Genomic DNA, 57,671 nt, shown 5'->3' with positions numbered 1-57,671 from the left:
GACGACGACGTCAGCGTATTGGTGACGGTAGTCGGTGCCAAGCAAGCCGATCCGGGCAAGGGCTTCTTCCCTCTGTCCGTTCACTACCAGGAAAAGACCTACGCTGCCGGCAAGATCCCTGGCGGTTTCTTCAAGCGTGAAGGCCGTCCTTCCGAGAAGGAAACCCTGACTTCCCGACTGATCGACCGTCCGATCCGTCCGCTGTTCCCCGAAGGTTTCATGAACGAAGTGCAGGTCGTCTGCACCGTCGTTTCCACCAGCAAGAAGACCGATCCGGACATCGCTGCGATGATCGGTACCTCGGCTGCCCTGGCGATCTCCGGCATTCCATTCAATGGCCCGATCGGCGCCGCCCGCGTTGCTTTCCACGAAAGCACCGGCTACCTGCTGAACCCGACTTACGAGCAACTGGCTGCCTCGAGCCTGGACATGGTCGTTGCCGGTACCGAAGAAGCTGTTCTGATGGTTGAATCGGAAGCCCAGGAGCTGACCGAAGACCAGATGCTGGGTGCTGTACTGTTCGCCCACGACGAATTCCAGGCTGTCATCAAGGCGGTAAAGGAACTGGCTGCCGAAGCTGCCAAGCCGACCTGGGAATGGTCTGCCGCTCCAGAGGCCACCGAGCTGCTGGGCGCCATTCGTGCCGAATTCGGCGAAGAAATCTCCAAGGCTTACACCATCACCGTCAAGGCCGACCGCTACGCGCGTCTGGGCGAGCTGCGTGATCAGGTGGTTGCCAAGCTGTCCGGCGAAGAAGGCCAGCCTTCGGCTGCCGACGTCAAAGCCGCTTTCGGCGAAATCGAATACCGCACCGTTCGCGAAAACATCGTTAACGGCAAGCCGCGGATTGACGGTCGCGACACCCGCACCGTACGTCCGCTGAACATCGAAGTCGGCGTGCTGCCGAAGACTCACGGTTCTGCGCTGTTCACCCGTGGCGAAACCCAGGCGCTGGTCGTTGCGACGCTGGGCACCGCCCGTGACGCGCAGTTGCTGGATACCCTGGAAGGTGAGAAAAAAGATCCGTTCATGCTGCACTACAACTTCCCTCCGTTCTCGGTGGGCGAGTGTGGTCGCATGGGTGGCGCCGGTCGTCGTGAAATCGGTCACGGTCGTTTGGCCCGTCGTTCGGTTCAGGCCATGCTGCCAGCTGCCGACGTGTTCCCGTACACCATCCGTGTCGTATCGGAAATCACCGAATCCAACGGTTCGAGCTCGATGGCTTCCGTGTGCGGTGCTTCCCTGGCACTGATGGACGCCGGTGTGCCGATGAAGGCGCCGGTTGCCGGTATTGCCATGGGTCTGGTGAAAGAAGGTGAGAAGTTCGCCGTTCTGACCGACATCCTCGGTGACGAAGACCACCTGGGCGACATGGACTTCAAAGTGGCCGGTACTGCCAAGGGCGTTACCGCACTGCAGATGGACATCAAGATCCAGGGCATCACCGAAGAAATCATGGAAATCGCTCTGGGCCAGGCCCTGGAAGCGCGCCTGAACATCCTCGGTCAGATGAACCAGGTTATCGGTCAGTCCCGTACCGAACTGTCGGCCAACGCTCCGACCATGATCGCGATGAAGATCGATACCGACAAGATTCGTGATGTTATCGGTAAAGGTGGCGCGACCATCCGTGCGATCTGCGAAGAGACCAAGGCTTCGATCGACATCGAAGACGACGGCTCGATCAAGATCTTCGGTGAGACCAAGGATGCCGCTGAAGCTGCACGTCAGCGTGTTCTGAGCATCACCGCAGAGGCCGAGATCGGCAAGATCTACGTTGGCAAGGTTGAGCGCATCGTCGACTTCGGTGCGTTCGTCAACATCCTGCCGGGCAAGGACGGTCTGGTTCACATCTCGATGCTGAGCGACGCTCGCGTAGAGAAAGTGACCGACATCCTGAAAGAAGGCCAGGAAGTGGAAGTGCTGGTACTGGACGTGGACAACCGCGGCCGTATCAAGCTGTCCATCAAAGACGTGGCAGCAGCCAAGGCTTCGGGCGTGTAATCCCCCCGCCGCCGCAGCGTCATGAAAATGCCCCGCCGTGAAAACGGCGGGGCATTTTTTTGTCTGTGAAATATCAGGATGTTCTACAAAGTTGCTGACCTTCAAGACCGGTGCTAGGTTTAGCCCACCGCCCGTGTAGCTCAGCCGGTAGAGCAGCGCACTCGTAACGCGAAGGTCGCAGGTTCGATTCCTGTCTCGGGCACCACTTCCCTTATTTAACCTTGCGACTCAATTCCTCGACGGTGCGTTTGAGCTGATCCATCGTGCGATCCTGATCGTTGAGCTTCTGCTTCAGGCTGGAAATTTCGCTGCTGTTCGAACTGGAGCTTGAGCCGCTGTTGCGCTTGAGCTCTTCGACCTGACGGCTGAGCGTATCGATCTGACGGTCCTGTTCCTTGACCTTGCTCTTCAGATCATCAATCTCTCTGCCACTTGAGCTCGAACTGGAGCCGTTGCTGCGCTTGAGCTCTTCGAGCTGACGCGACTGCTCATTGACGGTGTCGCGCATCTTTTTCAGTTCTTCGACACCGATACCGCTGTTGATCACGACATCTTTGCCGAAATCGTTGTGAATGGCGGAGACCTGGTCACCGTAGGACGGGCTGCTGCTGCTCAGTTCAACGGCCGTTGCGCTGGCCGGCAGGGCGAGTATGCCCAGCAGGGCGGCCAAAGCGGAGGTGGACACAACAGAAGAAATCTTCGAAAAACTGCGCATCACTGGGGTTCCTTGTGAACAGCGAGGGTGTTTGCCGATATGGCACATCGCTATGACTTGGGAGCCCGCTTTATGTTCCCCCAAGTCAGCTTTTTGTGGGAGAGATGTAAAGTCCCGTGTAATTCCCTCGCCAAACATCCTATATTCGCTGTCTGCATGAGCATCGCCCAGCAGTTTTCAGATGATCCCGAATGGTTCCGAAGGCCGGACAATCCGCGTCAGAGAGATCCTTGATGATCCAGCTCCATCCTCCATTCCCATGATCAGCGAGAACGCCATGACTGAATTGACCCAGGAACAACGACACGAACAAGCGCTGGAGAAGTACAAACTCGATGCGCCCGAGCTGATGGACGAGATCAAGGATTTGCCTGCGGATGAGCAGAAGGATCAGATCCAGTGGGCGTTCGAAGACGAAGCTGAAGCCCAGGGTTTGCAACCGTGGGAGCTGACGCTCAAGTACACCAGCTCCCCCGAGGAGTTCGAGGCCAAGCGTCTTGAACTGCACAAGGAGGCCGCCGAAGTACTGGGTGTCGATTGGGAAGAGTACTGCGAGATGAACAATCTTGTGGTCTGAAACAAAAACGCCAGCCTCGAAAGGGCTGGCGTTTTTTATTGCGCGCTCGATTCAGAGGCTCAGACGCATCGACAGGTCCACAGCTTTCACATCTTTGGTCATCGCGCCGATCGAGATGTAGTCCACTCCGGTTTGTGCGATCGGCAACAGCGTACTTTCATTGATACCGCCGCTGGCCTCCAGCTTCGCCTTGCCGCCGTTCAGGCGTACGGCTTCGCGCATGTCGTCCAGACTCAGTTCGTCGAGCATGATGATGTCGGCGCCGGCCGTCAGTGCCTCCTTCAGTTCATCCAGGCTTTCCACTTCGATTTCCACCGGTTTGCCCGGTGCGATCTTGTGCGCGGCGGCAATGGCCTGGGGTATTCCGCCGCTGGCGGCAATGTGGTTTTCCTTGATCAGGAAGGCGTCGTACAGGCCGATGCGATGGTTATGGCAGCCGCCGCAAGTTACCGCGTATTTCTGCGCCAGGCGCAGTCCTGGAAGGGTCTTGCGAGTATCCAGCAGCTTCACCCCGGTTTCGGCGACGAAGTCTGCGAGGTGTTGCGCGCGTGTGGCTACACCGGACAGCAGTTGCAGAAAGTTCAGGGCACTGCGTTCGCCGGTCAGCAGCGAACGGGCCGGGCCTTCCAGGTGAAACAACGGCTGGTTCGGTGATACCCGTTCGCCATCGCGCACCTGCCAGTGCACTGCCACCCGGGGATCGAGCTGACGAAACACCGTATCGACCCAGGCAGTACCGCAGATGACAGCAGCGTCGCGGGTGATGATGGTGGCTTTGGCCAGGCGTTCGGCCGGGATCAGTTGCGCGGTGATGTCGCCGCTGCCGATGTCTTCGAGCAACGCACGGCGCACGTTGGCTTCGATTTCGGCGGTCAAATCGGCGAGACGTAGATTCGGCATAACGGGCTCCACAAACTAAGTGGCCCGATTATAGGGGCATGGCGCGGGCCAACCCAAGGCAAGAACCGCGTACGGATCTGCATCTGGTCGATTCTTCCGAGCAAAAAGCGTTGCGCTGTGGTCACTCGAAGGTGCGCTCGTCTAGGGGAAACCCTGACACCTATGGCGCACTGGACAACTTTTGCAAGATAATCCGCCTTGCATTTGACGCCATGTCTTTGACGTCGGCAAATCACCGTTTGAGGAGGCTTGGATGCACAACGACGGGAACGTAGTGCCTTTGCACAAGGCCACTACCTGTCAGGCGAATCCCTCGCTGCTCGCCCGCCTGCCTGTGATTCTGCTTCAGGTTCGTGACAAGGCTGCCCAGCGCTTGCGCAACGGCTTGCAGGACCTGTTCGATAACGCCGACGATACCTTGTTCGAAATGGCCGATCGGGCCCGCAACGACGTCGAACAAAACATCTTTTTCGAAGCCATGCGCGACTTGCGCCTCAAGCGCAAGAATATCGAACGCGGCTTTCTCGAGCAGTACTTCGCAGCCTTTGTCGGCCTCACTCAATCGGATCCTGCGCCGAACATTGTTTCGCATGCTTTGCAGTACGAAGACGCACCGCGTACCGATGACATGGAGCGCAACGTCGCCATCGAGAGCATGGTCACCCGGGTCCTCAACCGTGACGGTTTTGCACTCGATCAATTGACCGCACGGCTCAACGCTCTGCTGGACAAATCCCTCGATGATCAGCACAACCCGCTGGGGCCGGCGATGCTGTGCGAGTATTTTCTCCAGGCCGGACGCAATCTGGGGGTGGAGATCAAGGTCAAGCTGATCCTGCTCAAACTGTTCGAGCGCTATGTCCTGGCGGACACTGATCAATTGTTCGCCGAAGCCAATCAACTGCTGGTCGCCACCGGTGTGTTGCCTGAACTGAAACCGGCACCTGCGCGGCGCGCCAGGGATCATGCGACGGCCAGCGTGCGCCGCGAATTTGAGGATCTCGACCAGGCGCCGGCGGATGCGGGTGTACAGGAAGTCTTTGCCGCGCTCCAGGAGTTGCTGTTGCACGTGCGCGGCAGTGTTGCCCCGACCCTGGAGCCCAGCGCGGCGACACAACCGATTTCCACCCGTGATCTGTTGCGCCTGCTTTCGCATTTGCAACAGTACGCGCCGGCCCTGGCAGGACAGGAAGACTTCGACCTGCGCAACCAGCTCGAACAGTTGCTCACCCGGGTCAGCGTGAAAAGCGGTAAATCCCGGGTCGTCGAGGGGGCTGATGAGGATGTGATCAATCTCGTCGCCATGGTTTTCGACTGCATCCTCGACGATCGCAATCTGCCGGATTCCCTCAAGGCGCTGATCGCCCGGCTGCAGATTCCGATGTTGAAAGTCGCGGTGATCGACAAGAGTTTCTTCAGCCGCAGCAGTCATCCTGCGCGACGCCTGCTCAATGAAATCGCCGAAGCGGCCATGGGCTGGGGCAATTGTGACGGTGACGCACGGGGCAGCCTGTACTTGCGCATCGAGCAAGTGGTGCAACGTCTGCTGACTGATTTTGTTGATGACACGACAATCTTTTCCGAACTGCTGGCGGATTTCCTGACCTTCACCAGCGACGAACGTCGCCGCAGTGAATTGCTCGAACAACGCTTGCGCGACGCCGAAGAGGGGCGGGCGAAAACCGAACTGGCGCGTGTGTGTGTCGAACAGGCGATGGCCCGGGCACTGCTGGGCAAAGTGTTGCCGCCATCGGTGGTGTCTTTCGTCCAGACGGCCTGGAGCAAGGTATTGCTGCTGACCTGCCTCAAGCATGGCGACCAGTCCGCCGAGTGGCAGGCCGATGTGCAGACCATGGAGCAGTTGATCTGGAGTGTGCAGCGCCACGCCGATGCCGACGCGGGCTTGCGTCTGTTGAAGCTGGTACCGGGGCTGCTCAAATCGTTGCGTGACGGGTTGAACAGTTCGGCATTCGACCCCTTTGCCACCAGCGAGTTTTTCAGTGAGCTGGAAGGACTGCATGTGCGCCTGCTCGAAACGCCTGATCCGGTGCAGAGCGAGTTGCCACCGATGATCGAGGTTTCCCGGGCCATCGTTCTGCAGACCGCTGACGAGGCGGCCCTCACTTTGAGTCCGGAGCGTTTGCCCGCCGACGATACGAGCCTGCGCCAGGTCGACCAGTTGCGCCTTGGCAGCTGGGTGGCGTTCGAGGAGGATGATGACGAGGACGTCCTGCGCTGTAAGCTGGCGGCAATCATCCAGGCCACTGGCAAGTATGTATTCGTCGATCGCACCGGGATGAAAGTCCGGGAGCGCAACCGTCTCGCCCTGGCCCTGGAATTTCGCCGGGGCACGGTGCGGACTCTGGACGGCACCTTGCTGTTCGATCGTGCGCTGGAGTCGGTGCTCGGCAATCTGCGGCGGCTCAATAACGGCAAGTGATCGCACGTCGGGGGCCGATCGCGGCATACTGGGCGCCAACACAGTCGGCGTTGAAGGAATCGGTATGCAGTTGGATCCCGCAAGCGGGTGGTGTCACGGGGTGCAGATCTGCCCCTCGCCCAACTTCAATGAACGCCCGGCGGGCGAAGTGTCGCTGTTGGTCATTCACAACATAAGCCTGCCGCCGGCGCAGTTCGCCACCGGCAAGGTGCAGGAATTTTTCCAGAATCGTCTGGATGTCACGGAGCATCCCTACTTTGCAGGAATTGCCGACCTGCGGGTGTCTGCGCATTTTCTGATCGAACGTGACGGCAAGGTCACTCAGTTTGTCTCCTGTCTCGAGCGGGCGTGGCATGCCGGCGTCTCGGTGTTCGACGGACGGGAAACCTGTAACGATTTTTCCGTGGGTATCGAGCTTGAAGGCACCGATGATCTGCCGTTCACCGATGCGCAGTATCAGGCCCTGGTTACGCTTACCCGTCAGTTGCAAACAGCATTTCCGGCTATCACCGGCGCCCGTATCTGCGGGCACAGCGACATCGCACCCGGGCGCAAGACCGATCCTGGCCCGGCATTCGACTGGGCACGCTACCGCGCAGCCCTGACACAAGAGGAAGAACAATGAGTTTTCTGGTGTTACTGCTGGCGGTATGGGTCGAGAAATTCTCGGCCCTGCGTCATCGGGTTCAACGCGATGGCGGATGGATCCGCGAACTGCACAAGCTTGAAAGCGGCAGCCTGTCAAAACGCCCTTGGCTGGTGCTGACCATTCTGGTGCTGCTGCCCGTGGCGTTGCTGGGGTTGCTGCTGCTGGTGCTGGAGCCGGTTGCGTATGGCCTGCTGGCCCTGCCGGTGCATTTGCTGGTGGTGATTTACAGCCTGGGGCGGGGGGATCTGCTCGGCGGTCTCGGGCCATTCCGTGACGCTTGGCGCCGTGAGGATCTGCAAGCCGCCGCCCATGTGGCCAAGCGTGATCTGGATATTTGCGCCGAGAGCGGCGAGCAACTGCTGGAGCAGGTGCAGGGGCATCTGTTGTGGCAGGCGTATCAGAGCTTTTTCGCGGTGATTTTCTGGTATTTCCTGCTGGGTCCGGTCGCCGCGCTGAGTTATCGCCTGCTGGCCCTGGCGGAAGAGAACGCACAGACCCCGGCGCTGGCCGAGCGTGCGGGGCAGCTGCGGCATGCCTTCGACTGGATGCCGGTGCGCCTGTTGGCGGCCAGTCTCGCGCTGGTCGGCAACTTCGTCGCGGTCAGCCGGATCATGCTGCATGAACTGTTGAACTGGAACATCGGCGCCGCACAATTGATCAACAGAGTCGGTCTGGCCGCCGGAGAAATTCCGCCTGCCGTCACCGGCCCGGAAGGCATCAACACCCTCGATTGCCTGTGGGAGCTGCTGCTGCGTGCAGCAGTGTTGTGGTATGCCGGGTTTGCCCTGTGGACCGTTCTGATCCATTGATACCTGCTCGATGAGCAAAAGGTCGTCCGGATACATTGGTGTTCGGGCGATCCTTCGCCGTTAACCTTAAGTTACAAAACCTCCCTTCGATTTGAGCTATACAGAGATGGCGCCCGATAGTGGCTATCTGCTGTCGCCCCGCGCCTGCCAATAAAAACAAGAAAAAACCAAGGGAGACTTCCAGTGAAGAGCTTGCTCTATCCCGCCGTCTCGCTGATGAACCGCCTGAGCTTCGGCATGAAGTTCAGCCTGATCAGCGTGCTGTTCCTGGTACCGATGCTGGTGACCAACTTCTATCTGGTGCGCGATTCCTATCGCCAGTTTCAGGGCACCCGGGTGGAGTTGCAAAGCCTCGACCTGCTGGGCAGCAGTCTGGCCTTGCGTCGGGATCTGGAAACCCTCAATAACCTGGTGCAGATCAACGTCACGCTCGGCCAGTCGGGCAAGGCCGGGAATGTCGAGTCGCAGATCACCGGGCTTGAGCAACATGTTCTGACGCGCCTGCAAGGGCTCACGGCGATGACCGACGACCCCGAGCAAATCAAGTTCTTCGAGGCCAAGCGCGATGAAATGATTGCTGCGTTCAAGGCCCAGCAAGCGGAAAACTCCCTGCAAAGCAAAAGCGCACTGATCGGCAAACTGCTTGGCAGTGCGCAGATCTTCAGTCAGATCATCGCCAGTCAGGCCGGCCTGGGCCGCGACACGCAAAGCGATATCCGCCAGCTCAGCGAGCTGGTGACCGCCATCACGCCCGCCATTACCCAGATCCTCGGTGAAGGTCGGGCCATGGGGTCTTATTCATTGGGACAAGGGTTTCTCAACAGTTCCTCCAGTACCCGTTTCGATGAGTTGCTGGCGCAGATAGAAAAACTTCAAGGCGAATATGGGCTGAAGCTGCAGGATGCGCTGGGGGCGAGCAGCGCGGCGAGGGATTCGCTGAGTAGCGCAGCCGATGCCAGCAAGACGTCGCTGAAACAGGCCAGTGAAATCTTTGAAGAACAAGTGGTGGTCGCCGAAACGCTCGATGCGCCGTGGCAAGCGTTCTACGATCAGATCACCGGGCTGATGGATCGCACTTACCAGCTCAACGAAGCCACTCTGAAGTACCTCGATACCCAATTGCAGCAACGTCTGGCGCAGAACCGCACGCACATGGTGTTGCAGGCAGTCGCGTTGTCGGTGGTGTTCGTGCTGATCTTCTACCTCTACGGCGGTTTCTACGCTTCGACCCGCAACACGCTCAAACGCCTGGGCGCGATGATGGACAAGGTCGCGGCCGGGGACATGACAGTCAACTTCGTGGCCCACAGTCGTGATGAGCTGGGCGAGCTGGGCGAGGTGTTCAACGGTACGGTGCGCAAGATTCACGACCTGATCGAGCGGGTCGGTCAGACCGTCGGCGAGGTCGAGCGTCAGGCCGGGCAAGTGGAAAATGTCTCGGCGCAAAGCAATCAGGCAGTGGCCGGTCAGCGGACCCAGATCGAACAAGTGGCCACGGCCATGAACCAGATGTCGGCTACTTCACTGGAGGTGGCGCGCAGTGCTGCGGCTGCGGTCAGCAGTGCGCACAGCGTGAATGGCGAGACCATCAATGGGCGCGGTCTGGTGGAGTCCCAGCAAAGCAGTATCGCGGCGCTGGCCGGCGAGATCGATCAGTCGGTGCGGGTGATCAATCAGTTGGCCAGCGACAGCCAGTCGATCAGCAGCGTGCTGGAGGTGATCAAGAGCATCGCCGAGCAGACCAACCTGCTGGCGCTCAACGCCGCGATCGAAGCGGCGCGCGCGGGAGAGCAGGGGCGAGGGTTTGCGGTGGTGGCGGACGAAGTGCGGACCCTGGCCAAACGCACCCAGCAATCGACCGAAGAAATCGAGCAGATGATCACCAGACTGCAGGGTGGCGTCGGCGCTGCGGTCAAGGCCATGGGCGTCAGTCATCAGATGGCCAGCGGCACCGTCGGACAATCGGAAAAGGTCCAGCAGGCACTGGAAAACATCCTCGGTGCGGTGGGAATGATCGTCGATCAGAACCAGCAGATCGCGGCGGCGGTGGAACAGCAGACCGCCGTCGCCCATGACATCGATCAGAACATCGTCGAAATCAACCGGGCCGGTGAGCGCACAGCCGAAGGCGCACACCGGACCGAGGATGCCAGTCGGGCCCTGTCGGCACAGGTAGTGGAATTGAAGCAGTTGATCAGCGCGTTCCGTGTCTGAGTCAGGCTGCCGCGTTGGTGGTCGGGTGTTCTCGGAACAGTTTGTAGTACTTTTTTGCTTACATTTGTAAGCCAAATCCTGATTTCCTCCGGGCCCGGATTTTTCGTCTTCAATGGTTCAAGATCACGCCAATTGACCGACTGGAGGAAGCCTCTCATGTCCGTTGCAACCCTGGGAATCCAGGGCCGCTGCGCCCATTGTCAGACCACGCTGCTGCTCAAACCCTGGCAACTCAATGCCATCGCGATCAATGAGCCGTTCACCTGTGCCCACTGCGAAAAAGCCCTGGAGCTGCGCTGTCCGAAACAGATCAGGCGCTTCAAGTCCCTCGACGCCCTGGGCCTGTTGCGTTTCAGTGCATCCATGACGGTGTGTACCGCGCTGCTGGTGGCGCTGGTGATGGAATGGGTAGGGCTGCTCAGCGTGACTGAACAGCTGAATGCGTCATTGATCGTGATTTTTGTGTACTTCGCGCTGGTGCGGTTTGTTCGCCACCGTCAGCACATGACCTTGCTTCTCGATGCAGCCAGGGCTCACGGCGAGTGACTACCAGCCGAATACTTCGCAGCAGTTGGCAGTGCTGGCCTCGGCGAGCCGCTCGGCACTGACGTTCATCAATTGCGCCAGCGCCGCACAGATGGCCGGCAAGTGCGCCGGTGTGTTGCGCACGCCGGGAAACATGGCGGGGGCCATGTCCGGAGAATCGGTCTCCAGCACGATCGAGTCCAGTGGCAAATCGGGCAACACCCGGTGCATGCGCAGGGCTTGAGGCCAGGTGGGGGCGCCGCCGAGACCCAGTTTGAAACCGAGCCTGGTGTATTCCCGTGCCTCTTCACGGCTGCCGGCGAAGGCGTGAATGATGCCGGCGCGTTTGAGCTTGAAACGCTTGAGTGTGGCAATCACCGCCGCATGGCTGCGCCGCACATGGATCAACGCCGGCAACTCGAAATCCGCTGCCAGTTGCAGTTGTGCCTCGAACAGCGATTGCTGGCGCTCGCGGTCGAGGCTTTCGATGAAATAATCCAGCCCGATTTCGCCGACGGCGCACAGCTGCCGATGATCGCGCAGACGCGTCAGCCAGTCGCCCAGCGCCAGCAAGTCTTGCGGCCGATGCTGATCGAGATAGACCGGGTGCAAACCGAATGCGGCGTATAACTGCGGATCGCTTTGCACCAGATCCCACACACGCTGCCAGTTGCCTTCATATACGCCCAGCACCACCATCCGCCGTACCCCGAGGGCACGGCTTTCGGCCAGCAACGCCGCACGGTCGGCGTCGAAGTCGGGAAAGTCCAGATGGGTGTGGCTGTCGATCAGCTCCACGGCTCAGTCCCGGTGAATACGCTGCTTGAACGTACGGGCGATGGCTTGCACGCCAGGCTGGTACTCCGACTGCTCGACCGCTGCCAGCGCCAGTGCCAGTGCTTTGTCGGCGATCAACTGGTGTTGCTGGGCCATGGCGTTGACCGGCAGCGGCAGGAAATCCAGCAACTGGGTGTCGCCGAACGTGCCCAGACGCAGCGGACGGTTTTTCAGCGGGAAGTCATGCAGCGCGTCGAATACACCCTGCAACAGTACGTAGGACGTGGTCACCAGCGCATCCGGCAAATGCCCGAGGCGTTGCAGGAGTTCTTCCATCAATTGCTTGCCGCACTCGCGGCTGAAGGATTCGGCGTGCTCGATCAGCACGTCGCCCTTGAATCCGGCCAAGGCTTGTTTGAATCCGGCGGCACGTTCCTGGCTGATGCTCAATTCCGGGCGGGCGCCCAGCAGCACGATCTGCCTGGGTTGCGGGTCGAGCAGACTTTCGGTCAGGTGCAGACTGGCTTCACGGTCGTCACTGACCACCGAGCAGAAGTGTTCCGGATCCATCACCCGGTCGATGGCGATGACCGGCAGGCCCTTGGCCTGCAACTGACGGTAGCTGTCGTCACCGGGCGGCAGGCAACTGGCGACGATCAACGCATCGCAGCGCCGTGCGCGGAACAGTTGCAGCAGTTGCCGTTCGCTGTCCGGCGCATCGTCGGAGCTGGCGATCAGCAACTGATAGCCGCGCGCCCGGGCGCCTTGCTCCAGCAGTTTGGCGATCCGCGCGTAGCTGGGGTTTTCCAGATCCGGCAGGATAAAACCCAAAGTCCGGGTGTGCCTGCTGCGCAATCCGGCCGCCTGGGGATTGGGAGTAAAGCCGTGCTGATCGACCACCGCCCGCACGCGCTCGACGGTCGCGTTGCTGATGCGTTGCTGTTCGGCCTTGCCATTGATGACGTAGCTGGCGGTGGTCACGGACACTCCGGCCAGCCGCGCGATATCACTGAGTTTCAACCCGGGATTTCCTTGTTTTTTCGAGCTTGCCGCCACATTTTCGCCAATCCTACCCGATTCAGGCAGGCGACCATTGTCGCAGCGCAACCGACAAGTTGGACTTCAAGGATGAGACATTATCGAGTAACGTGCCGATCTATCTAGATTAAACGTTTCAGCAGGCGTATTTTCTACGTTTTAGACGCTTTTGGCCGGTGCTGCCGTGAAACCGCCAAAACTGCCTCCTGAAAGGGAACCTGCAAGCGCCTAAGCTGCAACCATTCAAAACAATACCTGGCATTGAAAAGTGCCAAAAAGGAGATCGCATGCTCGAGCTCACTGTAGAGCAGATATCCATGAGCCAGTCGGCTGTGGATAAACCCGCCGCTTTGCAATTGCTGGCCAGTCATCTGGTCGCCGATGGCCTTGTCGCCGACGGATACCTCGCCGGCCTGCAGGCCCGGGAGGCTCAGGGCTCGACTTTCCTCGGCCAAGGCATTGCGATCCCCCACGGCACGCCGGAAACCCGCGATCAGGTGTTCGCCACCGGCGTGCGGCTGATGCAGTTTCCCGACGGCGTGGATTGGGGTGACGGCCAGATCGTCTATCTGGCCATCGGCATCGCCGCCAAATCCGACGAACACCTGCGTCTGCTGCAACTGTTGACCCGTGCCCTCGGCGAGACCGATCTGGGCCAGGCCCTGCGTCGGGCCAGTTCGCCCGAAGCCCTGCTGAAGTTGTTGCAAGGCGCGCCACAGGAACTGGCGCTGGACGCGCAGATGATCGGCCTCGGGGTCTCCGCCGACGATTTCGAAGAGCTGGTCTGGCGCGGCGCGCGTTTGCTGCGTCAGGCCGATTGCGTGAGCAACGGTTTTGCCGGCGTGTTGCAGCAAGTCGAAGCGTTGCCGCTGGGGGAAGGCCTGTGGTGGCTGCACAGTGAGCAGACCGTGAAGCGTCCGGGCCTGGCCTTCGTTACGCCGGACAAACCGATGCGTTACCTCGGTCAGCCCCTCAGCGGTCTGTTTTGCCTGGCCAGCCTCGGCGAAGCGCATCAGGCGTTGCTCGAGCGTTTGTGCGCATTGCTGATCGAAGGTCGCGGCCATGAATTGGGCCGCGCCACCAGCAGCCGCAAGGTCCTCGAGGTGCTCGGCGGCGAATTGCCTGCCGACTGGCCCAGTGCCCGAATTGCCCTGGCCAACGCCCATGGTCTGCACGCGCGGCCAGCGAAAATCCTCGCGCAACTGGCGAAGAGTTTTGAGGGTGAAATCCGCATCCGCATCGTCGACGGTCAAGACAGCGCCGTGTCGGTGAAAAGCCTGAGCAAACTGCTGAGCCTCGGCGCCCGTCGCGGTCAGGTGCTGGAAATCATCGCCGAACCTAACATCGCCTCCGACGCCTTGCCGGCCTTGCTGGCGGCCATCGAAGAAGGCCTCGGCGAAGAAGTCGAACCGTTGCCGGCAGTCAGTCAGCCGTGCGAAGTCATTGCCGATATCGCCGAAGTCTTGAGTGCCCCGGCTTCCGGCAGCCTGCTGCAAGCGATTCCCGCCGCCCCCGGCATCGCCATCGGGCCGGCGCATATTCAGGTCCAGCAAACCATCGATTACCCGCTGCGTAGCGAGTCTGCCGCCATCGAGCGCGAACGTCTGAAAAACGCGCTGGCCGAGGTACGTCAGGACATTCAGGGGCTGATTGAACGCAGCAAGGCCAAGGCGATCCGCGAAATTTTCATCACTCACCAGGAAATGCTCGACGACCCGGAACTCACCGATGAAGTTGACACCCGCCTCAAGCAGGGCGAAAGCGCGGAAGCGGCCTGGATGGCGGTGATCGAGGCCGCCGCGAAACAACAGGAAGCCTTGCACGATGCCTTGCTCGCCGAACGCGCCGCCGATCTGCGCGACATCGGGCGTCGGGTGCTGGCGCAACTGTGTGGCGTGCAGATGCCCGCCGAGCCGGAGCAACCGTACATTCTGGTGATGGACGAGGTCGGTCCGTCCGACGTGGCGCGACTGGATCCGGCACGGGTCGCCGGGATTCTCACCGCACGCGGTGGCGCCACCGCCCACAGCGCAATCGTGGCTCGCGCGCTGGGCATTCCGGCACTGGTCGGAGCGGGCGCAGCAGTGTTGTTGTTGAAACCGGGCACGCCGTTGCTGCTCGACGGCCAGCGTGGTCGTCTGCATGTCGATGCCGATGCCGCGACCCTGCAACGCGCTGCCGAAGAACGTGACACTCGCGAACAACGCTTGAAGGCCGCCGCCGAGCAACGCCACCAGCCGGCACACACCACCGACGGCCACGCCGTGGAGGTGTTTGCCAACATCGGTGAAAGCGCCGGTGTCAGCAGCGCGGTGGAGCAGGGCGCGGAAGGCATCGGCCTGCTGCGCACCGAACTGATTTTCATGGCCCACCCCCAAGCGCCGGACGAAGCGACTCAGGAAGCCGAGTACCGGCGCGTCCTCGACGGACTCGCCGGGCGCCCGCTGGTGGTTCGCACCCTTGATGTGGGCGGCGACAAACCGCTGCCGTATTGGCCGATTGCCAAAGAAGAAAATCCTTTCCTCGGCGTGCGCGGGATTCGCCTGACCCTGCAGCGTCCGCAGATCATGGAGGCGCAATTGCGCGCCTTGCTGCGTTCGGCGGACGACCGCCCGCTGCGCATCATGTTCCCGATGGTCGGCAGCGTCGAAGAGTGGCGTCAGGCTCGTGAGATGACCGAGCGTCTGCGCCGGGAGATCCCGGTCGCCGACCTGCAACTGGGGATCATGATCGAAGTGCCGTCCGCCGCGTTGCTGGCGCCGGTGCTGGCCAAGGAGGTGGACTTCTTCAGCGTCGGCACCAACGACCTGACCCAGTACACCCTGGCCATCGACCGTGGTCATCCGACCCTGTCCGCCCAGGCTGACGGCCTGCACCCGGCGGTGCTGCAACTGATCGATATCACCGTGCGCGCAGCCCATGCCCACGGCAAATGGGTCGGCGTCTGCGGCGAGCTGGCGGCGGATCCGCTGGCGGTGCCGGTGCTGGTCGGACTGGGTGTGGATGAGCTGAGCGTGTCCGGACGCAGCATCGCCGAGGTCAAGGCGCGCATCCGCGAACTCAGCCTGACCCGGGCGCAAACCCTTGCTCAACAAGCCCTGGCAGTGGGCAGCGCCGACGAAGTGCGCGCATTAGTGGAGACCCTGTAATGGCCAGGATTCTTACCCTGACCCTCAATCCGGCGCTGGACCTCACGGTGCAGTTGCCAACGCTGGCGGCCGGTCAGGTCAATCGCAGCGACGAGATGCACACCCACCCCGCCGGCAAAGGCGTGAACGTAGCTCAGGTCCTGGCTGATCTCGGGCATCAACTGACGGTCAGCGGTTTTCTCGGCGAGGACAATTTGCAGGCGTTCGAAAACCTGTTCGCCAAGCGCGGTTTTGTCGATGCCTTCATCCGCGTTCCGGGTGAAACCCGCAGCAACATCAAGGTCGCGGAGCAGGGCGGACGCATCACCGACATCAACGGCCCGGGGCCGGTTGTGGGCGTGGTGGCGCAACAGGCGTTGCTCGATCGTCTGGTACAGATCGCGCCGGGGCATGACGCGGTGGTGGTGGCTGGCAGTCTGCCGCGCGGGGTCAGTGCGAAGTGGTTGCGTGAATTGATCGAGCGCCTGAAGGGGCAGGGCCTGAAAGTGGCGCTGGACACCAGCGGCGAAGCGTTGCGCACGGCACTCAAGGCCGGCCCGTGGCTGATCAAACCGAATACCGAAGAGCTGGCCGACGCGCTGGGGTGTGAAGTGCTGTCCCACGTCGCAGAGGCAGAAGCGGCCAATCGATTGCACGCCCAAGGCATCGAGCATGTGGTGGTTTCCCACGGTGCCGAGGGCGTGAACTGGTTCAGCGTCGGCTCGGCGCTGCATGCCACGCCGCCGAAGGTCAGCGTCGCCAGCACGGTGGGCGCCGGGGACTCGTTGCTGGCCGGCATGCTCCACGGTCTGCTCAGTGCCGACACGCCGGAGCAAACCCTGCGCACGGCTACGGCGATTGCGGCTCAGGCGGTAACCCAGATCGGTTTCGGCATTCACGATGTCGCGCAACTGGCGCGGCTCGAACAGGGCGTGCGCGTGCGCCCCCTGACAGAACAATAAGAGGGTTTGTCATGAAGTTAGCCATTGTCACGGCCTGCCCGAACGGCATGGTCACCAGTGTGCTGTGCGCCCGGCTGCTCGATGCGGCGGCCCAGCGTCAGGGCTGGAGCACCAGCGTCGAGGTGGTGGATGCGGCGCATCCGGAACGCGCGTTGTCGGCAGCCACCCTCGATGCGGCGGAATGGGTGTTGCTGGTGGCCACCGGTGATGTCGACATGAGCCGCTTCGTCGGCAAGCGCGTGTACCGGATCGCACCGGCGCAAGCGTTGCAGGATGTCGAAGCGGTGCTGCGTCGCGGTGCCGAAGAAGCCGACATTCATGTCGCCAGTGAAGTTGCTCCGGCTGCCATTGAGCAACGCGTGCCACGCATTGTCGCCATCACGGCGTGCCCGACCGGCGTCGCGCACACCTTCATGGCCGCCGAAGCCTTGCAGCAGGCAGCCAAACGTCTGGGCTACGAGTTTCAGGTGGAAACCCAAGGCTCGGTCGGGGCCAAAAATCCCCTGAGCGCGACGGCGATTGCCGAGGCTGACGTAGTGCTGCTGGCGGCTGACATTGAGGTCGCCACCGAGCGTTTCGCCGGCAAGAAAATCTACCGCTGCGGCACCGGGATTGCGTTGAAGCAGTCCGAAGCCACGCTGAAAAAAGCCCTGGCCGAAGGCAAGCAGGAAAGTGCTGCGAGCGACGGCAAGGCCCCGGCCAAACAAGAGAAGACGGGCGTCTACAAACACCTGCTGACCGGTGTGTCGTTCATGCTGCCGATGGTGGTGGCGGGCGGTTTGATGATCGCGTTGTCGTTCGTGTTCGGCATCACCGCATTCAAGGAAGAAGGCACGCTGGCGGCGGCGTTGATGCAGATCGGTGGCGAGACCGCGTTCAAATTGATGGTGCCGTTGCTGGCCGGTTACATCGCTTACTCGATTGCCGACCGTCCAGGGCTGGCGCCTGGGATGATCGGCGGTTTGCTGGCGAGTACGCTGGGCGCCGGTTTCATCGGCGGAATCGTCGCCGGTTTCATTGCCGGTTACGCGGCGAAGCTGATCAGTCGTTATGTGGCGTTGCCGCAAAGTCTGGAAGCGCTGAAGCCGATTTTGATCATCCCGCTGTTCGCCAGTCTGATCACCGGGCTGGTGATGATTTACGTGGTCGGCAAACCGGTGGCCGGGATGCTGGCGGCGCTGACGCATTTCCTCGACAGCATGGGCACCACCAACGCGATCCTGCTCGGTGTGCTGCTGGGCGGCATGATGTGCGTCGACCTCGGCGGGCCGATCAACAAGGCCGCTTATGCGTTTTCGGTGGGGCTGCTGGCCTCGCAGAGTTACGCACCGATGGCCGCGACCATGGCCGCCGGCATGGTGCCGCCGATCGGTCTGGGTATTGCCACGTTCATCGTCCGGCGCAAGTTCGCCCAGACCGAACGCGAGGCGGGTAAAGCGGCGCTGGTGCTGGGCTTGTGCTTCATCTCCGAAGGGGCGATTCCGTTTGCCGCGAAAGACCCGCTGCGGGTGATCCCGGCGAGCATTGCCGGCGGTGCGCTGACCGGTGCGTTGTCGATGTACTTCGGTTGCAAGCTGATGGCGCCCCACGGTGGCCTGTTTGTGCTGGCGATCCCCAACGCGATCAACCATGCGCTGCTGTACCTGCTGGCCATCGTCGCGGGCAGTCTGTTGACGGCGGTGGTGTATGCGCTGGTCAAGCGTCCGGAAACCGTCGACTTGTCAATGGAACCCGCCAAGGCATGACACCGTACTAAAACTGTGGGAGCGAGCCTGCTCGCGAATGCGGTTTGTCAGTCAAATGGAGTTGGCTGGCACACTGCTTTCGCGAGCAGGCTCGCTCCCACTTGGGTTGTTGGTGTCATGTCTATTTCATGATCCCGTGGTTAAGTTTTCCTTTTTTCAGGGAGAACAGCATGAGCGATTTCAACCTCGGTCGCCGGCGCGTGATGCAAGTGGTCGGTGCCGGTCTGCTGATGCCGAGTCTGGCCCCGGCTGTGATTGCTTCGGTCAAGGACCGGCCACAACTCACCGACGGCGTGCAGTCCGGCGACCTGCAGGGCGACCGGGCGATGATCTGGAGTCGTACCGACCGTCCGGCGCAGATGGTGGTGGAGTGGGATACCCGCAGCCAGTTCCGCCATCCGCGCCGTGTCGTCTCGGCGCTGGCCGATGCCCGCAGCGATTTCACCGCCAGGGTCGAACTCACGGGCTTGCCCGCCGATCAGGCGATTTTCTACCGCGTGTATTTCAAGGACGCCCGCACCGGCGTCACCAGCGAACCGTGGCTCGGCCATTTGCGCAGTACGCCCACGGCGCGGCGCAACATCCGTTTCGTCTGGAGCGGCGACACGGTCGGTCAGGGTTTCGGCATCAACCCGGATATCGGCGGCATGCGAATCTACGAATCCATGCGTTTGCGCCTGCCGGACTTCTTTATCCACAGCGGCGACACCATCTACGCCGACGGCCCGGTGCCGGCACAACTGACCACCGAAGGTGGCCGCGTATGGCGCAACCTCACCACGGAAGCCAAGAGCAAGGTCGCCCAGACCCTCGACGATTATCGCGGCAACTATCGCTACAACCTGATGGATGAAAACATCCGCCGCTTCAACGCCGAAGTGCCACAGATCTGGCAGTGGGACGATCATGAAGTGGTCAACAACTGGTCGCCGGGCAAACAACTCGACGAGCGCTATCAGGAAAAGGATATCCACACTCTGGTCGGGCGCGCGCGTCAGGCCTGGCTCGAATATTCGCCGATGCGCCGTCAGGCAGCGGATGGTGGCGGGCGGATTTATCGCAAGTTGAGTTATGGGCCGATGCTCGATGTCTTCGTGCTCGACATGCGCAGCTATCGCGGCGCCAACGATGACAATCTCGGGGCGGAAAAACCGTTCCTCGGGCGCGAGCAACTGAACTGGCTCAAGCGCGGATTGAAGTCATCGAAAGCCCAATGGAAAGTCATCGCTGCCGACATGCCGATCGGCCTGGGCGTGCCGGACGGTGAAGTCAGCCCCGGCGTTCCGCGTTGGGAAGCCGTGGCCAATGGCGATCCCGGCCCGGCTCAGGGCCGTGAGCTGGAAGTCGCCGAATTGCTCGGATTCCTGCGCGCACATCATGTGCGCAATTTCGTGTTCCTGACGGCGGACGTGCATTACTGCGCAGCCCATCACTATCACCCGGAGCGTGCGGCGTTCCAGGATTTCGAGCCGTTCTGGGAGTTTGTCGCAGGGCCCCTGAACGCCGGGAGTTTCGGGCCCAATCCACTGGACAAGACCTTCGGCCCTGAAGTGGTGTTCCAGAAAGCGCCACCGACGCAAAACGCCTCGCCGTTTGCCGGATTCCAGTTTTTTGGCGAGGTGAATATCGAGGGGCAGAGCGGGGAGATGAGTGTGGTGTTGCGGGATCTGAACGGGGTGGCGGTGTTTGAGCAGAAGTTGCAGCCGGTCTGAGTTCAGCGCAAACAAACTGTGGGAGCGAGCCTGCTCGCGATAACGGTGTCACAGGCAACAAATGTGTTGAATGTAAAACCGCCATCGCGAGCAGGCTCGCTCCCACAGAAATTGTGATGTCAGTAGACGTCGCGACGATAACGACCCTGTTCGATCAGGCGTTCGACTTCTTCGGCGCCGAGGATGTCATGCAGGGCCAGGTCGACGCCTGACGCCATGCCTTGCAGGCTGCCGCAGATGTAGATCACGGCACCTTCGGCCAGCCACTTTTTCAGTTCATCAGCTGATTCGCGCAAGCGATCCTGCACGTAGATCTTCTCGGCCTGATCCCGGGAGAATGCCAGGTCCAGCCGCGCCAGATCACCATTGATCAGCCACTCTTCCAGCTCCGTACGGCACAGGAAATCGTGCTCCCGATTGCGCTCGCCGAACAACAGCCACTGGCGCTGCTGGCCGTCGGCGATCCGCGCCTTGAGCAGGCTGCGCAGGCCGGCAAGGCCGGTGCCGTTGCCCAGCAGGATCATCGGCACCGGCTGGTTCGGCAGATGGAAACCACTGTTGCGGCGTACCCGCAGGCTGATGCTGCCGCCCACGGGAGCATGCTCGGTCAGCCAGCCGGAGCCGATGCCGAGGGTACCGTCACTGTGTTGTTCCTGACGCACGATCAGTTCCAGCACACCGTCGGCGGCAATCGAGGCGATCGAGTATTCGCGCATTGCCAGCGGCACCATCGCATCCAGCAGCGCCTGAGCGTGCAGGCCCACCAGGTGGGCGCGGTGCTCGGGCAACTGGCGGGAGGCTAGGGCCGTTTCCAGGGTCTCTTCCAGACCGTTGACCTTCACGCTGGTTTCGCCACGGATGCCCAGGCCGTCGAGGAAATGTTCGATGGCCCAGGGGCAGTTGCGCGGCAATACTTCCACCAGATCGCCGGCCAGCCAGCTGCTGTTATCGGGGGGCGTGAGCCCCAGCAGATAAACCGGCGAACCGCTGCTGTCAGGGTTCATCAATTCGCGGCGGGCCAGTGTCCAGTTGCTGTAGCTCGGTGCTTGCCAGGTGTCGACCGGCGCTTGCCCCGTGATCAGGCCGAGCTGGGTCTGCCAGTGCCGCAGCGCGTAGGGATCGCCGCTGTCGACTTCCACCGGGGCGAACAGGGTCGTGCCGCCGTGTTCGCTCAGCCATTGATGCAGGCGCCGGGCGAAACCGCAGAAATGCTGATACTGGCGGTCGCCGAGACCCAGTACGGCGTACTTGAGGTCGCCGAAAGCCGAGGCCCGACTCAGCACGTTGCGCTCGAAACCGCGAGCGCTGTCCGGGGCCTCGCCGTCGCCGAAGGTGCTGACCACGAACAGTGCGTTGTCCGATGCCTGCAGGTCCTGTTCGCGGACATTCGCCAGCGGCTGCACCTTCACCGGCAAACCGGCGGCCTGCAACTGGCCGGCGGTCTGCCACGCCAGTTGCTCGGCAAAGCCGCTCTGGCTGGCGAAGCCGATCAGCCACGCCGGACCATCGCCCGCCGGCTGTTCGAGACCCAGACGGGCATCCTTGATCTGCTTTTTCTTGCGTCGGCGATCCAGGTACAGCAGCCATCCGGTGATGAAGAACAGTGGCATCAGTACTGACGCGACGGTCACGATGATCCGCCCGGCCAGGCCGAAGTAGCTGCCGACGTGCAGCGCGTAAATGCTGGTCAGCAATTGCGCCTTGAAGCTCTTGTCGGTGTAGCGGTCGACCCGTTTGACGACGCCCGTGGCCGGGTCGAGGGTGATCTGGTTGAGCGCACGCTCATGGGGCGAGCTGTCGAGCAGATAGAACACCGTCGCCGGTTGACCGGCCACTGGCGGCATGCGGATGTTGTAGGAGGCGAGGCCCGGACCTGCGGCGCTGTAGATGCTGAGCCACATGGCGGCGTAATCGGCAGTCGGCGCCGGGCCTTCTGGAGCCGGGCCGCGGCCACCGCGCACGCGCTCGTTCTGCGGTGCATCCGACAGCAACTTCGTCAGTCCCTTGTTGTACCACTCGTACGACCAGTACAGGCCGGTCAGCGCCAGCAGCAAATAGACCAGCATGCACCAGGTGCCGAACACCGAATGCAGGTCCCAGTGGAAACTGCGGCCCTTTTTCTTCCAGTCCAGGGTCAGCCACACACGCCAGCTGTTCCACTGACGCGGCCAGCGCAGGTACAGGCCGGACAGGCAGAAGAACAGCAGCATCAGGGTGCAGGCACCGGTGATGTCGCGACCGGTGTCGCCCATGGCGAGGAAGCGGTGCAGTTGCAGCATCAGGCCGAAGAAATCCTCACCAGCGACATCGCCCCTGAACTCGCCGGTGTATGGATCGAAGTAGCGCATCTCGCCACGGCGCTCACCCTTTGCCGGGGTGAACCAGACCCGCGCGGCATTGCCGCTGTCGGTTTCGACCGTGAGCATCGAAACGGTCATGCCCGAGGCTGCCTGAATGCGCTCCACCAGCTCGGCGGGCGGCAGTACGCCGGCGGCCTGTTTTTCCACTTGCAGGACCGAAGGATTGAGCACCTTCAGGATCTCGTCCTGAAACGAATAGGCGGCGCCGGTGATGCCCATCAGGGCCAGCACCAGCCCGGCAGTGATGCCAAAAAACCAGTGCAACTGGAACAGGGTTTTCTTCAACACGTCGCTTGCCTTGTCCGTCCGGAAGTTGTTCTCACGGCGTGCATTATGCCGTGCGTTATCGAGAAGCGTTCTTTATTACGCACAAAAGCCCCGTTCAAGCGAATGAACGGGGCCTGGACCTTCCTTCTGCAATCAGAAGTGGAAGTTGGTGCTCAGCAAGGCCGTGCGGCCCGCCGCCTGGTTGGCAAAGTGGGTCGAGAAGGCTTTGTCGTAATAGGTTTCGTTGGTCAGGTTCTGCACGTTCAGCTGCAGGTCGACGTTCTTGCTCAGCTTGTAGGCCGCCATGGCGTCATAGCGAACGTAGGAATCGACCATGGTGGTGTTGGCCACGTTGCCGTACACGTCATCCACGTAGAACGCACCGCCACCGATGGTCAGCTTCGGCGTGACCTGATAAGTGGTCCACAGGCTGGCGCTGTTTTTCGGGGTGTTCGGCAGTTCGTTGCCGTTGTTGGCCTTGTTGGCCGGCAGGTCACCACCGTCCACTTGTTCGCTGTCCATGTAGGCGTAGCCGGCGAACACTTGCCATTTGTCGGTGATCTTGCCGCTGGCCGACAGTTCGATACCTTGCACGCGGGTCTTGCCGGCGTTTTCGTACGAGGTGGTATCCACCTGGACACGCGCGTTTTCTTTCTCGGTACGGAACAGGTCGGCGGTCAGCGACAGGCGATCGTTCAACAAATCCCACTTGGTACCGATTTCGTAGTTCTTGGTGGTTTCCGGCTCCATGTCGCTCTTGAGCAGGTTGCCGTTGCGATCCGGCGTGCCGCCCAGCGGGTTGCCTTCCTGGCCTTCACCCAGGGTGTTGCCCGGCGGTGTGGCGGATGTGGCGTAGGACGCATAGATGCTGCCGTTCGGTGCCGGTTTGTAGACGATACCGAACTGGCCGGTGACGAACTCGCTGGTGTCCGAACCTTTGGCGGTGGTGTTGCCGGCGTTGGTGTAAGTCTTGTAGCCGGTTTCGAAATGGTCATAACGCAGACCCATGTTCACCAGCCATTGTTCGGACAGCTCCAGCGTGTCGAACGCATACAGGGCGTAGGTATCGGACTGGGTATCGGTGCCGGCATAGTTGCGCGAGATCGCGCCGTTCCACGGATCGTTCGGGTTCGGGTTCGACAGCGAGGTGCAGTTGTAGCCGCTGGCGGCGCCGATCAGGCCCGGGTTGCAGTTGGTGGTCACGGCCGAGGTGCGCGGCGTGGTGTCGGTGTTGACGTTGTAGGAGGATTTGCTGCTTTCCTCGCGGGTGTACTCGACACCGGTGGAGAAGCTGTTCTTGAAGCCCGCCACATAGAAGTTGCCGAACAGGTCAGTCTGGTTGGTGGTGGTCTCGGTGTTGCTCACGCGAGTGTTGGCGCGACGCCAGACGCTGCCGTTGTTGACGTTGCCCTTGCTGTCGTCCGGCTGGGTCAGGATGTAGTCCTGCATGCTGGTGCCGTGACGCAGGGTGTTCTTGATGGTCAGCGAGTCATTCAGGTCATGCTCGATGGCGAAGGTTGCGGTATCGGTGCGGCCCTTGCGGAAGTCGCGATCCAGACCGTAGAAGTTGCTGTGGTCGCCGCCGGCGTATGGTTTGTCCGGGTTGGACTTGGTACGCGCCGCCGAACCACCGGCAGGGATGGTGTAAGGAATGCCCGAATCCGGGGTGTCGTTGCTTTCGAGATGGTAGTAGTCGAGGTTGACGCGGGTATCGGTGCCCAGGCCGAAGGCCAGGGACGGCGCGATGCCCCAACGGTCGTAGTCGACGCTGTCGCGACCGGCGACATTGCTCTCGTGGCTCATCAGGTTCAGACGGCCGGCAGCGGTGTCGCTGAACTGGTAGTTGCCATCCATCGTGTAGCGCTGGGTCTGGTCGGAGCCCCAGGTGAATCCACCGTCGAAGGAATTGCCCAGGTGCGCTTTCTTGCTCACTAGGTTGATGCTGCCGCCAGCCGCGCCACGACCGCCGATGGCGGAGTTCGGGCCCTTGCTGACTTCGATGTTTTCCACGGCGAAGATCTCGCGGCTCTGGGAGCCGGTGTCACGCACGCCGTCGAGGTAAGTGTCGCCCTGGGCATCGAAACCACGGATGAACGGACGGTCGCCCTGTGGGTTGCCACCTTCACCGGCACCGAAGGTGATGCCGGGTACGGTGCGCAGGGCATCCTGCATGTTCAGCGCGCCGGTGTCTTTCAAAACTTGTTGCGGAATGACGGTGACCGAGCGCGGTGTGTCGACCAGCGGCGCGGTGTACTTGGGCGAGGAGGCTTTTTCGACCTGGTAGGACGTCGGATCCTGCGCTTCGCCGGTGATGGCGGTGGCGTCCAGGGCGATGGCATTGCCGGAGGCTTTGCTGTCGGTCTTTTCGGCGGCGAACACCATGTGGCCTGCGGAACCGGCGGTCAGCGCCACGCCGATGGCAGAGGCGAGCAGACGTGGTGAACTGACGGGTAATTGTGCGTGTTGACGTGACATTTTTATTCCCCTCCCCAAGGATTCGAGGCGGCGGAATATAGGGTAAACAGGTATTCGTATCAATTGCGAAATATTGTTATTCGCGACTAATTTACATTCTTTACAATTTATCCTTACGGTTTTTGCCGATTCATTCGTCTAGCGGGTTTTACACAGTCAATAAGAATCAATACCATTGCCGCCTCTTTGCCATCAGGTGATCCCGACATGCTGCTGCACATTCCCGCTCTGTTCGAAAAAGACGAAGTGCGGCGCATCCGCGAGGCTCTGGAGCAGGCTGACTGGGCCGACGGCAAGATCACCGCCGGCTATCAATCGGCCAAGGCCAAGCACAATCTGCAGCTGCCGGAAGGTCATCCACTGGCCAAGGAAATCGGCGCGGCGATGCTTGAACGTCTGTGGAAAAATCCGCTGTTCATGTCGGCTGCGCTGCCGCACAAGGTATTCCCGCCGTTACTCAACTGTTACACGGCGGGCGGCAGTTTCGATTTCCACATCGACAACGCCGTGCGCCAGCCCAAAGGCAGCATCGAACGGGTGCGCACGGATCTGTCGGCCACGCTGTTTTTCAGCGAACCCGAGGATTACGACGGCGGCGAGCTGGAAATCCAGGACACGTATGGCACCCAGCGCGTGAAACTGCCGGCAGGCGACATGGTGCTGTACCCCGGCACCAGTCTGCACAAGGTCAACGCCGTCACCCGCGGTGCGCGTTATGCGTCGTTCTTCTGGACCCAGAGCCTGGTGCGCGAAGACAGTCAGCGCGCCTTGCTGTTCGAGATGGACGGTGCGATCCAGCAACTGACCCGGGATTTGCCCGATCACCCTTCACTGATCCGCCTCACCGGCACCTATCACAACCTGCTGCGTCGCTGGGTCGAGGTGTAAGTGGCGGACTTTCGTTTGCGCCGCGAGGAAGTCCTCGATGGCGAACGGCTCACCGCCATGCTTGAAGAAAGCCCGGCTCGCGCAGCTCAGGCCATTTTGGCGGCGGCGGGCGAGGGCGTGCCGGAAGCGCAGGCGCTGCTCGGGCAGATCCTGCTCGATGGTCGCGGGATTGCTCAGGACCCGCCGTTGGCATTGCGCTGGTTCGCAATCGCGGCGGGTCAAGGGCATTTGATGGCGCGCAATATGCTCGGTCGCTGCCATGAACATGGTTGGGGATGCCTGGCGAATGCGTCCATTGCCGCGCAGCACTATCGGATCGCTGCCGAAGCCGGTCTCGATTGGGCGATGTACAACCTGGCCAATCTGTTGGCCACCGGGCGCGGTGTGGTGGTCGATCATCCTCAGGCCTTGGCGCTGTATCAACGCGCAGCCGAGGCCGGTCATGCCAAATCGATGAACCTGCTCGGGCGTTATCTGGAAGAAGGGCAAGTGTGCCCGGCGGATCCGGTAGCGGCTCGTGACTGGTATCGACGCTCCGCCGAGGGCGGTGATTTTCGCGGGCAGTTCAGTTACGCCGCGGTGCTGGCGGCTGAGGGGCGAGTCGATGACGCAATTGTCTGGCTGGAGAAAGCGCTGGCCGGCGGCAACCTGAATTTTCTGCGAGTGGCGAGCCAGACACTGGCGAGCGCAACCGATCCGAAAATACAGGCATTGGCGCAGGCGTATGCTCGCCGTTGCGCCGAATTGCAGAACTCCTGAGCCGCAGCCACAAAAAAGCCCATGACGCGTCATGGGCTTTTTGCATTACGCCAGCGACACTTACACGTAGAACGATTTCAGCGGCGGGAAGCCATTGAACTCTACCGCGCTGTAGCTGGTGGTGTACGCACCGGTCGACAGCCAGTACAGGCGATCACCGATGGCCAGGTTCAGCGGCAGGCCGTACTTGTAGTTTTCGTACATGATGTCGGCGCTGTCGCAGGTCGGGCCAGCGATCACGACTTCTTCCATCTCGCCTTTCTTCTCGGTCCAGATCGGGAACTTGATCGCTTCGTCCATGGTTTCGATCAGGCCGGAGAACTTGCCCACATCGGTGTACACCCAACGCTCCACAGCGGTGCGGGATTTACGCGCAACCAGCACCACTTCACTGACCAGGATGCCGGCGTTGGCGATCAGCGAACGGCCCGGCTCCAGGATGATTTCCGGCAGGTCATCACCGAAGTCTTCTTTCAGGAAGCGAATGATCTCTTCGGCGTAGGTTTCCAGGCTGTTGGTGCGGGTGATGTAGTTGGCCGGGAAGCCGCCGCCCATGTTGATCAGCTTCAGGTGGATGCCATCTTCTTCTTTCAGACGCTGGAAGATCACTTTGACCTTGGCGATCGCGGCGTCCCAGACGCTGATGTCGCGCTGTTGCGAGCCGACGTGGAAGGAGATGCCGTACGGCACCAGGCCCAGGTCGCGGGCGAGGATCAGCAGATCCATGGCCATGTCGGTCTGGCAGCCGAACTTGCGCGACAGCGGCCAGTCAGCGGTGGTCGAACCTTCGGTCAGGATGCGCACGTAGACTTTGGCGCCCGGTGCGGCCTTGGCGATGTTGCGCAGGTCGGCTTCCGAGTCGGTGGCGAACAGGCGCACGCCCTTATCAAAGAAGTAGCGGATGTCCTTGGACTTCTTGATGGTGTTGCCGTAGCTGATCTGGTCCGGGCTGACGCCTCGGCTCAGTACTTTGTCCAGCTCGTAGATCGAGGCGATGTCGAAGCTCGAGCCTTTCTCCTTGAGCAGGTCGATGATTTCGACGGCCGGGTTGGCCTTGACCGCGTAGTAGACCTTGGCGAATTCGAAACCGGCGCGCAGGTCATCGTAGGCCTGGGCGATCATCGCGGTGTCGATCACCACGAACGGGGTTTCCTGTTTGTCGGCGAACGCCTTCATTTTCTGAAAGGTTTCGCGCGCGAAATAGTCTTCGACCTGGATCGACATACCTGGGAGCTCCTATGGGCAAACTCGTGAAATCAATGGGTGCATATGAACGTCCTCCGTATCCCCACTTTGGTTCGCCTACTTCCCAAGGCAATGGCGCCGAAAGCAAAAAGGCCATTCAGATCGTTTGAGAGCTACTGCGCTTGGCAATACTGCGTTGGGAAGAGGCTCGGAATGCTCATTTACAACCAGTAAACTCCGCTTCCTCGCCTCTTCCCGCCTTGTCTTGCCTGCGCTCGCTACGCTCTCAAACGATCTGGGGTCGTTTCCCTTGGCCTTGCTGTCTCGTCGTCAGTACTTGAGCCGGATGGATCGTTTCCAGCATGGACGTTCGGCGCGAACTTTAGGGCGTGGGGGGCCTGAGATCAACTAAAAATGTCGCGTTTTTGCACGCTTCTGACGTGCGTAACCGATATCACTCTTTGTAGCCGACCGAGATGACGGTCAGATGTTCCCCGTTAATCTTCAGGTGTTAAAAATACCTGCACGATCGATGCTGATGTGTGCCAAGTCATCACCAAGTACGATCACTTCAACATCGGCGACGTTGGCGTCGAGAAGGGCGATCGAGGGGGAATTTGCAGGTTGAGGCTGGGAGGGTCGGGCGGCTTCGGCTCTCTGGCGTGTTGATATTTCTTGCCGGCTCATGGTCGGACAAAAAAACACGGCTTCGAGGATCCGGCGGTCGAAAAAAAGGGCTGTCGAACAGCCCTTTTGCTTTTGATCAGGCCACCGCTTCGGCTGGCGACACAATATTGGTCTTCATTCCGCGCGATCGACCCGAACTCAGGTACGCCGCAATTGACTCTTGCGTGACCTCCCCGAGGAACACTCGTTCGGCATCCAGCACCGGCAACCACGCCCGATTGAACTCGTACATGCGCGACAACAGGATGCGCAAATGCTCGTCGTACGCGGCTGTTGCGTTGAATTCCCGCAGGAACTGCGCACAGGTTCCGGTCTGGCGGTGCAGGTCGCGACGTCGCACATAACCCAGTGCCTTGTTCTCGGCACAGGTGACCACCACGTAGCGACGGTCATGCTCATCCATCAATTCCAGCGCGTCGGCCACCGGGGTTTCGGGGCTCACCGACGGTGCGTTGTCCGCCGCGTCTTCTGCCTTCACCAGCAGCAGGCGCTTGAGGGTGCTGTCCTGGCCGACGAAGTGGCTGACAAAGTCGTCCGCCGGATGGGCCAGCAGCGTGTCCGGGTGGTCGATCTGCAACAGCTTGCCGGCGCGGAAGATCGCGATCTTGTCGCCGAGTTTGATCGCTTCGTCGATGTCGTGGCTGACCATGATCACAGTCTTGTTCAGCGCTCGCTGCATCTCGAAGAATTCGTTCTGGATCATCTCGCGGTTGATCGGGTCGACCGCGCCGAACGGTTCGTCCATCAGCAACAGCGGTGCATCCGCCGCCAGCGCACGGATCACGCCGATCCGTTGCTGCTGGCCTCCAGACAGTTCACGCGGATAGCGATGCAGATACTGCTTGGGTTCAAGCTTGATCATGCTCATCAGCTCGCGGGCGCGGTCGTGGCATTTCTGTTTGTCCCAGCCGAGCAGTTTCGGCACCACCACGATGTTCTCTTCGATGGTCATGTTGGGGAACAGACCGATCTGCTGGATCACGTAACCGATGTTGCGACGCAGGGTCACTTCGTCGAGGTCGGTGGTGTCTTCGCCGTTGATCAGGATCTTGCCCGAGGTCGGTTTGATCAGGCGGTTGATCATTTTCAGCGTGGTGCTTTTGCCGCAGCCCGATGGCCCGAGGAACACGCAGATTTCGCCTTCATTGACGGTCAGGCTTACCGAATCCACGGCTTTCACGTCTTTGCCGTTGCTTTGGAAGGTCTTGCTGAGGTTTTGAAGTTCGATCATTTGAGGAGTCCTTTTGGAGTCAGCGAACGTTGCAGCCACTGCAGAATGAGGTCGGCGAAGATCGCCAGAAGACTGACCAGCAGCGCGCCGACGATCAGCATCGACATGTCGCTGCGGCTGATGGAGGCGAGGATCAGCACGCCGAGGCCGCCGGCGCCGATGGTTGCGGCAATGGTCATTACGCCGATGTTCATCACCACGGCGGTGCGCACGCCGGCAAGGATCACCGGCACCGCAATCGGCAACTCGACCATGCGCAGGCGCTGGCCGAAAGTCATGCCGATGCCGCGAGCAGCTTCGCGAATGCCCGGTTCGACGCCGGTCAGGGCGAGGTAGGTGTTGCGCATGATCGGCAGCAGTGAATAAAGGAACACGGCGGTGATGGCCGGCATCGGGCCGAGGCCCTGACCGAACTTCGAGTAGAACGGCAGCAGCAGGCCGAACAGGGCAATCGACGGCACCGTGAGCAATACCGTGGCGCTGGCCTGCAAGGGACCTGCGAGAGTCGGAAATCGAGTCATCAAAATCCCCAGCGGCACGCCGATGAGGATTGCCAGACTGACGGCGATGCCGACCAGGGTGATGTGCTGCCAGGTCAGGTGCATCACCTGCTGCCAGTCGAGGTGGGAAAAGGCGTTCAGAAATTCCATGACTTTTCCTCCTTCAGTTCAGTGGATGCTGGCGCAGGAAATCGGCAGCGACTTTCGACGGGCTCTCGTGATCGACATCGACCCGCGCATTGAGCTGGCGCATGGTTTCGTCGTCGAACAGTTCCGCCAGCGGCTTGAGTTGCCCGGCCAGTTGCGGATGGGCATCAAGGTAGGCCTGACGTACGACCGGTGCGGCGGTGTAGTCCGGGAAGTAATGTTTGTCGTCTTCCAGCAGCTTCAGGCCGAACGCGTTGAGGCGACCGTCGGTGGTGTAGACCAGACCGGCAAACACCTGGCCGTTGCGCAGGGCGGTATAGACCAGCCCTGCGTCCATCTGCCGGATGTTCCGGCGGGTAAGGTTCATGTCGTAAAGCTTGACCATGCCGTCCAGACCGTCGGAGCGGTTGGCGAACTCGGTGTCCAGCGCGACCAGGTGATTGGTCCTGGCTTCGGCGTGCAGCACGTCGTTCAACTGGCTGATGCTGTTGATCTGCGGATAGTCCTCGGCGACGTTTTTCGGCAGGGCGAGGGCGTAGGTATTGCTGAATTTCGACGGGGTCAGCCAGACGAGGCCTTTTTTCGCGTCGAGTTCTTTCACCCGTGCGTAGGACTGTTCGCTGTCGAGTTTTTCGGTGACATGGTTGTAGGCCACCAGCGATACGCCGGTGTATTCCCAGAGCATGTCCAGTTGCCCGCTTTCGTGGGCGCTGCGGGCCAGATTGCTGCCCAGTCCGCCGGTGATCTGCGCGTCGTAACCTTTGCTGCGCAGGTATTGGGCGGTGATTTCCGCGAGCAGCGTCTGCTCGGTGAATACCCGGGCGCCAAGGCGGATAACAGGCTTTTCTGCGGCTTGTGCCCATCCTGCGAACAACAGAATGCAGCTCAAGATCAAGCTGAGTCGTTTCATGTGAATTCCTTTGCCGAAGCTTTAAGACGGGCGCAAACCGCGTTCCAGCCAGAGACGGCTGGCAAGGGTGACCACGCCATCGAGCAGCAGGGCCAGCAGCGCGGTGCACGCGGCGCCGAGCAGCAGTTGCGGCTGATTGTTCAGGGCGATGCCGGGGAAGATCAGGCTGCCAAGGCTGTTGGCGCCGATCAGGAACGCCAGCGGCGCGGTGCCGACGTTGATCGCCAGCGCCACCCGTACACCGCCGACGATGATCGGCACGGCGTTGGGCAATTCGACCTGCCACAGCACCTGGCGCGGGGTCATGCCAATGCCGGTGGCGGCTTCCTTGAGTGAACCCTGGACATTTTTCAGGCCTTCGTAGGTGTTGCGCACAATCGGCAAAAGCGATGCAAGGAACAACGCGAAGATCGCCGGGCCGCTGCCGATGCCGAGAAAACCCAGGGCAATCGCCAGCACGGCCAGCGGGGGCACGGTGTTGCCGATATTGAAGACCTGCATGAAGCGTTCGGCGCGCCCGACCATGGTCGGACGGCTCAGGAAGATACCGGCGGGGATGCCCACGAGCAGGGCGGCCAGCATTGAAGCGAGGACAAGAATCAGATGAGCTTGCAGGTAAAACAACAAATCGTCGCGGTAGTGTTCGATCGTGTTGATGCCGATCCAGCGGACCAGCAGGGCCAGGAGCGCGATCACCACCGCACCTCCCATCAGCCCTTTGCCATAGCGGATAGCCACAGGCGGACTCCTTTTCCATAGTCGGCGGACGCTGTCCCGAGTGGCATGCCAAGCCCTGGCCGCCGGGAGAGTCGTTCGCGAGAAGCAGCTTTTTTTCAGCCCGGTAAAAGCGGTCCGAAAGCGAGCCATGAGCGCAGCCTCGTCAGGCTAACTTGCTGATTTTTCAGCCCCTGACGAAAAGTCGTAACAGGGGATGGACGTCTCCGTGAATTAAAAGGTTCCCATCCTGGACAGCATTTGGCCACCCTTGATGTGCTCAACGGTTCGGTAATTGCCTTGACTTGGGCTATAATCGCAGCCCTTTTTTGAATCACCGCCAGGCGATTTCCCATGACCAACCAGGCCGCCGAAGTCGCGAAACGCCGCACTTTCGCCATTATTTCCCACCCCGATGCCGGTAAAACCACGATCACCGAAAAGCTCCTGTTGATGGGCAAGGCGATCTCCGTGGCCGGTACGGTGAAATCCCGCAAATCCGATCGCCATGCGACATCCGACTGGATGGAGATGGAGAAACAGCGGGGTATTTCCATTACCACGTCGGTCATGCAGTTCCCGTATCGCGAACACATGATCAACCTGCTCGACACCCCGGGCCACGAAGACTTCTCCGAAGACACCTACCGTACCCTGACTGCGGTGGACTCGGCCCTGATGGTCCTCGACGGCGGTAAAGGTGTAGAGCCGCGGACCATCGCGCTGATGGATGTCTGCCGTCTGCGTGATACGCCGATCGTCAGCTTCATCAACAAACTCGACCGCGACATCCGCGACCCGATCGAGCTGCTCGACGAGATCGAAGCCGTCCTGAAGATCAAGGCGGCGCCGATCACCTGGCCGATCGGTTGCTACCGCGATTTCAAGGGTGTGTATCACCTGTCGGGTGACTACATCATTGTCTACACCCCTGGCCACGGCCACGAACGCACCGAAACCCGGATCATCGAAAAGCTCGACTCCGACGAAGCCCGCGCCCACCTGGGCGACGAGTACGAGCGCTTCCTCGAGCAGCTGGAACTGGTGCAGGGCGCCTGCCACGAATTCAATCAGCAGGAGTTCATCGACGGTCAACTGACCCCGGTGTTCTTCGGTACCGCGCTGGGCAACTTCGGTGTCGATCACGTACTCGACGCCGTGGTCGACTGGGCGCCACGTCCGCTGCCACGGGTGGCCAACGAGCGCACCGTGGAGCCGGTGGAAGAGAAGTTCTCGGGCTTCATCTTCAAGATCCAGGCGAACATGGACCCGAAACACCGCGACCGCATCGCCTTCATGCGTATCTGCTCCGGCAAGTACGAAAAAGGCATGAAGATGCGCCACGTGCGCACCGGCAAGGACGTGCGTATCGGTGACGCCCTGACGTTCTTCTCCTCCGAGCGTGAACAGCTGGAAGAAGCCTATGCGGGCGACATCATCGGTCTGCACAACCACGGCACCATCCAGATCGGCGACACCTTCAGCGAAGGCGAAAGCCTGGGCTTCACCGGCATCCCGCACTTCGCCCCGGAACTGTTCCGCCGCGTACGCCTGCGCGACCCGCTGAAATCCAAGCAACTGCGTCAGGGTCTGCAGCAACTGGCCGAAGAGGGTGCGACCCAGGTGTTCTTCCCGGAGCGCACCAACGACATCATCCTCGGCGCCGTCGGTGTGCTGCAGTTCGATGTGGTCGCCAGCCGTCTGAAAGAGGAATACAAGGTCGAGTGCTCCTACGAGCCGATCACCGTGTACTCCGCACGCTGGATCGAGTGCAGCGACAAGAAGAAGCTGGAGGAATTCTCCAACAAGGCTGTGGAAAACCTGGCACTGGACGGCGGCGGTCACCTGACCTACCTCGCTCCGACCCGGGTCAACCTGGCGCTGATGGAAGAGCGCTGGCCGGACGTGAAATTCCGTGCGACCCGTGAGCATCACTAAGCGCTGATGGGTGCCCCCGAAGCCTACTGTGAAAACAGTGGGCTTTTTTTTGTCTGTTGATTGAGTATGGGCAGATTCTTTTGGTTCAGGTTGCGCACCTGGCTGATCAAGGAGGGATCAATCGATGATGGCGCGGCTCGTCCATCTGCTTCGCCCGAACGGCTATTTCAGCCTGATGGCCTGGGTACTCGCGGCGCTGCTGTTCATCAATCGTCTGAGCAGCATGGTCAAGCTGTTCATGGCGTTGTATCTGCGGCAGGAACTGGGCTTCGCCATCGAGACCGTTGGCTGGTTGCTGGCGGCGTACGGTGGCGGGTTGTTGATCGGGTCGATGCTGGGCGGTTTGCTCAGCGACCACATCCGCACCGCGCGGCTGACGGCGGGGCTGTTCTTCGTTTCAGCCTGGGTACTGCTCGGGCTCGGGCTGGTGACGCAAGTGCCGCTGCTGGCCGGACTGCTGTTGCTCAGCGGTACGATCGACGGCGCGATCCGTACGCTGCACCAACGCTTGATCATGGAGTATTGCGAAGTCGCGCAGCGGCCCCGGGCGCAGGCCTTGAGCCGCATCGCCAGAAACCTCGGCATGGCCGCCGCCGGTGTCGCGGGCGGACTACTGGCGCAGACGGATTTCCGCTGGGTGTTCTTCATCAGCGCGGCGCTGACGCTGGTGGCGCTGCTCTGGTTCGTCCGCACGACCTGGCGGCGAACAGTGCTGATCCCGGACGAAACGCCAGAGGCGCAGACCGGCTCCGGCCTGCCATACCGCGACAAACCCTTTCTCTGGCTGCTGACGGCGACCGTCCTGCTTGGCATGGCGTTCGACACCGTTTACAGCACCCTCGGCAACTATCTGCGCGACTACTATCGCTTGAGTACCGAGGCCATCGGCTGGCAGTTCGCGATCAACGCGATTCTGGTGGTGGCGCTGCAGATCCCGATTTCGCATTGGGGCGAGCGCTGGGGTTCGCGTCGCCCGTTGATCGCCGGTTGCGTGTTGCTGGCGCTGGGGCTCGGCATGCTGCCACTGGGTTCCGGATTGTTTTATGCCTGCCTGTCGACAGTGGTCTGGACGCTGGGCGAAGCGCTGTTCATGCCGCCGCTGAATGTGCTGGTCATGCAGCATGCGCAACGCGGCAAGAGCGGCCAGTACTTCGGTCTGTTTTTCATGGCTTGGAGCGCGAGTGCGTTGCTGTCGCCGGTGCTCGGCGGTCAGCTTTACGGCCAGTTCGGAGGGCAAAGCGTCTGGGTGGCCAGCGCGGCACTGGCACTGATGTCGGTCCCGCCGGTTTGTCTGGCGACCCGTTTGCGCGGCTCGGCCTGCCGGCCCGTGCAAACCCGCAAGGTCACCTCGCTTAGTTGATCCGGTTATGGGGCTTATTCGAAAGCGGTCTGTCCAGCCATGGCATTTCCGGGCATGGGTTAGCGTCCTATCTGGTGAACCCGGCTGATCGGAACTAGATTTTATTCAGCGCCGGACCGGCACTCTGGCTTCAACCACGAAAGGATGGAAACGCTTATGAGCATTTTTCAACGCACAGTGTTGTTGCTTAAGGTCTTGCTGATGCTGACGCTTGGCACCACGGCAGCGTGGGCGAGCAACGCGGCACCTGCGCAGGGTTTCAATGCGGCGCAGGGGCACGCAGGTGTGATCATGCTCGCCAAATCCGAGTCTGAACCCGGCGATCAGGATCAGGGTGGCAGCAAGGACGATGACGACTCGACCACCGACGAGCCTGACACCGATGATCCTGATTCCGGTGACGATGGCGACAGCCAGACATAGATTGCAGGCAAAAGAAAACCCCTTCCTCCCCGACTGATGCGCAATCGAGAAAGAAGAGGTTTGATCAACGCTTTAACGACCCGCCCCGGCAACAGGGCGGGTTTTTTTCATGCCGCGCCGTCGAGGAACTGCTCGGCGTAGTGGCACGCTACCTGACGGGTATCGAGTTGGCGCAGGGCCGGCTCTTCCGTGCTGCAACGCTCGGTGGCGTAAGGGCAGCGCTTGTGGAACGCGCAGCCCGGTGGCGGGTTCAGCGGGTTGGGCAGCTCGCCGACGATCTTGATCTTCGGCTTGTCCGGATCCGGGTGGATGGTCGGGGTCGCCGACAGCAGCGCCTGGGTGTACGGGTGCAGAGGACGGGCATAGATGTCCTCTTTCGGGCCGATTTCCACCGGACGACCGAGGTACATCACCATCACGTCATCGGCCACGTGCTGCACCACCGCCAGGTTGTGCGAAATGAACACATAACCGGTGTTGAATTCCTGCTGCATGTCCATGAACAGGTTCAGCACCTGCGCCTGGATCGACACGTCCAGCGCCGAGGTCGGTTCGTCCGCCACCAGCACTTTCGGTTGCAGCATCATGGCGCGGGCCAGCGCGATACGCTGGCGCTGACCGCCGGAGAACATGTGTGGATAACGCTGGTAATGCTCGGGACGCAGGCCGACCTGCTTCATCATCGCCTGGACTTTCTCGCGACGCTCGGCGGCACTCAGGTTGGTGTTGATCAACAGCGGCTCGGCGAGCTGGTCACCGATCTTCTGCCGTGGGTTCAACGACGCGTACGGGCTCTGGAACACCATCTGCACGTCTTTGCGCAGTTGCTTGCGCTGGGCCTTGTCGGCGCCGGCCACTTCCTGCCCGGCGATTTTCAGGGAACCGGACGACGGCTCTTCGATCAGGGTCAGGGCACGGGCCAGGGTGGATTTGCCGCAGCCCGATTCGCCGACCACGGCGAGGGTCTTGCCGGCTTCCAGTTCGAACGACACGCCGTTCAGGGCGCGTACGGTCGCATGGCCCTTGAACAGGCCACGGGAGACTTCGTAGTGACGGGTCAGGTCGCGGGCGGTAAGTACGACGGCCATTACGCCACCTCCTGGTTCAACGGGTAGAAGCAGCGGGCGAGGCTGTTGGCTTTCGGATCGAGGGTCGGACGCTGCGCGCGGCAGCTGTCCTGCACGTACGGGCAGCGCGGCGACAGCAGGCAGCCATGCGGGCGGTCGTAACGGCCGGGAACGATGCCCGGCAGGGTCGCCAGACGCTCGGCGCCCTGGCTGTGTTCCGGAATCGCCTTGAGCAGCGCTTCGCTGTACGGGTGCGCCGGGATATCGAACAGTTGCGGCACCTGGCCGACTTCAACGGCTTGCCCGGCGTACATCACACAGACGCGCTGGGCGGTTTCGGCCACCACGGCGAGGTCGTGGGTGATCAGCACCAGGCCCATGTTCTGCTCTTTCTGCAGCGCCAGCAACAGGTCCATGATCTGGGCCTGGATCGTTACGTCCAGTGCAGTGGTCGGCTCGTCCGCGATCAGCAGTTTCGGTTCGCCGGCAATCGCCATGGCAATTGCCACACGCTGGCTCATGCCGCCGGACAGTTGATGCGGGTAGGCGTCCATACGGCTGGCGGCGCCGGGGATTTCAACCTTTTCCAGCAGTTCGATGGCGCGCTTGCGGGCGGCCTTGCCGGACATTTTCAAGTGCAGGCGCAGCACTTCCTCGATCTGGAAACCGACGGTATAGCTCGGGTTCAGCGCGGTCATCGGGTCCTGGAACACCATGGACAGGTCTTTGCCGATGATCTGCCGACGCTGACGATTGCTCAGTTTGAGCATGTTCTTGCCGTCGAAGCTCAGGGAATCGGCTGTGACGATGCCCGGGTGCTCGATCAGGCCCATCAGCGCCATCATGGTCACGGACTTGCCGGAACCCGATTCGCCGACGATGGCCAGCACTTCGCCCTTGTCCACCTTGAGGTCGAGACCGTCGACCACCGGTGTGGCGTTCTTGTCGCCGAAGCGAACGTTGAGATTCTTGATTTCTAGCAGTGACATGGGAATCTCCTCAGGCGGCGTTCTTGAGTTTCGGGTCCAGCGCATCGCGCAGGCCGTCGCCCATCAGGTTGATTGCCAGCACGCTGAGCAAAATGGTCAGACCAGGCAGACTCACCACCCACCAGGCGCGTTCGATGTAGTCGCGGGCCGAGGCCAGCATGGTGCCCCACTCAGGGGTTGGCGGCTGCACGCCGAGGCCGAGGAAGCCCAGGGCGGCGGCGTCGAGGATCGCCGAGGAGAAGCTCAGAGTCGCCTGAACGATCAGCGGTGCCATGCAGTTCGGCAGCACGGTGATGAACATCAGTCGCGGCAGGCCGGCACCGGCCAGGCGCGCAGCGGTCACGTAGTCGCGGTTCAGTTCGCCCATCACCGCAGCACGGGTCAGACGCACGTAGGACGGCAGCGAAACCACGGCAATTGCGATCACGGTGTTGATCAGGCCAGGGCCGAGGATGGCGACGATCGCCACGGCCAGCAGCAGCGATGGCAGGGCCAGCATGATGTCCATCAGACGCATGATGGTCGGGCCGACCACTTTCGGGAAGAAACCGGCGAATAGACCCAGCAGGATCCCCGGAATCAACGACATCACCACCGACGACAGACCGATCAGCAGCGACAGGCGCGAACCCTGGATCAGGCGCGACAGCAGGTCGCGACCCAGTTCATCGGTGCCGAGCAGGAACTGCATCTGCCCGCCTTCGAGCCAGGCCGGTGGCGTCAGCAGGAAGTCCCGGTATTGCTCGCTCGGGTTATGCGGGGCGACCCACGGCGCGAAGATCGCGCAGAAGATCACCAGCAGCATGAACAACAGGCCGGCGACGGCGCCCTTGTTTTTGGAGAAGGCTTGCCAGAATTCCTTGTACGGCGACGGGTACAGCAGACTTTGATCCACGCCAGGTGCGGCGGTGACTACTGAGGATGTTGGAGTGCTCATGGGTATTGACCTCAGCGCTGATGACGGATGCGTGGGTTGGCAAAGCCGTAGAGGATGTCCACCACGAAGTTGACCAGGATCACCAGGCAGGCGATCAACAGAATGCCGTTCTGCACGACCGGATAGTCCCGGGCGCCGATGGCTTCGATCAGCCACTTGCCGATGCCGGGCCACGAGAAAATGGTCTCGGTCAGCACCGCACCGGCCAGCAGGGTGCCGACTTGCAGGCCGACCACGGTCAGCACCGGGATCAGGGCGTTGCGCAGGCCATGCACGAAGACCACGCGCGATGGCGACAGGCCTTTGGCCTTGGCGGTACGGATGTAGTCTTCACGCAGCACTTCGAGCATCGACGAACGGGTCATCCGCGCGATCACCGCCAGTGGAATGGTGCCCAGTACGATGGCCGGCAGGATCAGGTGATGCAGGGCATCGAGGAAGGCACTGACGTCATCGGCCAGCAGGGTGTCGATCAGCATGAAACCGGTGCGTGGCTCGATGTCGTAGAGCAGGTCGATCCGCCCGGAAACCGGTGTCCAGCCCAGGCTGACCGAGAAGAACATGATCAGGATCAGGCCCCACCAGAAGATCGGCATCGAATAGCCCGCCAGGGAGATGCCCATCACCCCGTGGTCAAACAGTGATCCTCGCTTGAGGGCCGCGATCACGCCGGCCAGCAGACCGATGATGCCGGCGAACAGCAGGGCGGCCATGGACAGTTCCAGGGTCGCCGGGAAGAGGGAGGTGAACTCGGTCCATACGCTTTCACGGGTGCGCAGGGATTCGCCGAGATCGCCATGGGCCAGTTTGCCGATGTAGTCCAGGTACTGGGCGTACAACGGTTTGTTCAGACCGAGGCGTTCCATTGCCTGAGCGTGCATTTCGGGGTCGACCCGACGTTCGCCCATCATCACTTCCACGGGGTCGCCGGGAATCATGCGAATCAACGCGAAAGTCAGCAAGGTGATGCCGAAAAACGTGGGGATCAACAACCCCAGTCGGCGGGCAATAAAACTAAACATCTTGTGTGGTACCTCATCAGCCGGTTAGGCGTGCCCGGCGACCCTGGGGTCAGGGAGACCGGGCGTTTCTTATCTACTTCACCTGGGTGGTGGCGAAGTTATTGGTTGTCAGAGGGCTGATGTGATAACCCTCGACGTTGTTGCGCATTGCCGTGAACATCCGGGTGTGGGCCATGCTGATCCACGGTTGGTCCTGGTTGAAGATGGCCTGGGCCTCTTCGTACAGTTTGGCGCGTTCGGCCGGATCTACTTTAGCCCGTGCTTCGTCGAGCAGGGTCTGGAATTTCTCGTTGCACCAGCGAGCGTAGTTTTCGCCGTTCTTGGCGGCCTCGCAACTGAGCATAGGCGTCAGGAAGTTATCCGGGTCACCGTTGTCGCCCGCCCATCCGGCCGACACCATATCGTGTTCGCCCGCCTTGGCGCGCTTGAGCATTTCGCCCCATTCCATCACGCGGATGTCGATCTTGATCCCGACTTTTGCCAGGTCAGCCTGCATCATTTGCGCGCCGAGCATCGGGTTAGGGTTGGTCGGGCCACCGCCGTTGCGGGTAAACAGGGTAAACACGGTGCCTTCCGGCACGCCGGCTTCCTTGAGCAGCTTGCGGGCGGCGTCGAGGTCACGCGGCGGGTTCTTCAGTTCGTGGTTGTAGCCCAGCAGGGTCGGTGGGTACGGGTTGACCGCGACGGTCGCGTTGCCCTTGCCGAACAGTGCGTTGACATAGGCTTCCTTGTCGAAGGCGATGTCGATCGCTTTGCGCACCCGCACGTCGCTCATGTACTTGTGCTGGGTGTTCATGGCGACGTAGGAGACGGTCATCGCGTCCATCTCGTCGACTTTCAGCTTGTCGTCTTTCTTGATGCTCGGGATGTCATCCGGCTTCGGATACAGCGCGATCTGGCACTCGTTGGCCTTGAGCTTCTGCAGGCGCACGTTGTTGTCGGTGGCGATGGCCAGAATCAGTGCATCGGCCGGCGGCTTGCCGCGGAAGTAGTCCGGGTTGGCCTTGAAGCGGACCTGGGCGTCCTTGTTGTAGCGCTGGAAGACGAACGGTCCGGTGCCGACCGGCTTGCTGTTCAGGTCGCCGGTCTTGCCGGCCTTGAGCAACTGGTCGGCGTATTCGGCCGGGTAGATCGAGGAGAACGCCATGGCGATGTCGGCCAGGAACGGCGCTTCGCGGCGGGTCAGGGTGAACTTGACGGTGTTGTCGTCGACTTTCTCGACGCTTTTCAGCAATTCCTTGAAGCCCATGCTTTCAAAGTACGGGAAGCCCACGCTCGACAGCTTGTGCCACGGGTGATTCGGGTCCAGCTGGCGCTGGAAGCTCCAGACCACGTCGTCGGCATTCAGGTCGCGGGTCGGCTTGAAATATTCGGTGGTGTGAAACTTGACGCCTTTGCGCAGGTGGAAGGTGTAGGTCAGGCCGTCGTCGCTGATGTCCCAGGACTCGGCGAGCGCCGGGATCACTTCAGTGGTGCCGGGCTTGAAGTCGGCCAGGCGGTTGAAGATGGTTTCGGCCACCGCGTCGGCAGTGACTGCAGTCGTGTACTGGACCATATCGAAGCCTTCCGGGCTGGCTTCGGTGCAGACCACCAAGGGTTTGGCCGAGACGCCGATGGCGGCGCTCAACAGGGCGGCAGCGACGGCCGCACGTAGGGGAAGCATTTTCATCGATAACCCTCTGCAATCGGTTGAAGACAAAAAGCCGAACGGCCGACTCGTCACTGAGTCAGCCGTCGACCGCGTTTTTACAGAATGTTGAACGGTACGGTGGTCACGAGACGGAACTCGTTGATGCTGCCGTCAGCCTGGTTTTCGCTGGCGCGGTGGGCAGTGTAGGTGGCACGCACGGTGGTCGCCTTGAGCGGGCCGCTCTGTACCGCGTAGGTGGCACCGATGCCGTATTCGTAGTGGTGCTCGCCGTCCATGTTGCGTACGTCATACGCAGTGCCGGTGTAGTGAGTACCGTCGATGCCCCAGCCGCGAGCCTGGTAGATGTTGAACTTCAAGCCTGGCACGCCGTATTCGGCCATGTTCAGACCATAGGCGACCTGGAAGGATTTCTCGTTCGGGCCGTTGAAGTCCGACAGCAGGGAGTTGGCCAGGTAGATGCCGTTGGTTTCATGCAGGTAGTCGAAGTATTCGTCACCGTTGATCGCCTGGTACGAGAAGGTCAGGCTGTGGGCCTGGTGAGTCAGGCCGAACGACAGCGAGTAGGTGTCGTTGTCGATGTTGCCCATCTCTTTTTTGCCGGTATCGACGGTCTTGTAGTAGTTCAGGCCGGTGGTCAGGCTCACGACGTTGCTGTCACCCAGTTCGTGGGTGGCGCCGAAGTAGTACTGGTTCCAGAAGTCTTCGGCCTTGGAGGCGTAGAGGCTGGTTTTCAGGCTCTGCAGCGGCTGGTAGTTCAGGCCGACGATGCTTACGCGGTCGGTTTCGGCGCCGTTGGCGCTGTACTCGGTGCGGAATTTCGACAGGCTCTCTTCGGTACGCGGCGATACGCGGTCGAAGCTGCCGGCGTCGAACGACAGGTTATTCAGCTCTTCGCTGTGCAGGCTCACACCTTCAAAGCTTGAAGGCAGCGCACGGTTGCCGATGGTGTCGACGATTGGCGTGCTGAAGTTCTGGCGACCGGCGGTCAGGGTGGTGTTGGAAACGCGGAACTTGACGTTAGCCAGGCCGAGTTTGCTCCACTGACCTTCGGCGTCACCGCCTTCCTTGGTCAGCGTACGGTTGTTGCCCGCGCCTGGACGCGAACCCGGTGCACCGCCGTTGTTGGAGGCCAGGGACTTGCGATCGCGCTCCAGGGCCACGGCGTTGTAGGCGGCCACTTCAGTGCTGACACCCACGGTGCCCTGAGTGAAGCCGGAAGTGAAGTTGACGATGGTGCCCTGTACCCAGTTGATACGACGATCGGTCGGGGTGGCAACACCGTCTTTGCGGTAGGTGAACTTGCCGCCGCGCTTGAGTTGCTCGTTGGCGTACCAGTTACGGGTGGTGCCGCTGATCTTCGAACCTTCGAGGAAACCGGTGGCCTCGGCCTGGGCGCTTTTCTCGTTGACGGTCACCGGGGTGAACGCCTGGCTCTGTTCCTCGGCAAACGCCGTGGCGGTGATGCTGCTGATGGCCAAAGCCAGTATCGCGGTGCTGCTCAGTTTCATGGGTGAAGCTCCTTTACTTTCTTTTTATGCCGGCTTTTTTTGTAGGGCCGGTTTTTGGTTTTAGAACTCATTCACACATCGCAAACGTTTGCAAAAAGCCGGATCGGCAAATTTCGGCAAAGCGCTTGCGTGAGGAGGTAGACGGCCTCCTCAGCATTGCGGCTAATCGGTTATGGGTTTAATCGATGCTGACACCCGAAAACACGTTGCGGCCGAAGGGGCTGACCTTGAATCCTTCAACCCTGGCGCTCAGCGGCTGGTTGACCGTCGAGTGGGCGACAGGCGTGATCGGCACTTGCTGCTTGAGCAACTGCTGGGCCTGTTTGTAGAGCACGGTGCGCTGGTCGCGGTCAGTGACGACCTTGGCCTCCTTGATCAGCTTGTCGTAAGCCGGGTCGCACCACATCGAATAGTTGTTGCCGCCAATGGCGTCGCAGCTGTACAGCGTGCCGAGCCAGTTGTCCGGGTCCCCGTTGTCACCGGTCCAGCCGATCAGGCTGACATCGTGTTCGCCATTCTTGGTGCGCTTGATGTACTCGCCCCATTCGTAGCTGACGATCTTCACTTTCAGACCGATCTTGGCCCAGTCAGCCTGGAGCATTTCGGCCATCAGCTTGGCGTTCGGGTTGTACGGGCGCTGCACCGGCATGGCCCACAGGGTGATCTCGGTGCCTTCCTTGACGCCGGCAGCCTTGAGCAGCTCCCTGGCTTTTTCCGGGTTGTAGGCGGCGTCCTTGATGGTGTCGTCGTAAGACCATTGGGTCGGCGGCATGCCGTTGACCGCCAGTTGGCCGGCGCCTTGATAAACAGCGTTGAGAATCCCCTGTTTATTCACCGCCATGTCCAGTGCCTGACGCACTTCGAGCTGGTCGAACGGTTTGTGGCGCACGTTGTAGGCGATGTAGCCGAGGTTGAAGCCCGGCTTCTCGATCAGTTGCAGTTTCGCGTCGTTCTTCAGTGCAGGCACATCCGCCGGGCGTGGGTGCAGTGTGACCTGGCATTCGCCGGCCTTGAGCTTCTGCACGCGAACGGAAGCATCGGTATTGATCGCGAAAATCAGGTTTTTCAGCTTCACCCGGCTCTGATCCCAGTAATGCGGGTTGCCGGTGTAGCGGATGTTCGAGTCTTTCTGATAGCTCTTGAACACGAACGGGCCAGTGCCGATCGGCTTCTGGTTGATGTCGCTCGGTTTGCCTTCGGCCAGCAGCTTGTCGGCGTATTCCGCAGACAAAATGGCGGCGAAGCTCATGGCGATGTTCTGGATGAACGCGGCGTCCACGCTGTTGAGTGTGAACACCACGGTCAGCGGCCCGGTCTTCTCGACCTTGGCGATGTTCTTGTTGAGGCTCATCCCGTTAAAGTACGGGAACTCGGTCGGATAAGCCTTACGGAAAGGCTGCTGCGGATCGAGCATGCGGTTGAACGTGAACAGCACGTCGTCGGCGTTGAAATCCCGTGTAGGTTTGAAATACGGCGCTGTATGAAATTTCACCCCTTCACGCAGGTGAAAGGTGTACTTGAGGCCATCCTCGGAAATATCCCAGCTGGTTGCCAGGCCTGGTACGACATTGGTCGCGCCTTTTTCGAACTCGGCCAGGCGGTTGTACAGCGGCTCCGCGGCGTCGTTATCGGTCGCGGTCGTGTATTGCGCGGTATCGAAACCGGCCGGGCTGCCTTCGGAGCAGAACACCAGGCTGTCGCTGGCGGCAAAACTCGCGGACGTGGCGGCCAACAGGCCGGCGCCCAGCAATGCGGAAAAAACCAGAGTGTGGCGCATGACGCTCCCTCTTTTCTTTTTGTGTTTCCAATGCGCCGCGGCCCCGTCCTGGGACGTTGTGGCTGCATCGGGCTCAAACCCACAGCGAACCGATAGCCCACGCAGTCACTGGTCAGAACCTGACGGTAGGGACCGCTGGTCTGGCAGTAAATGCGCTGAGTCCTAAAGACTCGTAGGAAAAGGCGACACGTCCGATACCAACCTGGTCAGGCCAAGTGGAAATGGATGTAGGCAAATTCCTGACTATTCGGCAGAAAAAAGCAGCGGCGACGCTGAATACGTCGCCGCTGCGTTTTTTACTTGATGCTGACGCCGTAGAAGGAGTTCAAGCCGAACGGGCTGATCTTGAAGTCCTGCACGTTGGCGCGCATGGGTTGATACACCGTCGAGTGAGCGATAGGTGTCATGGGAACTGCATCTTTCAGGACGTGTTGCGCCTCTTTGTAGAGTTCGGTGCGCTTGGCCTGGTCGGTGGTGCGCTTGGCTTCTTTCACGAGGCCGTCGAATTTCTTGTCGCACCATTTGGAGAAGTTGTTGCCATTCAGGGAGTCGCAGCCGAACAACACGTTCAGCCAGTTGTCCGGATCACCATTGTCACCGCTCCAGCCAATGATCATGGCCTGGTTCTCGCCACCCTTGGAACGCTTGATGTACTCGCCCCACTCGTAGCTGGTGATCTTCACGTTCAGGCCAATCTTTTTCCAGTCGGACTGGAGCATTTCGGCCATCAGTTTGGCGTTCGGGTTGTACGGACGCTGAACCGGCATCGCCCACAGGACGATCTCGGTACCTTCCTTGACGCCGGCTTCCTTGAGCAGCTGCTTGGCTTTCTCGGGATCGTACTTGGCATCCTTGATGGTGGTGTCGTAGGACCACTGGGTCGGCGGCATGGCGTTGACGGCCAGCTGGCCTGCGCCCTGGTAAACCGAGTCGATGATCTGTGGCTTGTTCACGGCCATGTCCAGCGCCTGACGAACGCGCAGGTCGGCCAGCGGGTTCGGTTCGTTGCTGCCCTTGACCTTGTCCATCACGTTATAGGCGATGTAGCCCAGGTTGAAGCCGGCCTGGTCAGGCATCTTCAGCGCAGGATCGGCTTTCAGTGCCGCGAGGTCGGCCGGACGCGGGAACAGGGTGACCTGGCACTCGTTCTTCTTCAGCTTCTGGATACGGACGGACGGGTCGGTGGTGATGGCGAAGATCAGGTTGTCGATCTTCACGTCTTCAGGCTTCCAGTAATCCTTGTTGCCGGTGTAACGGATGTTGGAGTCTTTCTGGTAGCTCTTGAACACGAACGGGCCCGTGCCGATCGGCTTCTGGTTGATGTCGGCAGCCTTGCCTTGTTTCAGCAGCTGGGCTGCGTACTCGGCGGATTGAACCGACGCGAAGCTCATGGCCATGTTCTGGATGAACGCGGCGTCGACTTCTTTCAGAGTGAACTTGACGGTGTGGTCGTCGACTTTATCGATCTTGGTGATGTTGGTATCCATCCCCATGTCGGTGAAGTACGGGAATTCGGTCGGGTATGCCTTACGGAACGGGTCATCCTTGTTAATCATGCGATTGAAGGTGAACAGCACGTCGTCGGCGTTGAACTCACGAGTCGGCTTGAAATACGAGGTGGTATGGAACTTCACGCCTTCACGCAGGTGGAAAGTGTAGGTCAGTCCGTCCGGAGAAATGTCCCAGCTGGTCGCCAGCCCAGGTGTCACGGCGGTGCCGCCACGCTCGAACTGGGTCAGACGGTTGAACATGGTTTCGGCTGAGGCGTCGAAGTCGGTTCCGGTGGTGTATTGGCCTGGGTCGAAACCGGCCGGGCTGCCTTCGGAGCAGAACACCAGGTTAGTCGCAGCGGAAGCGAATGGTGCGGAGGCAAGCAAGCCTGCGCCGACTAAAAACGGAATGACCGCGTGTTTAAGCATGTTGGCCTCATGATTTGTTGTCATTTTTTAATATTGAGGTACGACCTCGTGAGTCGTGCCTGCGGATACTTATGCAGGGCCCATACCCAATGCAAGATCCAGAGCGCCTGGTGGCGTCAAAGCGTGGCACGAACGTACCTTAATGTCGCATCTGTATAACTTTTGACGCATTTAACCGTTTGCGCCCGGTTTTTACGGTGCAAACGGAGCTCCAAAACGGTGCATTGGTCACGAAGTGCGCGCCGAATCGGGGCCGGGTGTTACTTATTTATACCCACGCCGTAGAACGGGGTTAGACCGAACGGACTGATCTTGAAGTCGGTGACTTCCTTGCGCAGTGGCTGGAACACCGTGGAGTTGGCGATCGGCGTGATCGGCACTTGCTGTTTCAGGATCAGTTGCGCCTGTTGATACAGTTTTACCCGTTGCGATTTATCGGTAGACACCTTGGCCTGCTGCACCAGTTTGTCGTAGGCCGGATCGCACCACTTGGCGTAGTTGCTGCCCTTGACGGCGGCGCAGCTGTAAAGCACGCCCAGCCAGTTGTCCGGATCGCCGTTGTCGCCGGTCCAGCCATAGATCATCGCGTCGTGCTCGCCGTTCTTGGCGCGCTTGATGTACTCGCCCCATTCATAGCTGACGATGTTGGCCTTGATGCCGATCTTCTCCCAGTCCTGCTGAATCATCTGCGCCGACATCCGCGCATTCGGATTGGAGGCGCGTTGCACGGTCATCGCCCAGAGATTGATGGTAGTACCCGGCGCAACCCCGGCTTCCTTGAGTAGCGCCTTGGCTTTTACGGGGTCGTACGGTGCATCCTTGATATTCGGGTCATAGGACCATTGCGCGGGTGGCAAGGCGTTCTGCGCCAGCTGCCCGGCACTCTGATAGACGGCTTTGATGATCGCCGGTTTGTCGATGGCCATGTCCAGGGCCTGACGCACTTTGAGCTTGTCCAGCGGCGGATGGGTCGTGTTGTAGGCGAGGAAACCGAGGTTGAAACCTGCCTGCTTCAATACACGCAGGTTCGGGTCTTTTTCCATCACCTCGATGTCGGCCGGGCGCGGGTAGCCGCTGACCTGGCACTCGCCGGTCTTGAGCTTCTGCAGACGGACCGCGGCATCCGGGGTGATCGAGAACACAAGGTTGTCAATTTTGACGTCTTCGGGTTTCCAGTAATCCTTGTTCGCCGCGTAGCGGATCTGCGAGTCCTTCTGGTATCGCTTGAACACGAACGGCCCGGTGCCGACCGGTTTCTGGTTAATGTCCGCTGCTTTGCCTTCCTTCAGCAGTTGCGCGCCATATTCGGCCGATTGCACCGAGGCGAAGCTCATGGCGAGGTTCTGCACGAACGCGGCGTCGACGTTGTTCAGGTTGAAACGCACAGTGTTGTCGTCGAGTTTTTCCACGGACTTGATCGTGGTGTTCAGGTCCATGTCGGTGAAGTACGGGGATTCGGCGGGGTAGGCCTTGCGAAAGGCGTTGTCCGGGTCGAGCAGGCGCTGGAAGGTGAACAGGACGTCGTCGGCGTTGAAGGTGCGGGTCGGGGTGAAGTAGTCGGTGGTGTGGAATTTCACGTTTTGGCGCAGGTGGAAGGTGTACTGGAGGCCGTCCGGGGTTACGTCCCAGCTTGTGGCCAGACCGGGTTCGACTTCGGTGCCGCCGCGTTTGAATTGGGTGAGGCGGTTGAAGACGGTTTCGGCGGAGGCGTCGAAGTCGGTGCCGCTTGTGTATTGGCTGGGGTCGAAGCCTGCCGGGCTGGCTTCGGAGCAGTAGACGAGGGTTGTTGCTGCATTGGCGATTGGGGTTATGGTGGTCAGGGCGAGGGTGATCAGGAGCGGTTTGAGGGTGGGTCTTTGCATGTCTGGCCCGTGGGTCTGGAGGTGGTTGTTCCTTGAGGTTAGCGGGGATTTGGGGGGGGGCGGAAATATCGTTTTTTGAGGGGATGCGTCTATCTCGGTATATCCGGCGGTTTTTTGAGCATATCCGTTTTTTCGGGTGCTGCGGCTTATGGTTCCGCCCTTACGGCGGGTCACTTTGGCAAACGCCCCAAAGTAACCAAAGGTCTGGGCCCCGGCGTACGGCCCCTCGCTGGGGCTCGGGGTTCCTTCGTTACGGTATTCATCCGGGGGCATCGCCTACGGTTTGCTTCGCTGCACCTCCTCTCGATGTGTTTGGCTTCGCCAAACGGTCGCTGCGCTCCCACCCCCGGATGAATCCCTCCACTCAGCCTGCCGAAGGGGCCAAAAGATCAAGAGCTTTACTCGAGCTAACGCTCATCGTGTTGAGCGGTGGAAAGCAGAAAGCAGAAAGCAGAAAGCAGAAAGCAGAAAGCAGAAAGCAGAAAGCGGAAAGCGGAAAACAACTGCGGATTGTTTGATCGTTCCCACGCTCCGCGTGGGAATGCAGCCCGGGGACGCTCCGCGTTCCATTTGGGGATGTTTAAAGATGTGTGGGATTCACCGAACCTTCCCACAATGTTTTCAGGTTGTCCGTCGGAAGCACGCTTTCTAGTCTTTGGTTGTCGCAGAAGATCCTGCGATCGGGAGGTGAGATTCCCAGCTACCGAATTTGGAAACCAGCGCAAGCCACCCCGTAATCCCATGCTGGCCGAACTGGCTGTGAACCGCGTGCTGGATCAGGTTGATCCGAGAGCTTGAGACCGAGTCATCGTTCATCGCGGGCAAGCCTGCTCCCACAGGGGCGTGCGCGATTTCAATAAATCCACAGAACCGGTGGGAGCTGGCTTGCCAGCGATGACGGCAGAGCTGACAACTCATATCCCGGGCACAAAAAAACCGGCGATCATTCACTGATCGCCGGTTTTTCATTCAGCCGTCACTCAATCACTGCATCAACACTTCGATCGAACCATCGGCGGTCAGGCTGACCTGGCTGGTACCGGCTTCGACCTCGGGCGTGACCGGCGCCGCGTCCATGCCAGCGGCCGCTTTCATCATCATCGGGGCGCGCATGTACGGTTGCGGGTAGCCGTTGCTGTTGAGGTTCAGGTTGACGATTTTGTAGCCCTTGCCGCCCAGGGCGTCGGTGGCCAGTTGGGCGCGGGCCTTGAAGGCGGTGACGGCTTCTTTCAGCAGTTTGTCTTCGCTGGCCTTGCGGGTCGGGTCGGCGATGGCGAAGTCCATGCCGCCCATTTTCAGTTCGGTCAGCAGTTCGCCGGTGAGTTTGGACAGGGCGGCGAAGTCGGTGCTTTCCAGACGCAGTTCGGCGCGTTCGCGCCAGCCGGTGATTTTCTGGCCCTTGGTGTCGTAGATCGGGTAGCTGTTGCGGCTGCCCTGGCGCAGGGTGATGTCTTTTACTTGTTTGGCCTGGGCCAGGGCCTTGTTCATGGTGGTGCTGACGTCGGCGGCGAGTTTGGCAGGGTCAGTGTTCTGTTCTTCGGTGTAGAGGGTCACGATCATCAGGTCGCGGGCCACTTCCTGGCTGACTTCGGCGCGCAGGGAAATCTGGTTGTAGTGCAGCTCATCGGCGGCCAGGGCCGGAAGGCTGGCGACGCTGCCGACGGTCAGGGCGAGAAGGGCGGCGCTGCGGCGAAATGTGTGCATGAAAGCTCCTTGATGAGGGCGCAGGTGATGGTTCGGGGGCCTGCGTGAAACCATCAGACTCTAGCTTTTATGTTCCGGTTCGCCCAGTTACAACTTCTATACAGATGGTCGGGGGGCGCTTTGAGGCCCATCGCCAGCAGACTGGGTCCCACAGGAAAAAGCATTTCAAATGTGGGAGCGAGCCTGCTCGCGAAGGCGCCCTTATAGCCGCAGAAAAACTTTGCGCCATGTGGTCGTTTGCCGCACTTTCGCCTCTCAAGCCCGCGCCTTGGTTATACTCCGTGCGATCCGCCTGGAGCGCTCATCAGGAGAGCTCATGCTCGCCCCCGTACAACTGACTTCCGCCACTCGCCAGAATCTCTGGCGGCTGACTTTCATTCGCACCCTGGTGCTGGCCGCGCAGGCCGGTTCCGTGGGCCTGGCCTACTGGCTGGAGCTGTTGCCGTTGCCGTGGGTGCAACTGGTGATGACCCTCGGCTGTTCGATTCTGCTGTGTGTGTTCACCGCCGTGCGCCTGCGCACTTCGTGGCCGGTCACTGAACTTGAATACGCGCTGCAACTGGCCTGCGACCTGTTTATCCACAGCGCCTTGTTGTACTTCTCCGGTGGTTCGACCAACCCGTTCGTTTCGTACTACCTGGTGCCGCTGACCATCGCCGCAGTGACGCTGCCATGGCGTTATTCGGTGTTGCTGTCCGGCATAGCACTGGCCCTGTATACGCTGATGCTGACGCATTTCTATCCGCTGGAAACCCTGCCGGTCGCGCGGGAAAACCTGCAGATCTACGGCATGTGGCTGAGTTTCGCCCTCGCGGCGGCGGTGATCACTTTCTTCGCTGCGCGCATGGCTGAAGAATTGCGCCGACAGGAAGAGCTGCGGGCGATCCGTCGCGAAGAAGGCCTGCGCGATCAGCAATTGCTGGCCGTCGCGACCCAAGCCGCCGGTGCCGCCCATGAACTGGGCACGCCGCTGGCGACCATGAGCGTGTTGCTCAACGAAATGCAGCAGGATCACCACGACCCGATGCTTCAGGAAGACCTGAAAGTGTTGAAGGATCAGGTCAAACTCTGCAAGGAAACCCTGCAACAACTGGTGCGCGCCGCCGAGGCCAATCGCCGGATGGCGGTGGAGATGCAGGACGTCACCGACTGGCTCGACGAAGCCCTCAACCGCTGGCACCTGATGCGTCCCGAGGCCAGTTACCGCTTCCAGCGTCTGGGTCAGGGGCCGTTGCCCCGTGTCGCACCACCACCGGATCTGACCCAGGCTTTGTTGAATCTGTTGAACAACGCCGCCGATGCCTGCCCGGATAACCTTCAGGTCACCCTGGACTGGGACATGGAATACCTGACCATCAGTATTCGCGACCACGGCGCCGGCGTGCCGCTGGTGATAGCCGAGCAAATCGGCAAACCGTTTTTTACCACCAAGGGCAAGGGCTTCGGCCTGGGCCTGTTTTTGAGCAAGGCCAGCGTGACACGCGCCGGCGGCTCAGTGAAACTCTATAGTCATGAGGAAGGCGGCACGCTCACCGAGCTGCGCCTGCCCCACGGCGTCCGAGGAGAGCAACATGAGTGACGAAATCCAAGTCGAAGGCGAAGAACTGCCGCATTTGCTGCTGGTCGATGACGATGCGACCTTCACCCGGGTAATGGCTCGGGCCATGGCTCGCCGTGGTTTTCGCGTCAGCACCGCCAGTTCCGCCGAAGAAGGACTGACCATTGCCCAGGCCGATCTGCCGGACTATGCAGCGCTCGATCTGAAAATGGACGGCGATTCCGGTCTGGTGCTGCTGCCCAAACTGCTGGAACTGGATCCGGAAATGCGCGTGGTGATCCTCACCGGTTACTCGAGCATTGCCACCGCAGTCGAAGCGATCAAGCGCGGCGCCTGCAACTACCTGTGCAAACCGGCGGACGCCGACGACGTGCTGGCGGCGCTGCTGTCCGAACACGCCGACCTCGACAGTCTGGTGCCGGAGAACCCGATGTCGGTGGATCGCCTGCAGTGGGAACACATCCAGCGAGTGCTGACCGAACACGAAGGCAACATTTCCGCCACTGCCCGCGCCCTGGGCATGCACCGCCGCACCTTGCAGCGCAAGTTGCAGAAACGCCCGGTTCGTCGCTGAACCTGCGCTGAACGACCATTGCCCGCTCTCGCGATAAAGCGCACCGATCAACTATGATCGGTGCGTGTCTGTTCTTTTCTTTATCGAGCCTTATCCATGAATCAGAACGCTGAATATTCCGCGGTCAACGATGCTGTGCGCGGGCAGTTTTTTCGCAAGGTGTGGGCCATGACCACGCCTTACTGGCGCAGCGAAGAGAAGGGCAAGGCCTGGACGTTGCTGATTGCCGTGATTGCCCTTTCGCTGTTCAGCGTGGCGATCTCGGTGTGGATCAACAGTTGGTACAAGGACTTCTACAACGCCCTGCAAAAGAAGGATGAGGCGGCGTTCTGGCAGTTGATCCTGTATTTCTGCGGTATCGCCACGGTAGCCATCCTGGGTGCGGTGTATCGCCTGTACCTGACGCAGATGCTGACCATCCGCTGGCGGGCGTGGCTCACCGAGAACCATTTCAAACGCTGGCTCGGCCACAAGAATTACTACCAGCTGGAGCAGGGCGGCTATACCGACAACCCCGACCAGCGGATCTCCGAAGACCTCAACACTTTCACCGCCAACACCCTGAGCCTCGGGCTGGGATTGATCCGCACGGTGGTCAGCCTGGTGTCCTTCTCGATCATCCTGTGGGGGGTATCCGGCAGCATCGAGGTGTTCGGCGTCGAGATTCCCGGCTACATGTTCTGGTGTGCGCTGTTGTACGCGGCGGTCGGCAGTTGGCTGACACACTTGATCGGTCGGCGTCTGATCGGCCTGAACAACCAACAACAACGCTTTGAAGCCGACCTGCGTTTTTCCATGGTACGTGTGCGCGAAAACGCCGAGAGCATTGCGCTGTACAACGGCGAGCCCAACGAAAACCGTCGCTTGAGCAGCCGCTTCGGTCTGGTCTGGCACAACTTCTGGGACATCATGCGGGTCTCCAAGCGCCTGACGTTCTTCACCTCTGGTTACGGCCAGATCGCGATCATTTTCCCGTTCATCGTCGCAGCGCCGCGTTATCTGGCAGGCAAGATCGAGCTGGGTGAACTGATGCAGATCAACTCGGCATTCGGCAACGTGCAGGAGAACTTCAGCTGGTTCATCAGTGCCTATTCGGAACTGGCCGCCTGGCGCGCCACCTGTGATCGTCTGCTGAGTTTCCGTCAGGCCATGACCGACAATGAAGAGCGCGCTCCGGCCATCGACGTACAGAATCAGGGCAGCGAATTGAAGGTGCACAACCTCGGACTGAATCTGGCCGACGGTCGTCACCTGCTGACCAGCGCCGACATGAACGTCGAGCCGGGCGACCGGGTGATGCTCAGCGGCCGGTCCGGCAGCGGCAAGTCGACATTGCTGCGGGCGATGGGGCACTTGTGGCCGGCAGGGTACGGCAGTATTCGCCTGCCGGCGGCACGTTATCTGTTCCTGCCACAAAAGCCGTATCTGCCGATCGGCACCCTGCGCGAAGCCTTGAGTTATCCGCAACCGGGCGATACCTACGCGCCGGAGCGTTATGCACAAGTGCTGGAAACCTGCCGTCTGCCGCATCTGGTGGCACGACTGGACGAAGCCAATCACTGGCAGCGCATGCTTTCGCCGGGTGAGCAGCAACGACTGGCCTTTGCCCGTGCGCTGCTTTATGCGCCGCACTGGCTGTACATGGACGAAGCGACGTCGGCGATGGACGAAGAGGACGAGGCCACGTTGTATCAGGCGCTGATCGATCAGTTGCCGGGCCTGAGCATCGTCAGTGTCGGCCATCGCAGCAGCCTCAAACGCTTCCATCCACGGCATGTGCGGATCGACAGCGGGCATCTGGTCGAGCAGACCGTCACGGCCTGATGTGCACTGAATCTGTGGGAGGCTGCTCCCACAGAGGACGGTGATCGTACAACTCCCTTGGGCTATGATGCCCCTCCAGCTGAATTTTCGAGATAAACGCAGACCATGGAAAACCCGATCGACGCCCCGCGCCTCCCTCGCAAGCGCCGTAGCCTGGCACAGGAACTGGTGACGGTGCTGACCGAGCAGATCCGCGACGGTCTGCTCAAGCGTGGCGACAAGTTGCCCACCGAGTCGGCGATCATGGAAGCCCACGGCGTCAGCCGCACCGTGGTGCGCGAAGCGATTTCCCGGCTGCAGGCTGCAGGACAGGTCGAAACCCGCCACGGCATCGGCACCTTCGTCCTCGACACGCCGAGCCCGAGCGGATTCCGGATCGACCCGGCGACCGTGGTTACCCTGCGTGACGTACTGGCGATTCTCGAATTCCGTATCAGCCTGGAAGTCGAATCCGCCGGTCTTGCCGCGCAACGCCGCAGCAGCGAGCAGTTGGCCGCGATGCGCGCCGCCCTCGACGCCCTGAACGAAAGCGTGGCCCATGCCAGCGATGCGGTGGCGTCGGACTTCCAGTTCCACCTGCAAATCGCGCTGGCCACCGGCAATCGCTACTTCACCGACATCATGACTCACCTGGGCACCAGCATCATTCCGCGTACGCGACTGAACTCTGCACGCCTGGCCCATGATGATCAGCAGCACTACATGAATCGCCTGAGCCGCGAGCACGAAGAAATCTACGAGGCTATCGCCCGCCAGGATGCCGATGCCGCCCGCGCGGCCATGCGCCTGCACCTGACCAACAGCCGCGAACGGCTGCGCCAGGCGCATGAAGAGGCACAGGCGCAGGGCGGGTGATATTTCATCTAGGCGACGATGTCTGCATGAAGAGAGCCAGATTCACCATTACTAGTGGTATATCTGAGCGTGGCGGTCTTGCCTGCATGCGATGAGTAGAGTGATCTTTGGACCTGGAATGTGGTCGACGGCTGCTCGCTTGGTTTTGTTTCCGACCACTCTGATGGTTCGATCACTTTGAAAGATGCCGTGATTGTTGTGTCAGGGGGAAGTTTGCCGGTGTAGACCCTGAACACTACATAGCTGTGGTTTTTGCTCACCGATATCTCACCGTTCGGAAGAGGCATACCCACTGGGTCTTCAAGGGTCGGGTCAATCGAGTTCGCTTTATTGGTGGTCATTTTTCTGTCCTTTTAATGTGATTTATCGAGAGGGCCTGCGGGGCAAATGAGCGGTAGCCGTGTCGTTCAGCACAGGGCTATTTAGGCCTTGGCAACCGCGAGCTAGCTACTGTCAGAAATTACAGTTGCGACGAATGGTTAATGGCAATGCGAGGGCGATCAGGCTTCGATGTACAGTTTCAGCGGCTCCGAACACGGTTCCAGGCTGGCCTCATCGGCAAACTTGTAACGCAGTTCGACCGTGCTGTTCAGGTACTTTTCCAGCTCGAATCGGGGAATGCTCAGTTCGATTCCGGTCAGGCCGACCATGTCGTCGAGTGCGTCATCCCAGACGCCGGTCGGCTCCGACAGACCCTGCCATTCAGGTTCTTCCGGATCCTCGCCGAGGATCGGGTACACATCCCAGTTCGGCGGAGTGTTCTGGCCGTCGGGTACGCGGACGATCAGGTCATCATCCAGGTTCGATAAGCGCAGGATGATCGAGTCGCTGGCGTGATCGGGGAATTGCGGAAGCTGTGCAGCGGCAAACGTCATGTTTCGTTCTCCTTGAAAGATCTGCCGCGATCCTTCGCGGCAGTCGTCGCACTTTACCCGGCGTATCGGTGAGGTGCGCCGGGGCAATCTTGTCCGGGCATTTCAGCTCTTGGGCAGAATCGAACGATCGACCCTGACCGCCAGTCTGCCCGGGCCTGGCCTGACGTCGAATGTTGCCTGGCCATGAGCGTCCACCGATGCCCGAGCGATGGCGATGCCGTCGCGCAGCAATTGCAGCGGCGCACCTTTCAACGATTGGCCCGAGGCCAGTTCCAGTTTCAATTTGATCGTCATCGAATCGCTCCTTAATTCGTGTTGCCGGTTGGTTGGTAGTCCTTGAGCAGCAGGTAAGTGCTCCAGCCCCACCAGTCGTCGACGGTGGCGGTGTCGTTGAGGTTGTTGACGTCCTTGCGCCGCAGGACTTTGTTGCCCTGAAGGCGGAACAGTGGCGAGAAGTTGTTGGCCGGATCCAGCACGGCTGTCAGATCCGGCAACCGTTGCAGCGCGTTGAAGGTGGTCGGCACGCTGCCGCTTGAGTACGCGGCATACACCTCGTCCGCCGAATCCTGAACCGCCTGATTCACCTGATTGCGGTTGTCGGCGTCCGTGGCGTCGAAGTAGCGCTTGTCACCGAATGCGCGCCATTGCTCGCCATGTCCGTTGCGTACCTTGAGGCCGAACTTACTGTCTTCGTCATGCATGAAGCGAGTGATCAGCGAGCCCAGATCGCTCGGCGTTACGACGGCGGCCATGGCCTTGCGTGGCACCCGCAAATGCCCGGAGGAGAACAGGTCGGTGAGGTAATGATCCGCGAACGCATTCATCGCGTAGGCCCGTTCCAGTTGCAGCTCGTCCTGACTGGCGTGGGCGGCTGCGGCGGTTTGCAACGCGGCGGTGTGCCCGGCGATGTAGGACTGACGGGCCCATTCGCCGAAATGATCGGCATTGTTCGCCGCCAGTTTCAGGTAGCGACCGAGGGGGAACAGCGCCGAGACGAAACTGCCGCCGCCGGTGATTTTGTTCCACTCTTCCGACAACGTATCTCCCAGCGCGTCATAGGCTTCGTGGGGTGGTTTGCCGTCCTTGATCGCCTGTCTGACGGCATCGATCTCCTTTTGCATGATCGCCAGAATGCCTGGCGCTTCGGCCTTTGATGCCGGTAGAGCGGCGAGTGTGTCAAACGCCGCCGAAAAGCGCTGAAGGCGATCCGCCGCAGTTGCACCTTCGTTGATTGGCCGGTCGGCGATTCCGTAGAAATCGCCACCCAGCGCGAGCACCTGGCCATAGGTCAGCGCCAGTCCGTTCGGCAGATGCAGGGGTACGTTTTGCGCGAGCACCGGCTCGGCGTTTTCAACGAAACGCAGCCGGGTGTTATCACCGATCGCCGTGTGCTCCGCGCCTTCGAAGCGCAGCGGCGGTTTGCCTTTCATGGCTATGCCAGAAAGCGAGGCAACGGATTGGATATCGCTGTGCGAGTCAGCAATGTGCAGCACCAGATGCGGGTTTTCGG

General features: G+C 60.6%; 45 protein-coding genes and 1 tRNA gene (1 of these 46 running past the window's edge). 21 read left to right on the top strand and 25 right to left on the bottom strand.

What is annotated here, in order from left to right:
- Positions 1-2,004, top strand: partial view of a polyribonucleotide nucleotidyltransferase gene (gene pnp, locus ACK6BI_RS20695; protein WP_409318522.1) — the 3' portion only. Its footprint begins 102 nt before the window's first position; the window shows 2,004 of its 2,106 coding nt (coding positions 103-2,106); the start codon falls outside the window, past its left edge; its stop codon occupies positions 2,002-2,004.
- A 129-nt stretch (positions 2,005-2,133) separates the two neighbouring features.
- Positions 2,134-2,209: transfer RNA gene (locus ACK6BI_RS20690), tRNA-Thr, on the top strand.
- 6 nt (positions 2,210-2,215) lie between these two features.
- On the opposite strand, the gene ACK6BI_RS20685 is transcribed toward ACK6BI_RS20690, so the two are convergent.
- On the bottom strand, positions 2,216-2,719 hold the full coding sequence (locus ACK6BI_RS20685) for a hypothetical protein (protein ID WP_409318521.1): 504 nt from the start codon (positions 2,717-2,719) through the stop codon (positions 2,216-2,218).
- 277 nt (positions 2,720-2,996) lie between these two features.
- Here ACK6BI_RS20685 and ACK6BI_RS20680 point away from each other — a divergent pair, with 277 nt between their 5' ends.
- Positions 2,997-3,296, top strand: coding sequence for a DUF6388 family protein (locus ACK6BI_RS20680; RefSeq protein WP_409318520.1), 300 nt, complete (start codon positions 2,997-2,999; stop codon positions 3,294-3,296).
- A gap of 51 nt (positions 3,297-3,347) precedes the next feature.
- Here the strand turns inward: ACK6BI_RS20680 and nadC are convergent, their stop codons facing one another.
- Entirely contained in the window at positions 3,348-4,196 is an 849-nt protein-coding gene (gene nadC / locus ACK6BI_RS20675) for a carboxylating nicotinate-nucleotide diphosphorylase (RefSeq protein WP_409318519.1), read from the bottom strand.
- 253 nt (positions 4,197-4,449) lie between these two features.
- On the opposite strand from nadC, the gene ACK6BI_RS20670 reads away from it, so the two are divergent.
- The 5 genes from ACK6BI_RS20670 (at position 4,450) to ACK6BI_RS20650 (ending at position 10,854) form a co-directional block, all read left to right on the top strand.
- Positions 4,450-6,636: a DUF1631 domain-containing protein gene (locus ACK6BI_RS20670; protein WP_409318518.1), complete on the top strand. Its 2,187-nt coding sequence runs from the start codon at positions 4,450-4,452 to the stop codon at positions 6,634-6,636.
- 64 nt (positions 6,637-6,700) lie between these two features.
- Entirely contained in the window at positions 6,701-7,261 is a 561-nt protein-coding gene (gene ampD, locus ACK6BI_RS20665; RefSeq protein WP_409318517.1) for a 1,6-anhydro-N-acetylmuramyl-L-alanine amidase AmpD, read from the top strand.
- Positions 7,258-8,094 carry a regulatory signaling modulator protein AmpE gene (ampE, locus tag ACK6BI_RS20660; protein WP_409318516.1) on the top strand — a complete coding sequence of 279 codons (837 nt, stop codon included), beginning with the start codon at positions 7,258-7,260 and terminating at the stop codon, positions 8,092-8,094. Before ampD ends, ampE begins: the two co-directional genes overlap by 4 nt.
- Before the next feature lie 183 nt (positions 8,095-8,277).
- A complete protein-coding gene (locus tag ACK6BI_RS20655; RefSeq protein ID WP_409318515.1) occupies positions 8,278-10,308 on the top strand; it encodes a methyl-accepting chemotaxis protein in 2,031 nt (676 codons plus the stop codon).
- A gap of 156 nt (positions 10,309-10,464) precedes the next feature.
- Positions 10,465-10,854 carry a hypothetical protein gene (locus ACK6BI_RS20650; protein ID WP_409318514.1) on the top strand — a complete coding sequence of 130 codons (390 nt, stop codon included), beginning with the start codon at positions 10,465-10,467 and terminating at the stop codon, positions 10,852-10,854.
- Here ACK6BI_RS20650 and ACK6BI_RS20645 read toward each other — a convergent pair whose 3' ends face one another.
- Both ACK6BI_RS20645 and cra read right to left on the bottom strand, forming a co-directional pair.
- Positions 10,855-11,631, bottom strand: coding sequence for a TatD family hydrolase (locus ACK6BI_RS20645; protein ID WP_409318513.1), 777 nt, complete (start codon positions 11,629-11,631; stop codon positions 10,855-10,857). It abuts the gene before it with no gap.
- Between the two features lie 3 nt (positions 11,632-11,634).
- Positions 11,635-12,630 carry a catabolite repressor/activator gene (gene cra, locus ACK6BI_RS20640; protein WP_409318512.1) on the bottom strand — a complete coding sequence of 332 codons (996 nt, stop codon included), beginning with the start codon at positions 12,628-12,630 and terminating at the stop codon, positions 11,635-11,637.
- A gap of 305 nt (positions 12,631-12,935) precedes the next feature.
- On the opposite strand from cra, the gene ptsP reads away from it, so the two are divergent.
- The 4 genes from ptsP to ACK6BI_RS20620 all read left to right on the top strand — a co-directional run bounded on the left by ptsP (position 12,936) and on the right by ACK6BI_RS20620 (position 20,195).
- The gene (gene ptsP / locus ACK6BI_RS20635) at positions 12,936-15,797 is read left to right on the top strand and encodes a phosphoenolpyruvate--protein phosphotransferase (RefSeq protein ID WP_409318511.1); all 2,862 of its coding nucleotides are present in this window, start codon (positions 12,936-12,938) and stop codon (positions 15,795-15,797) included.
- Positions 15,797-16,738: a 1-phosphofructokinase gene (gene pfkB / locus ACK6BI_RS20630; RefSeq protein WP_409318510.1), complete on the top strand. Its 942-nt coding sequence runs from the start codon at positions 15,797-15,799 to the stop codon at positions 16,736-16,738. Before ptsP ends, pfkB begins: the two co-directional genes overlap by 1 nt.
- Positions 16,739-16,749: 11 nt before the next feature.
- Positions 16,750-18,483 (top strand): PTS fructose-like transporter subunit IIB, encoded by a 1,734-nt coding sequence (locus tag ACK6BI_RS20625; protein WP_409318509.1) that lies wholly within the window; start codon positions 16,750-16,752, stop codon positions 18,481-18,483.
- A gap of 170 nt (positions 18,484-18,653) precedes the next feature.
- Positions 18,654-20,195, top strand: coding sequence for an alkaline phosphatase D family protein (locus tag ACK6BI_RS20620; RefSeq protein ID WP_409318508.1), 1,542 nt, complete (start codon positions 18,654-18,656; stop codon positions 20,193-20,195).
- A gap of 119 nt (positions 20,196-20,314) precedes the next feature.
- On the opposite strand, the gene ACK6BI_RS20615 is transcribed toward ACK6BI_RS20620, so the two are convergent.
- Together ACK6BI_RS20615 and ACK6BI_RS20610 are read right to left on the bottom strand one after the other, a co-directional pair.
- Complete coding sequence (locus tag ACK6BI_RS20615; protein ID WP_409318507.1) at positions 20,315-22,843, bottom strand: PepSY domain-containing protein; 2,529 nt, start codon at positions 22,841-22,843, stop codon at positions 20,315-20,317.
- A 132-nt stretch (positions 22,844-22,975) separates the two neighbouring features.
- Positions 22,976-25,297 (bottom strand): TonB-dependent receptor, encoded by a 2,322-nt coding sequence (locus tag ACK6BI_RS20610; RefSeq protein WP_409318506.1) that lies wholly within the window; start codon positions 25,295-25,297, stop codon positions 22,976-22,978.
- Positions 25,298-25,504: 207 nt separating this feature from the next.
- Between ACK6BI_RS20610 and ACK6BI_RS20605 the strand changes: the two genes are divergently transcribed.
- Positions 25,505-26,185 carry a Fe2+-dependent dioxygenase gene (locus ACK6BI_RS20605; RefSeq protein WP_260522187.1) on the top strand — a complete coding sequence of 227 codons (681 nt, stop codon included), beginning with the start codon at positions 25,505-25,507 and terminating at the stop codon, positions 26,183-26,185.
- A complete protein-coding gene (locus tag ACK6BI_RS20600; RefSeq protein WP_409318505.1) occupies positions 26,186-26,944 on the top strand; it encodes a tetratricopeptide repeat protein in 759 nt (252 codons plus the stop codon).
- Between the two features lie 60 nt (positions 26,945-27,004).
- On the opposite strand, the gene ACK6BI_RS20595 is transcribed toward ACK6BI_RS20600, so the two are convergent.
- From ACK6BI_RS20595 to ACK6BI_RS20575, 5 genes are all read right to left on the bottom strand, one after another.
- Entirely contained in the window at positions 27,005-28,168 is a 1,164-nt protein-coding gene (locus tag ACK6BI_RS20595) for a type III PLP-dependent enzyme (RefSeq protein ID WP_065259168.1), read from the bottom strand.
- A gap of 724 nt (positions 28,169-28,892) precedes the next feature.
- Positions 28,893-30,047 carry a betaine/proline/choline family ABC transporter ATP-binding protein gene (locus ACK6BI_RS20590; RefSeq protein WP_409318504.1) on the bottom strand — a complete coding sequence of 385 codons (1,155 nt, stop codon included), beginning with the start codon at positions 30,045-30,047 and terminating at the stop codon, positions 28,893-28,895.
- Complete coding sequence (locus ACK6BI_RS20585) at positions 30,044-30,697, bottom strand: ABC transporter permease (protein WP_085698416.1); 654 nt, start codon at positions 30,695-30,697, stop codon at positions 30,044-30,046. The genes ACK6BI_RS20590 and ACK6BI_RS20585 overlap by 4 nt, the downstream gene beginning before the upstream one ends.
- A gap of 13 nt (positions 30,698-30,710) precedes the next feature.
- Positions 30,711-31,604 carry a glycine betaine ABC transporter substrate-binding protein gene (locus ACK6BI_RS20580; RefSeq protein ID WP_409318503.1) on the bottom strand — a complete coding sequence of 298 codons (894 nt, stop codon included), beginning with the start codon at positions 31,602-31,604 and terminating at the stop codon, positions 30,711-30,713.
- A 21-nt stretch (positions 31,605-31,625) separates the two neighbouring features.
- Positions 31,626-32,315 carry an ABC transporter permease gene (locus ACK6BI_RS20575; protein WP_176704448.1) on the bottom strand — a complete coding sequence of 230 codons (690 nt, stop codon included), beginning with the start codon at positions 32,313-32,315 and terminating at the stop codon, positions 31,626-31,628.
- A gap of 357 nt (positions 32,316-32,672) precedes the next feature.
- Here ACK6BI_RS20575 and ACK6BI_RS20570 point away from each other — a divergent pair, with 357 nt between their 5' ends.
- The 3 genes from ACK6BI_RS20570 (at position 32,673) to ACK6BI_RS20560 (ending at position 36,039) form a co-directional block, all read left to right on the top strand.
- Positions 32,673-34,256: a peptide chain release factor 3 gene (locus ACK6BI_RS20570; RefSeq protein ID WP_065259173.1), complete on the top strand. Its 1,584-nt coding sequence runs from the start codon at positions 32,673-32,675 to the stop codon at positions 34,254-34,256.
- 124 nt (positions 34,257-34,380) lie between these two features.
- The gene (locus ACK6BI_RS20565) at positions 34,381-35,616 is read left to right on the top strand and encodes an MFS transporter (RefSeq protein WP_409318502.1); all 1,236 of its coding nucleotides are present in this window, start codon (positions 34,381-34,383) and stop codon (positions 35,614-35,616) included.
- Positions 35,617-35,772: 156 nt separating this feature from the next.
- Entirely contained in the window at positions 35,773-36,039 is a 267-nt protein-coding gene (locus tag ACK6BI_RS20560; RefSeq protein WP_409318501.1) for a hypothetical protein, read from the top strand.
- A gap of 107 nt (positions 36,040-36,146) precedes the next feature.
- On the opposite strand, the gene ACK6BI_RS20555 is transcribed toward ACK6BI_RS20560, so the two are convergent.
- From ACK6BI_RS20555 to ACK6BI_RS20510, 10 genes are all read right to left on the bottom strand, one after another.
- A complete protein-coding gene (locus tag ACK6BI_RS20555; RefSeq protein WP_260522196.1) occupies positions 36,147-37,127 on the bottom strand; it encodes a peptide ABC transporter ATP-binding protein in 981 nt (326 codons plus the stop codon).
- Entirely contained in the window at positions 37,127-38,095 is a 969-nt protein-coding gene (locus ACK6BI_RS20550) for an ABC transporter ATP-binding protein (RefSeq protein WP_065259177.1), read from the bottom strand. Before ACK6BI_RS20550 ends, ACK6BI_RS20555 begins: the two co-directional genes overlap by 1 nt.
- Before the next feature lie 10 nt (positions 38,096-38,105).
- Positions 38,106-39,032, bottom strand: a complete 927-nt coding sequence (locus tag ACK6BI_RS20545) for an ABC transporter permease subunit (protein WP_409318500.1) — start codon at positions 39,030-39,032, stop codon at positions 38,106-38,108.
- Between the two features lie 11 nt (positions 39,033-39,043).
- Positions 39,044-40,054 (bottom strand): ABC transporter permease subunit, encoded by a 1,011-nt coding sequence (locus ACK6BI_RS20540; RefSeq protein ID WP_065259179.1) that lies wholly within the window; start codon positions 40,052-40,054, stop codon positions 39,044-39,046.
- A 73-nt stretch (positions 40,055-40,127) separates the two neighbouring features.
- Positions 40,128-41,723 (bottom strand): ABC transporter substrate-binding protein, encoded by a 1,596-nt coding sequence (locus ACK6BI_RS20535; protein WP_409318499.1) that lies wholly within the window; start codon positions 41,721-41,723, stop codon positions 40,128-40,130.
- A 77-nt stretch (positions 41,724-41,800) separates the two neighbouring features.
- The gene (locus tag ACK6BI_RS20530; RefSeq protein ID WP_409318498.1) at positions 41,801-43,213 is read right to left on the bottom strand and encodes an OprD family porin; all 1,413 of its coding nucleotides are present in this window, start codon (positions 43,211-43,213) and stop codon (positions 41,801-41,803) included.
- Between the two features lie 178 nt (positions 43,214-43,391).
- Complete coding sequence (locus tag ACK6BI_RS20525; RefSeq protein ID WP_409318497.1) at positions 43,392-44,990, bottom strand: ABC transporter substrate-binding protein; 1,599 nt, start codon at positions 44,988-44,990, stop codon at positions 43,392-43,394.
- Positions 44,991-45,286: 296 nt separating this feature from the next.
- Positions 45,287-46,909 (bottom strand): ABC transporter substrate-binding protein, encoded by a 1,623-nt coding sequence (locus ACK6BI_RS20520; RefSeq protein ID WP_409318496.1) that lies wholly within the window; start codon positions 46,907-46,909, stop codon positions 45,287-45,289.
- A 260-nt stretch (positions 46,910-47,169) separates the two neighbouring features.
- Entirely contained in the window at positions 47,170-48,771 is a 1,602-nt protein-coding gene (locus ACK6BI_RS20515) for an ABC transporter substrate-binding protein (protein WP_409318495.1), read from the bottom strand.
- A 984-nt stretch (positions 48,772-49,755) separates the two neighbouring features.
- Positions 49,756-50,475 (bottom strand): SIMPL domain-containing protein, encoded by a 720-nt coding sequence (locus ACK6BI_RS20510; RefSeq protein WP_134825483.1) that lies wholly within the window; start codon positions 50,473-50,475, stop codon positions 49,756-49,758.
- A gap of 316 nt (positions 50,476-50,791) precedes the next feature.
- Between ACK6BI_RS20510 and ACK6BI_RS20505 the strand changes: the two genes are divergently transcribed.
- The 4 genes from ACK6BI_RS20505 to ACK6BI_RS20490 all read left to right on the top strand — a co-directional run bounded on the left by ACK6BI_RS20505 (position 50,792) and on the right by ACK6BI_RS20490 (position 55,286).
- The gene (locus tag ACK6BI_RS20505) at positions 50,792-52,054 is read left to right on the top strand and encodes an ATP-binding protein (RefSeq protein ID WP_409318494.1); all 1,263 of its coding nucleotides are present in this window, start codon (positions 50,792-50,794) and stop codon (positions 52,052-52,054) included.
- Positions 52,047-52,607 (top strand): response regulator transcription factor, encoded by a 561-nt coding sequence (locus ACK6BI_RS20500; RefSeq protein WP_065261803.1) that lies wholly within the window; start codon positions 52,047-52,049, stop codon positions 52,605-52,607. The genes ACK6BI_RS20505 and ACK6BI_RS20500 overlap by 8 nt, the downstream gene beginning before the upstream one ends.
- A 96-nt stretch (positions 52,608-52,703) precedes the next feature.
- The gene (locus ACK6BI_RS20495; RefSeq protein ID WP_409318493.1) at positions 52,704-54,431 is read left to right on the top strand and encodes an ABC transporter ATP-binding protein/permease; all 1,728 of its coding nucleotides are present in this window, start codon (positions 52,704-52,706) and stop codon (positions 54,429-54,431) included.
- Between the two features lie 105 nt (positions 54,432-54,536).
- Positions 54,537-55,286 (top strand): FadR/GntR family transcriptional regulator, encoded by a 750-nt coding sequence (locus ACK6BI_RS20490; RefSeq protein ID WP_409318492.1) that lies wholly within the window; start codon positions 54,537-54,539, stop codon positions 55,284-55,286.
- A gap of 8 nt (positions 55,287-55,294) precedes the next feature.
- Here ACK6BI_RS20490 and ACK6BI_RS20485 read toward each other — a convergent pair whose 3' ends face one another.
- From ACK6BI_RS20485 to ACK6BI_RS20470, 4 genes are all read right to left on the bottom strand, one after another.
- A complete protein-coding gene (locus tag ACK6BI_RS20485; protein ID WP_409318491.1) occupies positions 55,295-55,627 on the bottom strand; it encodes a hypothetical protein in 333 nt (110 codons plus the stop codon).
- Positions 55,628-55,786: 159 nt separating this feature from the next.
- Positions 55,787-56,161 carry a hypothetical protein gene (locus ACK6BI_RS20480; protein ID WP_409318490.1) on the bottom strand — a complete coding sequence of 125 codons (375 nt, stop codon included), beginning with the start codon at positions 56,159-56,161 and terminating at the stop codon, positions 55,787-55,789.
- A 102-nt stretch (positions 56,162-56,263) separates the two neighbouring features.
- Complete coding sequence (locus ACK6BI_RS20475; protein WP_409318489.1) at positions 56,264-56,455, bottom strand: hypothetical protein; 192 nt, start codon at positions 56,453-56,455, stop codon at positions 56,264-56,266.
- Positions 56,456-56,466: 11 nt separating this feature from the next.
- On the bottom strand, positions 56,467-57,671 hold a 1,205-nt coding region (locus ACK6BI_RS20470), incomplete at its 5' end, for a phospholipase (protein ID WP_409318488.1).

It is taken from the genome of Pseudomonas sp. KCJK9016, from assembly GCF_046231795.1.
Classification (GTDB): Bacteria; Pseudomonadota; Gammaproteobacteria; order Pseudomonadales; family Pseudomonadaceae; genus Aquipseudomonas; species Aquipseudomonas bananamidigenes.
Note: the sequence above shows the minus strand (reverse complement) of the source record. Positions and strands in the feature narration are given on the sequence as shown.

What these genes read in the sequence shown, in the direction of transcription:
- ACK6BI_RS20685 (WP_409318521.1), bottom strand. Translation starts at nt 2,719, where the DNA reads ATGCGCAGTTTTTCGAAGATTTCTTCTGTTGTGTCCACCTCCGCTTTG.
- ACK6BI_RS20680 (WP_409318520.1), top strand. Translation starts at nt 2,997, where the DNA reads ATGACTGAATTGACCCAGGAACAACGACACGAACAAGCGCTGGAGAAG.
- nadC (WP_409318519.1), bottom strand. Translation starts at nt 4,196, where the DNA reads ATGCCGAATCTACGTCTCGCCGATTTGACCGCCGAAATCGAAGCCAAC.
- ACK6BI_RS20670 (WP_409318518.1), top strand. Translation starts at nt 4,450, where the DNA reads ATGCACAACGACGGGAACGTAGTGCCTTTGCACAAGGCCACTACCTGT.
- ampD (WP_409318517.1), top strand. Translation starts at nt 6,701, where the DNA reads ATGCAGTTGGATCCCGCAAGCGGGTGGTGTCACGGGGTGCAGATCTGC.
- ampE (WP_409318516.1), top strand. Translation starts at nt 7,258, where the DNA reads ATGAGTTTTCTGGTGTTACTGCTGGCGGTATGGGTCGAGAAATTCTCG.
- ACK6BI_RS20650 (WP_409318514.1), top strand. Translation starts at nt 10,465, where the DNA reads ATGTCCGTTGCAACCCTGGGAATCCAGGGCCGCTGCGCCCATTGTCAG.
- ptsP (WP_409318511.1), top strand. Translation starts at nt 12,936, where the DNA reads ATGCTCGAGCTCACTGTAGAGCAGATATCCATGAGCCAGTCGGCTGTG.
- pfkB (WP_409318510.1), top strand. Translation starts at nt 15,797, where the DNA reads ATGGCCAGGATTCTTACCCTGACCCTCAATCCGGCGCTGGACCTCACG.
- ACK6BI_RS20625 (WP_409318509.1), top strand. Translation starts at nt 16,750, where the DNA reads ATGAAGTTAGCCATTGTCACGGCCTGCCCGAACGGCATGGTCACCAGT.
- ACK6BI_RS20620 (WP_409318508.1), top strand. Translation starts at nt 18,654, where the DNA reads ATGAGCGATTTCAACCTCGGTCGCCGGCGCGTGATGCAAGTGGTCGGT.
- ACK6BI_RS20610 (WP_409318506.1), bottom strand. Translation starts at nt 25,297, where the DNA reads ATGTCACGTCAACACGCACAATTACCCGTCAGTTCACCACGTCTGCTC.
- ACK6BI_RS20605 (WP_260522187.1), top strand. Translation starts at nt 25,505, where the DNA reads ATGCTGCTGCACATTCCCGCTCTGTTCGAAAAAGACGAAGTGCGGCGC.
- ACK6BI_RS20595 (WP_065259168.1), bottom strand. Translation starts at nt 28,168, where the DNA reads ATGTCGATCCAGGTCGAAGACTATTTCGCGCGCGAAACCTTTCAGAAA.
- ACK6BI_RS20590 (WP_409318504.1), bottom strand. Translation starts at nt 30,047, where the DNA reads ATGATCGAACTTCAAAACCTCAGCAAGACCTTCCAAAGCAACGGCAAA.
- ACK6BI_RS20585 (WP_085698416.1), bottom strand. Translation starts at nt 30,697, where the DNA reads ATGGAATTTCTGAACGCCTTTTCCCACCTCGACTGGCAGCAGGTGATG.
- ACK6BI_RS20580 (WP_409318503.1), bottom strand. Translation starts at nt 31,604, where the DNA reads ATGAAACGACTCAGCTTGATCTTGAGCTGCATTCTGTTGTTCGCAGGA.
- ACK6BI_RS20575 (WP_176704448.1), bottom strand. Translation starts at nt 32,315, where the DNA reads ATGGGAGGTGCGGTGGTGATCGCGCTCCTGGCCCTGCTGGTCCGCTGG.
- ACK6BI_RS20570 (WP_065259173.1), top strand. Translation starts at nt 32,673, where the DNA reads ATGACCAACCAGGCCGCCGAAGTCGCGAAACGCCGCACTTTCGCCATT.
- ACK6BI_RS20565 (WP_409318502.1), top strand. Translation starts at nt 34,381, where the DNA reads ATGATGGCGCGGCTCGTCCATCTGCTTCGCCCGAACGGCTATTTCAGC.
- ACK6BI_RS20560 (WP_409318501.1), top strand. Translation starts at nt 35,773, where the DNA reads ATGAGCATTTTTCAACGCACAGTGTTGTTGCTTAAGGTCTTGCTGATG.
- ACK6BI_RS20555 (WP_260522196.1), bottom strand. Translation starts at nt 37,127, where the DNA reads ATGGCCGTCGTACTTACCGCCCGCGACCTGACCCGTCACTACGAAGTC.
- ACK6BI_RS20550 (WP_065259177.1), bottom strand. Translation starts at nt 38,095, where the DNA reads ATGTCACTGCTAGAAATCAAGAATCTCAACGTTCGCTTCGGCGACAAG.
- ACK6BI_RS20545 (WP_409318500.1), bottom strand. Translation starts at nt 39,032, where the DNA reads ATGAGCACTCCAACATCCTCAGTAGTCACCGCCGCACCTGGCGTGGAT.
- ACK6BI_RS20540 (WP_065259179.1), bottom strand. Translation starts at nt 40,054, where the DNA reads ATGTTTAGTTTTATTGCCCGCCGACTGGGGTTGTTGATCCCCACGTTT.
- ACK6BI_RS20535 (WP_409318499.1), bottom strand. Translation starts at nt 41,723, where the DNA reads ATGAAAATGCTTCCCCTACGTGCGGCCGTCGCTGCCGCCCTGTTGAGC.
- ACK6BI_RS20530 (WP_409318498.1), bottom strand. Translation starts at nt 43,213, where the DNA reads ATGAAACTGAGCAGCACCGCGATACTGGCTTTGGCCATCAGCAGCATC.
- ACK6BI_RS20525 (WP_409318497.1), bottom strand. Translation starts at nt 44,990, where the DNA reads ATGCGCCACACTCTGGTTTTTTCCGCATTGCTGGGCGCCGGCCTGTTG.
- ACK6BI_RS20520 (WP_409318496.1), bottom strand. Translation starts at nt 46,909, where the DNA reads ATGCTTAAACACGCGGTCATTCCGTTTTTAGTCGGCGCAGGCTTGCTT.
- ACK6BI_RS20515 (WP_409318495.1), bottom strand. Translation starts at nt 48,771, where the DNA reads ATGCAAAGACCCACCCTCAAACCGCTCCTGATCACCCTCGCCCTGACC.
- ACK6BI_RS20510 (WP_134825483.1), bottom strand. Translation starts at nt 50,475, where the DNA reads ATGCACACATTTCGCCGCAGCGCCGCCCTTCTCGCCCTGACCGTCGGC.
- ACK6BI_RS20505 (WP_409318494.1), top strand. Translation starts at nt 50,792, where the DNA reads ATGCTCGCCCCCGTACAACTGACTTCCGCCACTCGCCAGAATCTCTGG.
- ACK6BI_RS20500 (WP_065261803.1), top strand. Translation starts at nt 52,047, where the DNA reads ATGAGTGACGAAATCCAAGTCGAAGGCGAAGAACTGCCGCATTTGCTG.
- ACK6BI_RS20495 (WP_409318493.1), top strand. Translation starts at nt 52,704, where the DNA reads ATGAATCAGAACGCTGAATATTCCGCGGTCAACGATGCTGTGCGCGGG.
- ACK6BI_RS20490 (WP_409318492.1), top strand. Translation starts at nt 54,537, where the DNA reads ATGGAAAACCCGATCGACGCCCCGCGCCTCCCTCGCAAGCGCCGTAGC.
- ACK6BI_RS20485 (WP_409318491.1), bottom strand. Translation starts at nt 55,627, where the DNA reads ATGACCACCAATAAAGCGAACTCGATTGACCCGACCCTTGAAGACCCA.
- ACK6BI_RS20480 (WP_409318490.1), bottom strand. Translation starts at nt 56,161, where the DNA reads ATGACGTTTGCCGCTGCACAGCTTCCGCAATTCCCCGATCACGCCAGC.
- ACK6BI_RS20475 (WP_409318489.1), bottom strand. Translation starts at nt 56,455, where the DNA reads ATGACGATCAAATTGAAACTGGAACTGGCCTCGGGCCAATCGTTGAAA.